General features: G+C 68.6%; 57 protein-coding genes (2 of these 57 running past the window's edge). 29 read left to right on the top strand and 28 right to left on the bottom strand.

The window, feature by feature from the left end; all coding sequences use genetic code 11:
• The 3 genes in view from L6Q67_RS05775 to L6Q67_RS05765 are tightly spaced (at most 22 nt apart) and all read right to left on the bottom strand, a layout consistent with a single transcriptional unit that may run on beyond the window.
• A protein-coding gene (locus tag L6Q67_RS05775; protein WP_296566635.1) for a response regulator crosses the window boundary here: on the bottom strand, window positions 1-2,640 show its 5' portion. It extends 780 nt beyond the left edge of the window; only the first 2,640 of its 3,420 coding nucleotides appear in the window; it begins with the start codon at window positions 2,638-2,640; its stop codon lies beyond the left edge, outside the window.
• Window positions 2,641-2,658: 18 nt separating this feature from the next.
• A complete protein-coding gene (locus L6Q67_RS05770) occupies window positions 2,659-3,192 on the bottom strand; it encodes a YfiR family protein (RefSeq protein ID WP_296566632.1) in 534 nt (177 codons plus the stop codon).
• 22 nt (window positions 3,193-3,214) lie between these two features.
• A complete protein-coding gene (locus tag L6Q67_RS05765; protein WP_296566630.1) occupies window positions 3,215-5,266 on the bottom strand; it encodes a TonB-dependent receptor in 2,052 nt (683 codons plus the stop codon).
• Between the two features lie 95 nt (window positions 5,267-5,361).
• Between L6Q67_RS05765 and L6Q67_RS05760 the strand changes: the two genes are divergently transcribed.
• From L6Q67_RS05760 to L6Q67_RS05750, 3 genes are all read left to right on the top strand, one after another.
• On the top strand, window positions 5,362-6,411 hold the full coding sequence (locus L6Q67_RS05760; RefSeq protein ID WP_296566627.1) for a hypothetical protein: 1,050 nt from the start codon (window positions 5,362-5,364) through the stop codon (window positions 6,409-6,411).
• Window positions 6,408-6,644, top strand: a complete 237-nt coding sequence (locus L6Q67_RS05755) for a hypothetical protein (RefSeq protein ID WP_296566624.1) — start codon at window positions 6,408-6,410, stop codon at window positions 6,642-6,644. The genes L6Q67_RS05760 and L6Q67_RS05755 overlap by 4 nt, the downstream gene beginning before the upstream one ends.
• 78 nt (window positions 6,645-6,722) lie before the next feature.
• Window positions 6,723-7,844, top strand: coding sequence for a hypothetical protein (locus L6Q67_RS05750; RefSeq protein WP_296566621.1), 1,122 nt, complete (start codon window positions 6,723-6,725; stop codon window positions 7,842-7,844).
• Between the two features lie 12 nt (window positions 7,845-7,856).
• On the opposite strand, the gene L6Q67_RS05745 is transcribed toward L6Q67_RS05750, so the two are convergent.
• The gene (locus tag L6Q67_RS05745; protein WP_296566617.1) at window positions 7,857-9,026 is read right to left on the bottom strand and encodes a PLP-dependent aminotransferase family protein; all 1,170 of its coding nucleotides are present in this window, start codon (window positions 9,024-9,026) and stop codon (window positions 7,857-7,859) included.
• Window positions 9,027-9,109: 83 nt separating this feature from the next.
• Here L6Q67_RS05745 and L6Q67_RS05740 point away from each other — a divergent pair, with 83 nt between their 5' ends.
• The 6 genes from L6Q67_RS05740 (at window position 9,110) to L6Q67_RS05715 (ending at window position 13,120) form a co-directional block, all read left to right on the top strand.
• On the top strand, window positions 9,110-9,544 hold the full coding sequence (locus tag L6Q67_RS05740) for a MarR family transcriptional regulator (protein WP_296566615.1): 435 nt from the start codon (window positions 9,110-9,112) through the stop codon (window positions 9,542-9,544).
• Between the two features lie 86 nt (window positions 9,545-9,630).
• Complete coding sequence (locus L6Q67_RS05735) at window positions 9,631-9,972, top strand: cytochrome c (protein WP_296566612.1); 342 nt, start codon at window positions 9,631-9,633, stop codon at window positions 9,970-9,972.
• 2 nt (window positions 9,973-9,974) lie between these two features.
• The gene (locus L6Q67_RS05730; RefSeq protein ID WP_296566610.1) at window positions 9,975-11,150 is read left to right on the top strand and encodes a cytochrome D1 domain-containing protein; all 1,176 of its coding nucleotides are present in this window, start codon (window positions 9,975-9,977) and stop codon (window positions 11,148-11,150) included.
• 10 nt (window positions 11,151-11,160) lie between these two features.
• Window positions 11,161-12,177, top strand: a complete 1,017-nt coding sequence (locus tag L6Q67_RS05725) for an Lrp/AsnC family transcriptional regulator (protein WP_296566606.1) — start codon at window positions 11,161-11,163, stop codon at window positions 12,175-12,177.
• Window positions 12,174-12,638, top strand: coding sequence for an AsnC family transcriptional regulator (locus L6Q67_RS05720; RefSeq protein ID WP_296566603.1), 465 nt, complete (start codon window positions 12,174-12,176; stop codon window positions 12,636-12,638). The genes L6Q67_RS05725 and L6Q67_RS05720 overlap by 4 nt, the downstream gene beginning before the upstream one ends.
• Complete coding sequence (locus tag L6Q67_RS05715) at window positions 12,635-13,120, top strand: AsnC family transcriptional regulator (RefSeq protein ID WP_296566600.1); 486 nt, start codon at window positions 12,635-12,637, stop codon at window positions 13,118-13,120. Before L6Q67_RS05720 ends, L6Q67_RS05715 begins: the two co-directional genes overlap by 4 nt.
• Window positions 13,121-13,123: 3 nt before the next feature.
• Here the strand turns inward: L6Q67_RS05715 and L6Q67_RS05710 are convergent, their stop codons facing one another.
• Together L6Q67_RS05710 and L6Q67_RS05705 are read right to left on the bottom strand one after the other, a co-directional pair.
• Window positions 13,124-15,064 carry an ABC-F family ATP-binding cassette domain-containing protein gene (locus L6Q67_RS05710; protein WP_296566596.1) on the bottom strand — a complete coding sequence of 647 codons (1,941 nt, stop codon included), beginning with the start codon at window positions 15,062-15,064 and terminating at the stop codon, window positions 13,124-13,126.
• Between the two features lie 124 nt (window positions 15,065-15,188).
• On the bottom strand, window positions 15,189-15,560 hold the full coding sequence (locus L6Q67_RS05705; protein WP_296566593.1) for a hypothetical protein: 372 nt from the start codon (window positions 15,558-15,560) through the stop codon (window positions 15,189-15,191).
• Window positions 15,561-15,686: 126 nt separating this feature from the next.
• Here L6Q67_RS05705 and L6Q67_RS05700 point away from each other — a divergent pair, with 126 nt between their 5' ends.
• The 3 genes from L6Q67_RS05700 to L6Q67_RS05690 all read left to right on the top strand — a co-directional run bounded on the left by L6Q67_RS05700 (window position 15,687) and on the right by L6Q67_RS05690 (window position 17,103).
• On the top strand, window positions 15,687-16,019 hold the full coding sequence (locus L6Q67_RS05700) for a zinc ribbon domain-containing protein YjdM (RefSeq protein ID WP_296566591.1): 333 nt from the start codon (window positions 15,687-15,689) through the stop codon (window positions 16,017-16,019).
• Between the two features lie 86 nt (window positions 16,020-16,105).
• Window positions 16,106-16,672, top strand: coding sequence for a hypothetical protein (locus L6Q67_RS05695; RefSeq protein ID WP_296566590.1), 567 nt, complete (start codon window positions 16,106-16,108; stop codon window positions 16,670-16,672).
• 65 nt (window positions 16,673-16,737) lie between these two features.
• Window positions 16,738-17,103 carry a cupin domain-containing protein gene (locus L6Q67_RS05690; RefSeq protein WP_296566587.1) on the top strand — a complete coding sequence of 122 codons (366 nt, stop codon included), beginning with the start codon at window positions 16,738-16,740 and terminating at the stop codon, window positions 17,101-17,103.
• Window positions 17,104-17,117: 14 nt separating this feature from the next.
• On the opposite strand, the gene L6Q67_RS05685 is transcribed toward L6Q67_RS05690, so the two are convergent.
• Complete coding sequence (locus tag L6Q67_RS05685) at window positions 17,118-17,921, bottom strand: alpha/beta hydrolase (protein WP_296566584.1); 804 nt, start codon at window positions 17,919-17,921, stop codon at window positions 17,118-17,120.
• A gap of 186 nt (window positions 17,922-18,107) precedes the next feature.
• Here L6Q67_RS05685 and trmA point away from each other — a divergent pair, with 186 nt between their 5' ends.
• From trmA to L6Q67_RS05670, 3 genes are all read left to right on the top strand, one after another.
• Window positions 18,108-19,205, top strand: coding sequence for a tRNA (uridine(54)-C5)-methyltransferase TrmA (gene trmA, locus L6Q67_RS05680; RefSeq protein WP_296566575.1), 1,098 nt, complete (start codon window positions 18,108-18,110; stop codon window positions 19,203-19,205).
• A complete protein-coding gene (locus L6Q67_RS05675; RefSeq protein WP_367171627.1) occupies window positions 19,202-19,696 on the top strand; it encodes a hypothetical protein in 495 nt (164 codons plus the stop codon). The genes trmA and L6Q67_RS05675 overlap by 4 nt, the downstream gene beginning before the upstream one ends.
• A gap of 77 nt (window positions 19,697-19,773) precedes the next feature.
• A complete protein-coding gene (locus L6Q67_RS05670; RefSeq protein ID WP_296566573.1) occupies window positions 19,774-20,907 on the top strand; it encodes a sensor domain-containing diguanylate cyclase in 1,134 nt (377 codons plus the stop codon).
• 6 nt (window positions 20,908-20,913) lie between these two features.
• Here the strand turns inward: L6Q67_RS05670 and L6Q67_RS05665 are convergent, their stop codons facing one another.
• Window positions 20,914-21,153: a cupin domain-containing protein gene (locus L6Q67_RS05665; protein ID WP_296566571.1), complete on the bottom strand. Its 240-nt coding sequence runs from the start codon at window positions 21,151-21,153 to the stop codon at window positions 20,914-20,916.
• 187 nt (window positions 21,154-21,340) lie between these two features.
• On the opposite strand from L6Q67_RS05665, the gene L6Q67_RS05660 reads away from it, so the two are divergent.
• From L6Q67_RS05660 to L6Q67_RS05645, 4 genes are all read left to right on the top strand, one after another.
• Window positions 21,341-21,472 (top strand): hypothetical protein, encoded by a 132-nt coding sequence (locus L6Q67_RS05660; RefSeq protein ID WP_296566570.1) that lies wholly within the window; start codon window positions 21,341-21,343, stop codon window positions 21,470-21,472.
• Window positions 21,473-21,624: 152 nt separating this feature from the next.
• The gene (locus L6Q67_RS05655; RefSeq protein ID WP_296566567.1) at window positions 21,625-22,089 is read left to right on the top strand and encodes a hypothetical protein; all 465 of its coding nucleotides are present in this window, start codon (window positions 21,625-21,627) and stop codon (window positions 22,087-22,089) included.
• Window positions 22,090-22,285: 196 nt separating this feature from the next.
• Entirely contained in the window at window positions 22,286-23,068 is a 783-nt protein-coding gene (locus L6Q67_RS05650; RefSeq protein WP_296566566.1) for a 3-hydroxybutyrate dehydrogenase, read from the top strand.
• Window positions 23,069-23,086: 18 nt separating this feature from the next.
• Window positions 23,087-24,931, top strand: a complete 1,845-nt coding sequence (locus L6Q67_RS05645; protein ID WP_296566564.1) for a VWA domain-containing protein — start codon at window positions 23,087-23,089, stop codon at window positions 24,929-24,931.
• Here the strand turns inward: L6Q67_RS05645 and L6Q67_RS05640 are convergent.
• Together L6Q67_RS05640 and L6Q67_RS05635 are read right to left on the bottom strand one after the other, a co-directional pair.
• The gene (locus L6Q67_RS05640) at window positions 24,918-25,682 is read right to left on the bottom strand and encodes an EAL domain-containing protein (RefSeq protein ID WP_296566561.1); all 765 of its coding nucleotides are present in this window, start codon (window positions 25,680-25,682) and stop codon (window positions 24,918-24,920) included. The two genes, L6Q67_RS05645 and L6Q67_RS05640, sit on opposite strands and share 14 nt — an antisense overlap.
• A 117-nt stretch (window positions 25,683-25,799) precedes the next feature.
• The gene (locus L6Q67_RS05635; protein WP_296566560.1) at window positions 25,800-26,666 is read right to left on the bottom strand and encodes a LysR family transcriptional regulator; all 867 of its coding nucleotides are present in this window, start codon (window positions 26,664-26,666) and stop codon (window positions 25,800-25,802) included.
• Between the two features lie 124 nt (window positions 26,667-26,790).
• Here L6Q67_RS05635 and L6Q67_RS05630 point away from each other — a divergent pair, with 124 nt between their 5' ends.
• Window positions 26,791-27,390, top strand: coding sequence for a cysteine hydrolase family protein (locus tag L6Q67_RS05630; protein ID WP_296566558.1), 600 nt, complete (start codon window positions 26,791-26,793; stop codon window positions 27,388-27,390).
• Window positions 27,391-27,414: 24 nt separating this feature from the next.
• On the opposite strand, the gene L6Q67_RS05625 is transcribed toward L6Q67_RS05630, so the two are convergent.
• Together L6Q67_RS05625 and L6Q67_RS05620 are read right to left on the bottom strand one after the other, a co-directional pair.
• On the bottom strand, window positions 27,415-27,792 hold the full coding sequence (locus L6Q67_RS05625; RefSeq protein ID WP_296566556.1) for a hypothetical protein: 378 nt from the start codon (window positions 27,790-27,792) through the stop codon (window positions 27,415-27,417).
• Window positions 27,793-27,820: 28 nt separating this feature from the next.
• Window positions 27,821-28,141, bottom strand: a complete 321-nt coding sequence (locus L6Q67_RS05620) for a DUF1840 domain-containing protein (RefSeq protein WP_296566552.1) — start codon at window positions 28,139-28,141, stop codon at window positions 27,821-27,823.
• Window positions 28,142-28,267: 126 nt separating this feature from the next.
• Here L6Q67_RS05620 and rarD point away from each other — a divergent pair, with 126 nt between their 5' ends.
• From rarD to L6Q67_RS05605, 3 genes are all read left to right on the top strand, one after another.
• Window positions 28,268-29,158: an EamA family transporter RarD gene (gene rarD / locus L6Q67_RS05615; RefSeq protein ID WP_296566549.1), complete on the top strand. Its 891-nt coding sequence runs from the start codon at window positions 28,268-28,270 to the stop codon at window positions 29,156-29,158.
• 47 nt (window positions 29,159-29,205) lie between these two features.
• Window positions 29,206-30,114 carry an ROK family protein gene (locus L6Q67_RS05610; RefSeq protein WP_296566547.1) on the top strand — a complete coding sequence of 303 codons (909 nt, stop codon included), beginning with the start codon at window positions 29,206-29,208 and terminating at the stop codon, window positions 30,112-30,114.
• Between the two features lie 143 nt (window positions 30,115-30,257).
• The gene (locus L6Q67_RS05605) at window positions 30,258-30,674 is read left to right on the top strand and encodes a hypothetical protein (protein WP_296566544.1); all 417 of its coding nucleotides are present in this window, start codon (window positions 30,258-30,260) and stop codon (window positions 30,672-30,674) included.
• Here L6Q67_RS05605 and L6Q67_RS05600 read toward each other — a convergent pair.
• The 9 genes from L6Q67_RS05600 to L6Q67_RS05560 all read right to left on the bottom strand — a co-directional run bounded on the left by L6Q67_RS05600 (window position 30,658) and on the right by L6Q67_RS05560 (window position 44,206).
• Window positions 30,658-30,954 (bottom strand): hypothetical protein, encoded by a 297-nt coding sequence (locus L6Q67_RS05600; protein ID WP_296566542.1) that lies wholly within the window; start codon window positions 30,952-30,954, stop codon window positions 30,658-30,660. The two genes, L6Q67_RS05605 and L6Q67_RS05600, sit on opposite strands and share 17 nt — an antisense overlap.
• A 132-nt stretch (window positions 30,955-31,086) precedes the next feature.
• Window positions 31,087-32,997 (bottom strand): PAS domain-containing hybrid sensor histidine kinase/response regulator, encoded by a 1,911-nt coding sequence (locus L6Q67_RS05595; protein WP_296566540.1) that lies wholly within the window; start codon window positions 32,995-32,997, stop codon window positions 31,087-31,089.
• Window positions 32,994-34,286 (bottom strand): HD-GYP domain-containing protein, encoded by a 1,293-nt coding sequence (locus tag L6Q67_RS05590; protein ID WP_296566536.1) that lies wholly within the window; start codon window positions 34,284-34,286, stop codon window positions 32,994-32,996. The genes L6Q67_RS05595 and L6Q67_RS05590 overlap by 4 nt, the downstream gene beginning before the upstream one ends.
• Before the next feature lie 56 nt (window positions 34,287-34,342).
• Window positions 34,343-34,999, bottom strand: coding sequence for an LUD domain-containing protein (locus L6Q67_RS05585; RefSeq protein ID WP_296566533.1), 657 nt, complete (start codon window positions 34,997-34,999; stop codon window positions 34,343-34,345).
• A 6-nt stretch (window positions 35,000-35,005) separates the two neighbouring features.
• Window positions 35,006-36,409, bottom strand: a complete 1,404-nt coding sequence (locus L6Q67_RS05580) for a LutB/LldF family L-lactate oxidation iron-sulfur protein (protein ID WP_296566528.1) — start codon at window positions 36,407-36,409, stop codon at window positions 35,006-35,008.
• A 1-nt stretch (window position 36,410) separates the two neighbouring features.
• The gene (locus tag L6Q67_RS05575) at window positions 36,411-37,166 is read right to left on the bottom strand and encodes a (Fe-S)-binding protein (RefSeq protein WP_296566525.1); all 756 of its coding nucleotides are present in this window, start codon (window positions 37,164-37,166) and stop codon (window positions 36,411-36,413) included.
• Window positions 37,167-37,195: 29 nt separating this feature from the next.
• Window positions 37,196-40,414 (bottom strand): CHASE domain-containing protein, encoded by a 3,219-nt coding sequence (locus L6Q67_RS05570; protein WP_296566523.1) that lies wholly within the window; start codon window positions 40,412-40,414, stop codon window positions 37,196-37,198.
• 190 nt (window positions 40,415-40,604) lie between these two features.
• Window positions 40,605-41,522, bottom strand: coding sequence for a universal stress protein (locus L6Q67_RS05565; protein WP_296566522.1), 918 nt, complete (start codon window positions 41,520-41,522; stop codon window positions 40,605-40,607).
• Window positions 41,519-44,206, bottom strand: coding sequence for an HAD-IC family P-type ATPase (locus L6Q67_RS05560; protein WP_296566519.1), 2,688 nt, complete (start codon window positions 44,204-44,206; stop codon window positions 41,519-41,521). Before L6Q67_RS05560 ends, L6Q67_RS05565 begins: the two co-directional genes overlap by 4 nt.
• 344 nt (window positions 44,207-44,550) lie before the next feature.
• Between L6Q67_RS05560 and L6Q67_RS05555 the strand changes: the two genes are divergently transcribed.
• The 3 genes from L6Q67_RS05555 (at window position 44,551) to L6Q67_RS05545 (ending at window position 46,835) form a co-directional block, all read left to right on the top strand.
• Window positions 44,551-45,828: a hypothetical protein gene (locus tag L6Q67_RS05555; protein ID WP_296566516.1), complete on the top strand. Its 1,278-nt coding sequence runs from the start codon at window positions 44,551-44,553 to the stop codon at window positions 45,826-45,828.
• 10 nt (window positions 45,829-45,838) lie between these two features.
• Window positions 45,839-46,258: a hypothetical protein gene (locus L6Q67_RS05550; RefSeq protein ID WP_296566514.1), complete on the top strand. Its 420-nt coding sequence runs from the start codon at window positions 45,839-45,841 to the stop codon at window positions 46,256-46,258.
• A gap of 100 nt (window positions 46,259-46,358) precedes the next feature.
• Window positions 46,359-46,835: a Spy/CpxP family protein refolding chaperone gene (locus L6Q67_RS05545; protein WP_296566511.1), complete on the top strand. Its 477-nt coding sequence runs from the start codon at window positions 46,359-46,361 to the stop codon at window positions 46,833-46,835.
• 18 nt (window positions 46,836-46,853) lie between these two features.
• Here the strand turns inward: L6Q67_RS05545 and L6Q67_RS05540 are convergent, their stop codons facing one another.
• Genes L6Q67_RS05540 through L6Q67_RS05530 form a run of 3 tightly spaced genes read right to left on the bottom strand, consistent with a single transcriptional unit; the run spans window position 46,854 to window position 48,375 of the window.
• Window positions 46,854-47,417, bottom strand: a complete 564-nt coding sequence (locus L6Q67_RS05540) for a GNAT family N-acetyltransferase (RefSeq protein WP_296566509.1) — start codon at window positions 47,415-47,417, stop codon at window positions 46,854-46,856.
• A gap of 54 nt (window positions 47,418-47,471) precedes the next feature.
• Window positions 47,472-47,711: a hypothetical protein gene (locus L6Q67_RS05535; protein WP_296566506.1), complete on the bottom strand. Its 240-nt coding sequence runs from the start codon at window positions 47,709-47,711 to the stop codon at window positions 47,472-47,474.
• The gene (locus L6Q67_RS05530) at window positions 47,692-48,375 is read right to left on the bottom strand and encodes a class II aldolase/adducin family protein (protein ID WP_296566504.1); all 684 of its coding nucleotides are present in this window, start codon (window positions 48,373-48,375) and stop codon (window positions 47,692-47,694) included. The genes L6Q67_RS05535 and L6Q67_RS05530 overlap by 20 nt, the downstream gene beginning before the upstream one ends.
• Before the next feature lie 132 nt (window positions 48,376-48,507).
• On the opposite strand from L6Q67_RS05530, the gene L6Q67_RS05525 reads away from it, so the two are divergent.
• The gene (locus L6Q67_RS05525) at window positions 48,508-48,945 is read left to right on the top strand and encodes an Rrf2 family transcriptional regulator (RefSeq protein WP_296566501.1); all 438 of its coding nucleotides are present in this window, start codon (window positions 48,508-48,510) and stop codon (window positions 48,943-48,945) included.
• An 11-nt stretch (window positions 48,946-48,956) separates the two neighbouring features.
• On the opposite strand, the gene ruvC is transcribed toward L6Q67_RS05525, so the two are convergent.
• Genes ruvC through L6Q67_RS05505 form a run of 4 tightly spaced genes read right to left on the bottom strand, consistent with a single transcriptional unit; the run spans window position 48,957 to window position 52,357 of the window.
• Window positions 48,957-49,517 carry a crossover junction endodeoxyribonuclease RuvC gene (gene ruvC, locus L6Q67_RS05520; RefSeq protein ID WP_296566500.1) on the bottom strand — a complete coding sequence of 187 codons (561 nt, stop codon included), beginning with the start codon at window positions 49,515-49,517 and terminating at the stop codon, window positions 48,957-48,959.
• Window positions 49,514-50,371 carry a DMT family transporter gene (locus L6Q67_RS05515; RefSeq protein WP_296566497.1) on the bottom strand — a complete coding sequence of 286 codons (858 nt, stop codon included), beginning with the start codon at window positions 50,369-50,371 and terminating at the stop codon, window positions 49,514-49,516. The genes ruvC and L6Q67_RS05515 overlap by 4 nt, the downstream gene beginning before the upstream one ends.
• A 7-nt stretch (window positions 50,372-50,378) precedes the next feature.
• Window positions 50,379-50,612 (bottom strand): hypothetical protein, encoded by a 234-nt coding sequence (locus L6Q67_RS05510; RefSeq protein ID WP_296566495.1) that lies wholly within the window; start codon window positions 50,610-50,612, stop codon window positions 50,379-50,381.
• A gap of 56 nt (window positions 50,613-50,668) precedes the next feature.
• Window positions 50,669-52,357 (bottom strand): mechanosensitive ion channel family protein, encoded by a 1,689-nt coding sequence (locus L6Q67_RS05505; RefSeq protein ID WP_296566491.1) that lies wholly within the window; start codon window positions 52,355-52,357, stop codon window positions 50,669-50,671.
• A gap of 151 nt (window positions 52,358-52,508) precedes the next feature.
• Here L6Q67_RS05505 and L6Q67_RS05500 point away from each other — a divergent pair, with 151 nt between their 5' ends.
• Together L6Q67_RS05500 and L6Q67_RS05495 are read left to right on the top strand one after the other, a co-directional pair.
• Window positions 52,509-52,988, top strand: a complete 480-nt coding sequence (locus tag L6Q67_RS05500) for an EVE domain-containing protein (RefSeq protein ID WP_296566489.1) — start codon at window positions 52,509-52,511, stop codon at window positions 52,986-52,988.
• A gap of 7 nt (window positions 52,989-52,995) precedes the next feature.
• A protein-coding gene (locus L6Q67_RS05495; RefSeq protein WP_296566486.1) for a sulfite exporter TauE/SafE family protein crosses the window boundary here: on the top strand, window positions 52,996-53,148 show its start. The gene runs 654 nt beyond the window's last position; only the first 153 of its 807 coding nucleotides appear in the window; its start codon is at window positions 52,996-52,998; its stop codon lies off the right edge, out of view.

Raw genomic sequence — 53,148 nt, 5'->3', positions numbered from 1 at the left:
CGGGAGGGTGCGGAAGCGCTCGCCGCTGGCCCGTTCGCCGAGGGCGCGGATGCGCCGGCTGGCCTCCAGGCCGTCCATGCCCGGCATGTGGATGTCCATCAGCACCGCGTCGTAGTTGCGCGCCTGGACCAGGGCCAGGGCTTCCTGGCCGTTCACGGCGCAATCCACCTGGGTGTTCATGCGGTGCAGGAGCTCGGTGGCGAATTCGCGGTTGATCTCGTTGTCCTCCACCAGCAGCAGGCGGGCGCCGCGGAAGTCGCAGATGCCGTTGCGCGGCGTGTCGCCGGACTGTTCCTCGAAAAGGCGGCCACGGCCCAGGCTGGTGAGCAGGGTGTCGAGGAGGATGGACGGGGATACCGGCTTGACCAGGAAGCCGGCGACGCCCGCCTGCTCGGCGGCCCGGATGACGTCCTCGCGGCCGTAGGCGGTCACCATGATGACCTTCGGCTTGGGCTGGATGGCCGGATTGGCGTGGATGCGCCGGGTCACCTCGTCACCGTTCATGGGGGGCATGCGCCAGTCCATCAGCACGATGTCGAAGGGGCTGCCGCCGGTGTCCTGGAGCATGCCCATGGCGCTGGCGCCGTTGGAGGCGACGGCGACGTCGAGGTGGAAGAAGCGCAGCATCTCGGCGAGGATCTCGCGGGACACCTCGTTGTCGTCCACCACCAGGATGCGGATGTCGCGCAGCAGGGGGCTGGCCTGCTCGACCCGCTCGCGCCGGTCGGTGCGGGCGTCCCGGGCGATCTGCAGGCGCACCGTGCAGCACACGGTGGTGCCTCGGCCGGGGCAGGACTCCTCTATCCACAAGCGGCCGCCCATCAGCTCGGCCAGGTGCCTGCTGATGGCCAGGCCCAGCCCGGTGCCACCGAAGCGACGGGTGGTGGTCTGGTCGGCCTGGGTGAATTTCTGGAACAGGCGCTGGACCAGCTCCGGCGCCATGCCCATGCCGGTGTCGCGCACCGAGAAGTGCAGCATCAACTCGTCGTCGGTGCTGGACAGGCTGTGGAAGGCCAGCTCCACCTCGCCCCTCTCGGTGAACTTGATGGCGTTGCTGCACAGGTTGAGCATGATCTGGCCAAGGCGCAGGGGGTCGCCCACCAGCACCGGCGGCAGGGTCACGTCGTAGCGGATCAGGAATTCGATGCCCTTCTGCTCGGCCTGCAGGCCGATGGAGTCCTTGAGCTGCTCGAGCACGCTGTCGAGGCCGAACTCGATGGACTCGACCTCCAGCTTGCCGGCTTCGATCTTCGAGAAGTCCAGGATGTCGTTGATGATGCCGAGCAGGGAGTGGGCCGCGCCCTGGGCCTTGGACAGGTAGTTGTGCAGGCTGGGGCTGAGCTCGGCGTTGAGGGCCAGGTAGAGCATGCCGATGATGGCGTTCATCGGGGTGCGGATCTCGTGGCTCATGGTGGCCAGAAAATCCGACTTCATGCGCGAGGCTTCCTCGGCAAGGGTTTTGGCGTGGATCATCTCCTCCAGCGCGTCCCTTTCGGCGGTGATGTCCTCGATCACCCCGACCATGCCGCTGGCCGGGTCGGCCGGGTCCACCACCCGCTGCGACAGGCGCACCCAGAAGCGGTGGCCATCCCGGGCCTGCACAGGCATGTCCCGGCGCAGGGTTTCGCCCCGGGCCAGGCGCTCGGCGCCGTCACCCTGGGCGTCGCTGAGCGCGGTGTCGGGGTCGGCCAGCCAGATGCGGGCCGGCTGCCCGAGCTGCTCCCCGGGGGCGTAGCCGAAGAGCTCGTCCAGGCGCCGGTTGTTGCGCACGATCAGGCCGTCGCGCAGCAGCACGATGCCGACGCTGGCCGAGTCGAACAGGGCCTGCAGTTCGGCGGTGCGTTCGGCCACCCGCTGCTCCAGGCCTTCGTTGATGGCCTTGAGCTCGCTTTCGTTGTCGGACAGGCGCTGGTTGGTGGTGAGCAGGGCGTGGTTGCGCTCCTCGATGGTCGCCAGCATGTCGTTGAAGACGGCCACCAGGGTGCCGATCTCGTCCTTGTCCTCGGCGCCGGCGCGGACGCTGTAGTCCTTGCTGCGGGAGATCGTCTGCATGGTGCGGGTCAGGCGCTCGATGGGGCCGGAGACGATGCGCTGCCAGCGGGTGGCCACCAGCAGGGTCAGCGCTGCGGTGGCCGCGGCGATCAGGCCGGCGAAGAGCAGATAGTTGCGCCACAGCAGGTCCAGCTCGCGCAGGCTGGCGCGGATGTACACGGTGCCGATGGGCACGCCGCCTTCCATCACCGGCTCGCTGAGGGTCAGGTAGCCGTCGTCGATGTCGGCCCGGCTCTCGGTGCCGCGCAGGGCGGGAAAGGTGAAGGGCCGCTCCTCGCCGCTGTCGTAGAGGGCAAACACCCGGCCTTCGGCGTCGTAGAGGCAGGCGGCGGTGACCGGCCGTCTTACCTTCAGGGCCCCCAGGGTTTCGATGGCGACCTTGTCGTCGTTGAAGATCAAGGCGGCGGTGCTGCGGTCGGCCACGATGCGGGCGAGGGAGGACAGGTCGCGCACCAGCTCGTCCTTGACGCGCATCCGCTCGTAGATGATGAAGCCGGTGGCCTGGAGCAGCACGGCGGCGAGGCTGGTGATGACGATGATCATCACCAGCTTGGTCTTGATCTGCATGCCGTAGAACAGTGCGCGCATGGGCTTCGGGCTCCGTGGTCAGGGCACGGTGCGGGCCAGCTCGAGGAGCTTGGCGCTGATCCGCAGATTGGCACTGCGGGCTGCATCGGGGTTGATCTCGAGCTTGATCTTGCCGCCCTCGGGGTAGAGCCCGACGATGCCGCCGCCGCGGGCAAAGCCGTCCTGGTCGCTGACCGTCAGCACGGCCTGGCCGCGCAGGCGGGCCTGCAGTTCGGCCCAGCGCTTTTCGGGGCGGCCCACGTAGAGCACCTGGCACTGGGCCGGCTCGAAACTGCCGTCGCTGTCGATCTTCAGGGGGCGGTCCTTGACCTGCTTGCCGGCCAGATCCACCAGCAGCTGGGTGACCCCGTCGTTGCCGGCCACGCACAGCTGCAGGGCGTCGGCGGGCAGGCTGGGCCAGTCGACGAACTTGATGATGTGAAAGACGTAGGCGGCCTTGATCTTGGCCTCGAGCTCGCCCGGGGCGGCGTGGGCCGGGGACAGGCTGGCTGTGGCCAGCACGGCGAGAATGCAGCGGAGCAGGAGGGGCAGGCGCGGCGCGCGGCGCTTCATCGGAACAGGGGCATGGGGCCGCTCAATAGCGGAGATCCACGCCGACGAAGGCGTTGAAGCCCGGGTCGCGAAAATCGAAGGGCATGCGGTATTGCCGGTCGGTGAGGTTGTTCAGATCCAGGGTCAGACGGACCTCGTGCCGGGCATTGTGGATCAGATCCTTGTACAGTCGGGCGTTCACCAGCCCGAAGTGGCCAAAGCCCTGGCGGCCGCTCCGGGAGGTGCTGTCGTAGTAGCGCCCGACCCAGTGGTAGTAGGCCGCGGCGTGGATGTCACCGGGCAGGCGGAAGGACAGGCCGGCGTTGGCCAGCTCGGCCGGGGCGAAGGGGATCTCGGTGCCGTTGTGGTCGGTATTGCTCGGGTCCTTGACCCGGGTGTGGGTGCGGGTCAGGTTGGCGAACAGGCTGAAGTGGGCCGACGGGGTGTAGCGGGCGTCCAGCTCGAAGCCCATGGCCCGGGCGCTGCCGGCGTTCTCGGAGCGGACCTGGGACGGGGCGGCACTGACGATGTTGGTGACGATGGCGTCGCCGAGGGTGTTGAGGAAGCCGCGCAGGTCGACGGTCAGCTCCCGGCTGGGCTGCCAGGCCATACCCAGGTCGCGGCCGATGCCGCTCTCGGGCTTCAGGCCGGGGTTGGGCAACTCGCCGCTGGTGACCGGCGACGAGACCGTGCCGCCGATCTGCTTGGCCGCCGGGGCCATGAAGCTGGAGCCGGCATTGGCGTAGAAGGCCAGCCCGGGGGACAGGTTGTAGCGGGTGCCCAGGCTCCACAGGTTCTTGCTCCAGCTGGCGGCGTTGGTGGCCGGGATGTTGCCGCCGAGGCGGGCGTAGTCGTGCTGGAGGGTATTGCGCCGGAGCCCGCCGCGCAGGATCCATTGATCGAGCTGCAGCTTCTCCTGGATGAAATAGCCGGTGGAGCGGGCCTGGGCGCGGTTCTCGGCGGATACGCCGCCGGCCGGGCTGCGCACGTCGGTTTCGTAGTCCACCCACTGGGCATCCACCCCCAGGGTCAGCAGGGCGCCCTGGCCGTGGCGGTGGCTGAGGGTCAGGTCGGCGGGGCGGATGGTCTGGCGGGTGGCTTCGTGGTTCACCAGGGCCAGGCTGGCGGGGTAGGCGTCGTTGGCGAAGTTGCGGTCATAGCGCCGTTCGCCGTACTTGAACTGGAGGTGCCAGTCGGTGGCGAAGGCGTTGTTGTAGGCGAAGTTGAGGGTGTCGTAGTGGTGCTCGAAATCCCGGTTGGGGCGGCCCATGTTGCCCTGGTGGGCGGTGCGCTGGTAGTACAGGGACAGGGTGTGGTCCGGCCGGTCGAGGGCGTAGTTGAGCTTGAGGAAGAACTTGTCCTTCTCGTAGTGCGGTGACTGGGTGGCCTGCAGCCAGGAGCCGGGCATGCCGTAGGGCGTGTAGTCGGCGCGCTCATGGCCGGCGCTGAGGATGTAGCCGAGCTGGCCGGCGTTGCCCTGGGTGTAGGCGCTGCCGCGGTAGCTGCCCCAGGCACCGGCGCCGGCACTGAAGCGGGTCAGGGGCGTGTCGATGCGGTTCTTGAGGACGAAATTGGTGGTGCCGGCGAGGGGCGTCTGGTTGCCCACGAAGTCCATGGACAGGTAGTTGGAGTACAGCACCGAGGCCGGCCCCTTGTGTACCTCGACGCGCTCGATGGCGGCGCTGTCCAGGCTCATGGCATCCACGAAGGCGTCGATGGGCAGGCCGTCGAGCAGGTAGCTGTTGTACTTGGGCCCCAGCCCGGCGTAGGAGCCCCAGTTGGCATCGTTGCGCGACAGCACATTCACGAACTGGCCCGAGGTGTGGCGCATCAGCTCGGCCAGGTTGCGGTTGGGGCTGGGGAGGTGCTCGATTTCCTCGTTGCGCAGGACGACAATGCGCTGGGTGACGGTATCGGCCGACTGTTCCAGCTTGGTGTCCGTCACCACCAGATTGCCCAGCTGCTCCAGGCTGGTGACCTCCACGAAGCCGGCCAGGGGCAGGTTCTCAAGGGGGGCGCCGTTCCGGGGGAGGGTCTCCGCCGCGGCGAGGGCGGGCGCCAGGAGCAGGACTGAGGCGATACGAGGGGTCTTCATCCTTGCGATCACGGCCTGAAGCAGGCGTTCGGGAGGGCTGATGGTGTCAGGAAACAAAATGTGACAATGGGCGCCAAATCTTATCCGGGTATGAAATGAAGATCAAACGGGCGTTTCGGCGCTTCCTGAACGGACTCCGTGCCCTTGCCGTGCTGGCCGTGCCTTTCGCTGCCGAGGGCGCCGAAGCCCTGCCGGCGTGTTTCGGTGAGGCCCAGCCCCTGGTGGTCTCCAGCCAGATGCCCTACGCCCTGGTGACCCTTGCCGGGCGGCAGGGCTACTTTGTGCTGGATTTCGGCGCCACCTTCAGCACCGTGGTGCCCGATGCCTTTTTTGGCCCGCTCAAGCCGCGCCCGCAGCCCGGGCAGAGCGACACCTACGATGACTTCAACTTTTTTGGCAGCTGGGGGCAGGTGCGTCTGCCGGCGGGGGGTGTGAGCGGGCTGCGTGGTAGCGTGCCCCAGGCGGGCATCATCGGCACCGACTTCCTGGCCTCCCACATCTACACCCTGGATTACCCGCAAGGGCGCCTCCACCGGGCCGGGCAGGGCCGTTTCTGTACGGATGAAGCCCTGAGCGCGGCGGGTTTTTCGGCCCTCAGCACCCGGGACTACTACGCCGACGGGCCGGGCCGCCTCACCTGCCCGCGGGCCGGAAGCCCGGCCTGCCCCAACGTGCCGGCGGTGCCGGTACGCATCGGCCCGGTGGTGGCGGTGGCTCAGCTCGATACCGGGTATGACGACAGTGCCCAGCCCCTGTCGGTGAATATCAACGTGGCCCTCTTCGACGCCCTGCAGAAGGCCGGCGTGCGCCTTCAGGCGCGACCGGAGATCGCCCTTCAGCTCACCACCTGCCAGCCTGGCGTGAGCGAGGCGGTGGATGCCTGGCAGCTGCCGTCGGGCACGGCGCTGGATTTCATCGGGCCGTCGGGGCGCGTGGTGCGCAGCGAGCCCGGCGTGACCCTGTTCGTCAAGCGCACACCGCCCGCGGCGCGGGTGTGCGGCGGCATCGGCACCTGGCCGCAGCCGGCGGCCCAGCTGGGGGCATCCTTCTTTGCCGGTGGTGCGCTCATCGTCGATCCCTTCTCGGCACGGGTGTGGTTCCGGAATCCGGCCGCCGCTCCTTTGACTTCGCGAGAGCGCCCATGAGCTTCAGGCAGATCAAGACCTGGCAGTGGATCCTGGTGATCGCGGTCCTCTACCCCGGCATTGACGTAAGCAATGCCAACAACCCGGCCTTCGTGGAAGCCCAGCAGACCCTCGCCGCCCGCCAGTCCGAGGCGCGCGCCATCGTCGAAGCCCAGCCCGGCATCAAGGGCGTCAAGTGGGAACTCGACCGGGCCTGGCTGGGCGCCCGGGGCATAGACCTGCCACCGCCCTAGCCAACGGGTGCCGGCCGGCGCTGGCGGATGGCAGAGTGGTATCGTGGGCGCCTCCGCTGTCTGTTCCGGGAAACTCCGATGGCCGATATCCCCCGTCTCCGTGTGATGTTCTCCAGCCGTGCCGCGACCCGCGTGTTCGGCGATACCACTCTGACCGAGCTGCGCCTGGCCCTCAAGGCCCATGTGGAGGGCATTCGCATCGGCGGGCATCAGCCCTTCGAGGTGTGGATCCATGAAGACGACCCGGCCCCGGCCGGTCGCACCATCCTCGAAGGCTCCCTCGACGAAATCAGCCGGGCCGACGTGGTGCTGGTGCTGTACTCCGGCGAAGCGGGCAGTGCCGAGGCCGACAGCAGCATTGGCATCTGCCACGCCGAGCTGCAGGAGGCCCTGGCCCGGCGCCGTGACGTGGTATCGGTGATCGCCCTGGACCCCCTGATCGACCCATCGGCCGAGCGGGACCGGGTTTTCCAGGCCTATGTCACCCGGCGGCGTCTTATCCATGCCCGGGTACAGGACCGGGAGGGGCTGTTCGATGCCGCGGTGCGCCTGCTGCTGCAGCGTTTCGTCGAGCTGGCCAAGCGCGGTGCGCGCCCCACCGGCCGCCGCGTGGATCAGGGCACGGCCCTCGATTGGGCGCGGCTCGATCTGCCCGGTCGCGCCGCAGCCATGCGTTCGGCCCTCGTGGATGCCCTTGATGGCACCCCCACCGAACAGGGTGTGCTGTACACCCTGGCGCCCCAGGGGCTGGCATCGGCCCGCCTGCTGCTGCGGGTGGACGCCATCCCCGCCGCCCTCGGGGTGGCCGCAGCGCGGGAGCGGGTCGGTCAGCCCTTCTATACCGACCACCTGTGCGCCGGGCTGCTCAAGGCCGAGGATGCCATTGGCCCGATCCACCTGCTTGCTTGCCACCGGGGCGTGACCGAGTCCCAGGCCCTGCGCCTCCTTGGCACCAGCAATGCGGTGGCGGTGGCGTCGGAATTCGGGGTGTTTGCGGCCGAGGATGTGATGCAGACCCAGGTTGTCCTGCTGGCCCAGTGCGTCGATGCGGGCGCCGTGATGCTGGCCCTGCGCCGCTTCCTGGAATGGCTGGACCGGGAAGGCGAGGTGAGCAATCTGCTGCGCCGCGCCCGGGCCCGTCGCGCCATCGTGGCGGCGATTGCCGCCGGCCGTGACGCGGCCGGCTGGCCGGAGGCCTGAGGCTGCGGGTCGTCAGCCCATGGCCATGTGGCTGGCGCACAGGCCGGCCAGGGTGGAAAGGCCCCGATCGATGTCAGCCTCGTCGGCGTGGCTGAAGTTGAGGCGCAGGGTGCCGGTGGCGGCAGGATCGTCGGGGTAAAAGGCTTCACCCGGCATGAAGGCCACGCCCGCTTCTATGGCCAGGGGCAGCAGCGCCCGGGTGTCGATGGGCTGGCGCAGCCGCACCCAGAAGAACAGGCCGCCGGCCGGTGTCTCCCAGCTCGCCAGGCCACCAAAGTGGCGATGCAGCGCGGCGGCGAAGAGATCACGTTTGTGGCGGTAAAAGTCCACCAGGCGGGCCATTCGCGCTGGGCGTCCGGGGGCGGCCAGCTGCTGCAGCACCAGCCACTGGCTGAGACGGTTGCTGTGCAGGTCGGCGGCCTGTTTGAGGCGCACCAGATAGGTGAAGAATTCCGGCGAGGCGGCCAGGAAGCCCAGGCGCAGCCCCGGCGCCAGGCTCTTCGAGAAGGAGCCCTGGTAGATCCACGGGCTGCCCTGCAGGTGGCTGACCACCGGGCGGCGCTCGCAGGCGTCGTACACCAGATCGCGGTAAGGGTCGTCCTCGAACAGGGGCACCCCGGCCTCATCGCAGGTCCTCGCCAGGGCTTCACGCTCGGCGCCGGTGTAGCAGCGGCCGGTGGGGTTCTGGAAGGTGGGGATGGCATAGGCAAAGGCCGGCCGGGTGGGTCCGAAGCCGGTCGCGTCGAGTGTTTCCGGCGTGAAGGGGGCAAAGCGCGCGCCAAAGAAGCGGAACACCTGCAGGGCCGCCAGGTAAGTGGGCGATTCCACCGCCACCGGCGTGCCCGGGTCGATGAACAGCTTGCCCACCAGGTCGATGCCCTGCTGGGAACCCGACAACACCAGCACCCGCTCCGGGCCGCAGTCCAGGCCGATGGCGGAGAGCTCGTCGGCGATGCGCTCGCGCAGGCGGAGATCGCCCTCGGTGGGCCCATACTGCAGGGCGGCATCGGGGACGGCCAGGCCGAAGTCGGGAAAGGTCTCGGCGGCGGGCAGCCCGCCGGCAAACGAGATCATTCCGGGCCGCTCCACCACCGCCAGGATCTCCCGGATCGGCGACGGGTGCAGATCGCTGACCCGGGCAGAGAGGGAAGGGGCGTGACGGGGGCTGAGGCCTGCGGACATGAGGGTTCTCCTGATTGCGTGAAAGAAGTTAAGTCAATAATATTGACCTATTAATCCTGCTCTTCATGAAAATTAAAGTCAACATGATTGACCTAAATCGTCAGGCCGAACTGCGCCAGGCCATCGAGCTCCTCTTCCACGCCTATCGCGCCTTCACCGCGCCCCCCGACCGCATCCTGGAAGCTCGCGGTCTGGGGCGGGTGCATCACCGCATCCTGTACTTCGTGGCGCGCAGCCCGGGCACCACGGTGACGGCCCTGCTGGGGGTGCTGGGGGTCAGCAAGCAGGCCCTCAACGCGCCCCTGCGCCAGTTGGTCGAGGCCGGTCTGGTGGATTCCCGCGCAGGCACCGAGGACAGGCGCAGTCGGCAGCTCCAGCTGACCGACGCCGGCGCGGCCCTCGAAGCCGAACTGTCGGGCACCCAGATGGCCCTGCTGGAAGAAGTCTTCACCGCCGCGGGCGCGGACGCCGAGCAGGCCTGGCGGGCGCTCATGGGTCGGCTCGGATCCCCTGCCTAGGGCGTCAGCCGGGCCTTCTTGATACCCGTCAATGCCCCCCGGAGTACGACGTCCTACTGTGGCGCCGTCTTCCGAAGGAGCCTGCGATGGACCGATCCCTGCTGATTCACGTGACCGTTCTGCTGGGCCTGACCGCCCTGGCCGTCACTTCCGCGCCGGCCGCAGAGCCTGACTCTGCCCGCCAGAAAGACCTGATCCACCTGGTCCGCCAGGACTGCGGCTCCTGCCATGGCATGCGCCTGGCGGGCGGCCTGGGCCCCTCCCTGCTGCCCGAGAAGCTGGCCGACTGGCCGGACGACTCCCTCGTCGCGACCATCCTCCATGGCCGCCCCGGCACGGCCATGCCCGGCTGGCTGCGCTTCATGGATGAAGCCGAGGCGGGCTGGGTGGTGGCCCAGCTCAAGCGGGGCTTCCCGGCCCTGCCCTGATCATGCGTGCCCTCCTGATTGCCGCCTCCCTGGCCCTGGGCCTGTCGGCCTGTGGCACCGCCCCACCCCAGGCCCTGCGCGGCACCGGCGACCTGGGCGTGGTCATCGAACGCGCCGCCGGCCGCGTGCAGGTGGTGGAGCACAGCCAGCGCACCGCCCTCGGCACCGTCGAAGGGCTGGGCGATCTGTCCCACGCCCACGTCACCTTCTCTCGCGACGGGCGCTACGCCTATGTCTTCGGCCGTGACGGCGGGCTCACCAAGGTCGATCTGCTGACCCGCCGCATCGACCGGCGTGTCATCCAGGCCGGCAACTCCATCGGCGGCTCCATCTCCCAGGATGGCCGCCTGATCGTCGCCCAGAACTACGAACCCGGCGGCATCAAGGCCTTCGACGCCGACACCCTCGAGCTCCTCGCCGACGTGCCTGCCGAGTACGCCCCGGGCAAGTTCTCCCGTGTGGTCGGGCTGGCCGACATTCCCGGCCAGCGCTTCGTGTATGCCCTGTTCGACGCCAACGAGATCCGCATCACCGACTTCACCGACCCGCGCAAGCCCGTCACCACCCGCTACCCGGCCGGCAAGCAGCCCTACGACGGCCTGGTGACGCCGGACGGCCGCTGGTTCCTGGCCGGCCTGTTCGGCGAGGACGGCATCTCCCTGCTCGACCTGTGGCAGCCCGGGGCCGGCGCCCGCAAGGTGCTCGCCGGCTACGGCCGCGGCGAAGAGAAGCTGCCGGTCTTCAAGATGCCCCACCTGCGCGGCTGGTCCATGGCGGCCGGCCAGGCCTGGCTGCCGGCCATCGGGCGCCACGAGGTGCTGGTGGCCGACGCCCGCAGCTGGCAGGAGGTGGCCCGGGTGCCGGTGAAGGGCCAGCCGGTGTTCGTGATGGCCCGCCCGGATGGCCGCCAGGTGTGGGTCAACTTCGCCTTCCCCGACAACGAGTGGGTGCAGGTGATCGACACGGTGGAGAAGCGCGTGGTGCATACCTTCAGCCCCGGCAAGGCCGTGCTGCACATGGAATTCACCCCCCGGGGCGAGGAGGTGTGGCTCTCCGCCCGGGACAGCAACCGGGTCACGGTGGTGGATACGGCCAGCTTTGGCGTGCGGCGCGAGCTCCCCGTGGACGCGCCCTCGGGCATCTTTTTCACCTCGCGCGGCCAGCGGATCGGGTTCTGACATGCAGATCATGGAACAGCCTCCGCGCGCGGAGCCCTTTGCCCCCAACGGCGACACCCTGGATTTCCGCCTGCTCAACGAGTTTCAGCGTGGGTTTCCGCTGGTGAGCCAGCCCTGGGACGTGCTGGCCGGCCAGCTGGGTTGCAGCGCGGCACAGGTCGTTGCCCGCCTGCGCATGCTGCATGACGAGGGCAAGATCAGCCGCGTGGGCGCGGTGTTTGCACCCAACCGCATCGGCGCCAGCACCCTGGCCGCCATGGCCGTGCCCGAGGCCGAGCTGCCCCGGGTGGCGATGCAGGTGAGTGCCTTCCCGGGGGTCAATCACAACTACCGGCGCGAACACCGCTACAACCTGTGGTTCGTCGCCAGCGCCCCCGACGAGGCCGCCCTGGCCCGCCTGCTGGAGCACGTGGGGGCCGCCACCGGCTGTCCGGCCATCGCCCTGCCTCTGGTCGAGGAATACCACATCGATCTGGGCTTTGATCTGGCCAGCGGTCGGCGTACCCGCCATGCCGTCCTCCCGGTCCAGCGGCAGGCCATGACCCGCAGCGAATGGCAGCTGATCGGGCGGCTCCACGACGGGCTGCCGTGGGGCGCACGCCCCTTCCAGGCCTTGGGCGACGCCGCCGGGTTGGGGGAAGGGCGGGTTCTTTCCACCCTGTCCCGCTGGCTGGCCGATGGCACCCTGCGCCGCTTTGGCGTGGTGGTTCGCCACCGGGAGCTGGGCTGGCGGGCCAACGCCATGTGCGTGTGGCAGGTGCCCGAGGATCAGGTCAGCGCCTTTGGCCACGCCCTCGCCGCCGAAGACGGCGTGAGCCTGTGCTATCGCCGGCGCACCCGCCCCGACTGGCCCTACAACCTGTTCTGCATGATCCACGGTCAGGGGCGCGCCGAAGTGGACGCCCGCCGCGCCGCGCTGGCCGCCCGGGTGGGGCTCGCTGCCTTTCCTTCGGCAGTGCTGTTCTCCACCGACTGCTACAAGCAATGCGGCGCCCGCTATCAGGCTCCGCTGGAGCAGGCGGCATGAGCGCCGTCGCGCCCGTGATGGACGCCCTCGACCGGCGCATCATCAACGCCCTGCAGGGGGGCTTTCCCCTCTCCGATACGCCCTACCAGGATGTTGCCGAGGGTCTGGGCATCGACGAGGCCGATCTGCTCGCCCGCCTCCAGCGCCTCCTCGACACCGGCGTGCTGACCCGCTTCGGGCCCATGTTCCAGATCGAGCGTCTGGGCGGGCGTTTCGTGCTGGCGGCCCTGGCCGTGCCGGAAGAACGCTTCGAGGCGGTGACGGCGCAGGTCAATGCCTTCCCCGAGGTGGCCCACAACTATCGCCGCACCCACCGGCTGAACATGTGGTTCGTGCTCGCCACCGAGACGCCGGAGGGCATCGACGACGTGATCCGGCGCATCGAGGCCGCCACTGGCCTGCCGGTGTTCGCCTTTCCCAAGCGTCGGGAGTTCTTTGTGGACATGAGGTTGCAGGCATGACGACCCGCCCCGCAGATGATCTCGACCGCCGCCTGGTGCTGGCCACCCAGGCCGGCCTGCCCCTGGTGTCGCGGCCTTACGACGTGCTTGCCGAACAGCTTGGCATCAGCGCCGGTGAGGTTCGCGCCCGCCTCGCCGACATGCTCGACAACGGCCGCATCCGCCGCATCGGCGCGGTGCCCAACCACTACGCCCTGGGCTACACCGCCAACGGCATGTCGGTGTGGGATGTGCCCGACGAGCGCATCGTCGAGTTGGGCGAAGCGGTCGGCCGCCTGCCCGGCGTGACCCACTGCTACGAACGCCCCCGGGCACTCCCCGACTGGCCCTACAACCTCTTCGCCATGGTCCATGGCAAGGACAGGGCCAGCGTGCTGGCCCAGGTGGAAGAGATCGCCACCCTGCTCGGCAGTGCGTGCCGGGCGCGGGACGTGCTGTTCTCGACGGCGATCCTCAAGAAGACGGGGCTGCGGATCGGCTAGGCTTCAGCCCCCTGCCGCCTCGATCTCCTCCGACAGCAGCAGCCACTGCTCCTCGTGGGTGTTGAGGCTGGCGTCCACCTGGGCCAGCTCGCGCCCCAGTTCGGCGATCCTGTCGGCGGCGGGGTTGGCGGAGAGCTGGGCTTCGAGGGCGTGCTTGCGGGTCTGTACGTCGAGGATGGTCTGCTCGAGCTTGCCCAGGTCGCGCTTGAGGCCCTTGAGCTTTTCGGGGCTGATGCGAGGGGCGGCAGGCACGGGCGCCGGTGCCGGGGTGGCGGCGGGCTTGGGGCTCTTGAGGGCGGCCTTGAGGTCTTCCCGGGCGCGGCGGGCTTCTTCCAGCAGGTAGCGCTGGTAGTCGTCCAGGTCGCCGTCGAAGGGCTCGACGCCGCCGCGGGACACCAGCCAGAACTCGTCGCACACCGAGCGCAGCAGGGCGCGGTCGTGGGAGACCAGCATCACGGTGCCTTCGAATTCATTGAGGGCCATGGCCAGGGCTTCGCGGGTGGCCAGATCCAGGTGGTTGGTCGGTTCGTCCATCAGCAGCAGGTTGGGGCGCTGCCATACCAGCATGCACAGCACCAGCCGGGCCTTTTCGCCACCGCTCATGGTGCCGACGGCCTGCTTGACCATGTCACCGCTGAAATTGAAGGTGCCGAGGAAGGTGCGCAGATCCTGCTCGCGGCCACTCTGCCCGGGGGGCAGGCCTTCGCGGGCCATGCGTACCATGTGTTCGAGCGGGTTGTCCTGGGGGCGCAGTATGTCCAGCTCCTGCTGGGCGAAGTAGCCGATGCGCAGGCCCTTGCCTTCGGTGACGATGCCGGCGGTGGGGGCGAGGTCGCGGGCCACCGTCTTCACCAGCGTGGACTTGCCCTGGCCGTTGGCGCCGAGGATGCCGATGCGCTGGCCGGCCATCACCGACTTGTTCACCCCGCGCACGATCACCGTGGGCGGGGTGCCGGGGGGGGCGTCGTCTGCCGGCGGGTAGCCGAAGCACGCGTCTTCCATGGCCAGCATGGGGTTGGGCAGGTTAAGGGGTTCCTTGAACTCGAAGGTGAAGTCGGCGCTGGCCAGCACCGGTGCCAGGCGGTCCATCCGGTCCAGGGCCTTGACCCGGCTCTGGGCCTGCTTGGCCTTGCTGGCCTTGGCCTTGAAGCGGGCGATGAACTTCTGCAGGTGGGCGATCTTGTCCTGCTGCTTGGCGTAGGCGTTCTGCTGCAGCTCCATCTGCATCGCCCGGGTGTCTTCGAAGGTGGAGTAGTTGCCGCCGTAGCGGGTCAGCTTGCCGGCGTCGATGTGCAGGGTGACGTTGGTGATGGCGTCGAGGAACTCCCGGTCGTGGCTGATCACCACCAGGGTGCCGGTGTAGCGCTTGAGCCAGGCTTCGAGCCACACCAGGGCGTCGAGATCCAGGTGGTTGGTGGGTTCGTCGAGGAGCAGCAGGTCGGACGGACACATCAGCGCCCGGGCCAGCTGCAGGCGCATGCGCCAGCCGCCGGAGAAGCTGTTCACCGGGTTGCACAGCTCGGTGGTCTTGAAGCCGAGGCCGAGGATCAGGGCCTGGGAGCGGGCCTGGGCGTCGTGGGCACCGGCGTCGTGCAGGGCCATGTAGGCGTAGGCCATGCGCTCGCCGTCACCGCTGGCCTCGGCGTCGTGCACTTCCTGCTGGGCGGCGACCAGGGCGCTGTCGCCCTCGATGACGAAGTCGGTGGCGGACTGCTCGGTCTCCGGCATGTCCTGGGCCACCTGGGCCATGCGCCAGGCGGCGGGGATATGGAAGTCGCCGGCGTCTTCATGCAGCGTGCCGTTGAGCAGGGCGAACAGCGTGGACTTGCCGGCGCCGTTGCGCCCCACCAGGCCGACCTTCTCGCCGGGGTTGAGGGTGACGGAGGCGTTGTCGAGCAGCACCTTGGCGCTGCGGCGCAGGGTGACGCTCTTGAGGGTGATCATGGGGTGAAGCTCCGGTTGGGGGCGGCGGAATTCGGCCGACTCGGGAAGGGCGCAAGGATACGGGCTTTGGGCGCCGTCCGCTGGGCATTTGCCGGGCTGGGGGGCTGTTGTGGGGGCCCGGCGCTCAGGCCGGGGTGTCAGGGCCGTCGAGCAGGCTCTCGCACTCGGCCATCAGGGAGCGGGCCAGGTCGGATTCGTAGTTGGGGTCGAGGGCTTCCATCATTTCGTGGACGGCGTACAGGCCGGCCTCGCGGGACAGGGCGCCGGCAATGCGCCGGGCCAGTTGATCGCTCAGGTCGGAGAGGTGGCGGCGGTCGGCCAGGGGCAGGCTGCGCCGGGTTCGGCCGAGCCAGTCGGCCACCAGGGTGGCGCCCTGGGCTTCGGTAGGCCACTGATTGTGCTCGTACCAGAGGGACAGGCGTTCGGCGGTCAGGGCAAAGATCAGGGCGGCGCGGGTGCCGCGGCCATCGGCGGGGGGCGGGGGTGTTGAGCTCATCGGGGGCTTCCAGTCGGGACGGGGGCAACCCTAACACGGACCGCCCGGGATTTCCCCCTGCCCCGGGAAGGGTTATCCTTCCGGCCCTCAGCCGGCCCGCCGGCCTCCATTCATCAAGGAAAGACCATGAGCAGCCTGCCCCCGTGCCCACAGTGCAAGTCGGAATTCACCTACGAGGACGGCGCCAACTTCGTCTGCCCCGAGTGCGCCCACGAGTGGCCCCAGGTGGCCGCCGCCGAGGAGCAGAAAGTCGTGCGCGACGCCAATGGCAATGTGCTGCAGGACGGCGACAGCGTGACCGTGATCAAGGATCTGAAGGTCAAGGGTTCGTCGTCGGTGGTCAAGGTGGGCACCAAGGTCAAGAACATCCGCCTGGTGGACGGCGACCACGACATCGACTGCAAGATCGATGGTTTCGGCGCCATGCAGCTCAAATCGGAGTTTGTGAAGAAGGCCTGAGCGGGGCGGGCCTGCGGGCCCTGCCCTAAAGCTTTTGTGTACCGTGCCGAAAACCCCGGGAACTTAGTTTGAACCGGGAGACAGATATGCCAGCAGCAGACGAACGTCGCGGTACCAGTGCCCATATGCCGGACCTGGACTGGAGTCAGGTGCGTGAGACCGTGCTGATGCTCGAGCTCGCCGTCGGCCAGATCGAGGCGGCGATGAAGGAAGGCAGCAGCTCGGTGGAGGTGCTCACCGACTCCTTCACTTCCATGGCCGGCTACATGCGCATGATGGGCACGGCCCTGGAGCAGCTGCCCGACACGCCGGCCACCGCCCAGCTCAAGGAGTCCCTGATCGGTCATGCCGGTGAAGTGGCGGGGCGGGTGCAGAAATCCATCATCGCCTTCCAGTTCTACGACAAGCTCAGCCAGCGCCTGGCCCACGTCTCCCACAGCCTGGACGCGCTCACCACCCTGGTCACCGACCAGCGCAAGCTCTACAACCCCTTCGAGTGGGTGGCCCTGCAGGAGAAGATCCGCGCCAAGTATTCCACCCGGGAAGAGGTGGAGATGTTCAACGCGGTGATGCAGGGCATGCCGGTGAAGGAAGCCCTGAGCAACTACAAGGCCGAGATGAAGGACAAGGGCGACGACGTCGAACTGTTCTGAACGGCCCGGGCAGGGGCCGTGGCTGACGTAAACTCCGGGCCTGATCATTCCGCCCGGTGTCTTCCATGCCTGCCCTCATCCATTTTTCCGATCCTGCTCCAGCCCCCCTTGAAGACCGCCCCGCCCCCGAGCGGGCCATCGGCACCCCACCCCGACGCCTGACCTCCGAGCGCTACTGCGCCGAAGACGGCGCCCTCTCCATGGGCGACTGGGCCTGCGAGCCTGGCGCCTGGCGCATCGCCTTCCATCCGGGGCGCCACGAGTTCTTCCAGCTCATCAGCGGCCGCCTGCGCATCATCGATGCTGCGGGTGCGGCCCGGGAGTTCGGCCCCGGCGACGCCGGCATCATCCCCGCCGGCTTCGTCGGCACCTTTGAAGTGCTGGAGCACGTCACCAAGCGTTATGTGATGTTCGACAGGCCGGGCCAGTAAGGGCCCCTCTGCATCTATGCCGTCGGCAGGGTCTCCAGCCAGTCTGCCAGCGCGGCGGCGGCTTCCTGCCACTGGGGGTCGAGCATCAGCATGTGCCCGGCGCGGGGGATGATCACCTGACGGGCCTTCCAGGGCAGGGCGGTGAAGAACAGCATGGAGGCGGGGAACACCGCGTCCTCGCCGCCGCCCATCACCAGGGCGGGGATGTCCGGGCGGCGTTTGACCGACATGAAGGGCAGGGCGACCATCTCGGCGACGGCATGTTCCGATTCCGCCTGGATCATCGGCATGAACTGCAGCACGTCCTGGTGGGGCATGTCGGGCGAGAAATACACCTCGGCCATCACCCTCAGGGTGTGCTCGTCCGGGCGCCCGGCGATCACCTTGGGCAGCTCGCTGAAAAAATCCGGCTGCACCAGGGCCAGCCGGCTGGCCGAGCCGCCGGTGCCGGTGGGCGGAACCGGAGCCAGCAGGGCCACGCCGGCTGCGCTGGCCTTGGCAAGGTAGAGCTGGACCACCAGGGTGCCCATGGAGTGGCCGATGAGCACCGGCTCGGCAGGCAGGCTGGCGACCGCCCGGGCCACGTCGTCGGCGTAGTCGGCCAACCCGAAGTGGTCGAGCTGGTCCCGCCCCTCGCTTTCCCCGTGGCCGGAGAGGTCGAGGGCGAAACAGTCAAAGCCCCGGGCGTTGAGATACGGGATGAAGTTGAGCTGCCAGCCCAGGGCGTTGGTATAGGCGCCATGGACGAACAGCAGGGGCGGCTTGCCGGACGGCGTGGGGGCGGGGTGGCTGTGGATCTTGAGCTGACGAGGGGACATGGCGGTGGGGTGGCAAAGTAAGGACGAAAGAGCGCTTTCGAGTGATGGGCCGGGCGGCGGGTTCCGGGCGGGTGGGCGGCGGATTCTGGCACGCCATGACGGGGCAGGGCCGACAGGCGTATATTCGGCCCTCCGCCGGCGGCCCTGAGGGCACGCCCCGCATCGAAAATTCACCGTACCACCCTTATGTCCCTGCCCCGTATCGACCCTGCCGACTACCCCAGCCAGCTCGCCGCCAAGGTGGACAAGTTCAGGCAGGACTTCGCCGCCTTCGCCGTGCCAGCGCCCCTCGTCCATCAATCCGCCCACCTGCACTACCGCCTGCGCGCCGAGTTCCGCATGTGGCACGAAGGGGACCGGGTGGACTACGCCATGTTCGACAGCGCCGACCCGAAGACGCCGGTGATCATCGATGCGTTTCCCGCCGTTGCCGAGCCCATCGCCCGGGCCATGCCGGTGTTGCGCGAGTACCTCATGACCAGCCCGCCCCTGAAGCGGAAGATCTTTCAGGTGGATTTTCTGAGCACGCTGAGTGGTCGGCTGATGATCACCCTGGTCTATCACCGCCCCCTGGACGCAGACTGGGAGGCCGCCGCCCGCGAACTGGCTGCCGTCATGGATGTGCAGATCATCGGGCGAAGCCGCAAGCAGAAGGTGGTTGTCGGCCAGGACTGGCTGCTGGAAGAGTTTGAACTCGACGGCCGCGCCCTGCGTTACCAGCAGATCGAGGGCAGCTTCACCCAGCCCAATGGCGGTGTTAACCGCCAGATGCTCGGCTGGGCCTGCCAGCAGGTGGCCGGCGTGGGCGGCGACCTGCTGGAGCTGTACTGTGGCAACGGCAACTTCACCATCGCCCTGGCGCCCCAGTTCGGGCGGGTGCTGGCCACCGAGGTCAGCAAGTCGTCGGTGAAGGCCGCCGACTACAACCTGGAAGCCAATGGCGTGGGCAATGTGACCATGGTGCGCATGTCCAGCGACGAGATCAGCGACGCCCTCTCCGGCGGCCGTGAGTACCGGCGCATGCAGGGCGTGGATCTGGCCAGCTACCACTTCTCCACCCTTTTCGTGGACCCGCCGCGGATGGGCCTGGACGAGGCCACCGTCGACATGGCCCGGCGCTTTCCGAACATCCTCTACATCTCCTGTAACCCGGCCACCCTGCGCGACAACGTGGCCGCCCTGCACGACACCCACGAGATCCGCGCCGCCGCCGTGTTCGACCAGTTTCCCTACACGCCCCACCTGGAATGCGGCCTGCTGCTGAGCCGCCGGCAGGCCGCATGATGTCGGCCGAGATCCTCGATGAAGGCGGCCCGGTGGCCGTGAGGGAAGACCGGCTGTGGAGCGACAACGGCTGGACGGCACGCGTCATCAAGAACCAGGACGACGATGGCTGGGCGGTGGAGATGCTCAAGGACGGTGAGTCCGAACCCGCCCTGGTGGGCCCCTGGACCATGGGGAGGGACAAGAAGAATCCCAAGCCCCTTGATGCCGGCGCCTTCCAGACCCTGGTGAAGACCGCCTCCGAAGTGCTGCGCCGGCATGAACAGCACCTCCATGCCCTGCTCCACAAGAGCATCACGGTGAGTACCGACGAGGGCGCGGTGAGCGTCCTGCTCGACATCGTTCCCGATGACTACGAGCCCTACGCCACCCTCTCGGCCCGCGACGCGTTTGACGACCTCATCGCCGAAGTGCGCGTCAGCGCCGGCTTCAAGCTCGACCGGCGCAGCGCTGCCGCGTGGGTTGAAGGCGGCTTTGGTGCACCGGAGTAAACCGCAGGCCATCCGGACAGGATAAGGTTGGCATCGTGTCGATTCCATCCGGGAAGCCGCAGGAGGCGCCCTTCGCCATGTCCAAGCCCGATTTCGCCGTCATCCAGCCGAAGGTACCGTGGCTCGTGCGCATGCATTACCTCATGCGCACCGTGGCCTTTGCCATGATGTTCGGCGTCGTTGCATTGCATGGCACGGGTGATGGCCGTGGCCCCGGTTTCTGGGCCTTGATGGTCCTGCTGTTCCTGATCTACCCCCACGCCCAGTACCTGCGCACCCGTCGCCTGGCCGACCCGACCGCTGCGGAGCTGCGCAATTTGCGCACCGATTCGGTGTTTCTCGGCATGGCCGTGGCCACCGTCGGCTTTCCTGTCTGGATCACCTTTGCCGCTCTGCTCGGCACCCTTTCCAACAACACCGCCAACAAGGGCTGGACAGGTGTTGCCGAAACCCTGGTGGCCTTCCCGGGGGGCGCCCTGATCGGCTGCCTGTTGTGGGGGTTTCATTTCACGCCCGAGACCGACTGGATCACCACCCTGTCGTGCATCGTCGGCCTGACCCTCTATCTCACCGCCCTGGGGCAGGTCGCCTTCACCCGCATCCAGCGCCTGCGCCTGACCCGCGAAGCCCTGCAGGTGCGTGAACGGGAGCTCATGAACGTCAATGACGCCCTGCATAACAACCTGCGGGAGATTGACGAACTGCAGGAACAGCTCCGCGAGCAGGCCAACCGCGACCCCCTTACCGGCCTCTACAATCGGCGCTACCTGGACAGCACCCTGGAGCGGGAACTGTCCCGCTGCAAGCGCGACGGCCATTCCCTGGCCCTTATCCTCATCGACATCGACCACTTCAAGCAGGTCAACGACACCTATGGCCACCAGGCCGGCGACGAAATCCTGCTCCGGCTGTCAGCCCTGCTGGGCAGCATGGCCCGCGCCGGCGACGTGGCCTGTCGCTACGGTGGCGAGGAATTCCTGCTGCTGATGCCGACCATGCCCCTGATCTCGGCCCAGGAGCGTGCCGAGGCCCTGCGCCAGGCCGTGGGCAATCTCGAAGTCCCGTTTGGCGACTTCCGGCTGCGCGCCACCCTGTCCATCGGCATCGCTGCCTATCCCGGGCACGGCACCTCGGCTGACGAACTCATCCGCCACGCCGACACCGCCCTGTATCGCGCCAAGCGCCTTGGGCGGAACCGGGTGGAGCTGTAGGCTGCGTCAGCGCATGCCCCCGGACGGCCCGAACATGGCCATCAGGGTCAGGTCTTCGGTGATGTCGAAGAAGGAATGCTCGGTGGTGGCGCCCACGAACAGCACCATTCCCGGCCCCACCTCCTGCTCCTGCCCGTCGACGCGCAGCCGCGCCCGGCCCTCCAGCACCATGTAGAGCTCGTCCTCCAGGTGCGGGGCCTGCATGTCCCGCGCGCCTGCCGGCAGGCGATACAGTGCGCAGGACATCTGCGAACTGCGAAGAAACTCGAAAATGGAAGGCTGATTTCCGGCAACCTTGCCTTTGAGCTCATTGAGGTTGAAGACTTTCCACACGCTGAATGACCCCAAGAAAATTATGTTTAAACCCGTGCCCGGATAGTGCCAGACGAACGCCCGGGGTCAAGCATTTCCTCCTCCTCGCGGGGACGGGATCATGAAGCTGGCGAGCCTCAAGGCATCCCGGCCTGCCGGCACCGCCGGATGGGAGGGACGCAGCCCCGACGGCATCGTCCGCCTGGTGGCCGCGCCGGGGGCAAGGTTTGCCGATACGCCGGAGGAGGGGTGAGCGCCGTTGGTATGGGGGGTTGTTGCGCTGATCCCGCAGACCGAGGCTTCAGGGCGCCATTCTGGTCTTGAGTTGTTGGCTGTTTTTTTATACAGTCAAAAGAACTCCTCCGACTGCCGTGCCTGATTACCGCGGCACCCGAAGCCATGCCCATGAATCACCAGACCTGTTTCGAATTTCCCGTCGAGGGTGTGCTGCCATCTGCGCCGGTGCTGCGTCGGACGCGCCGGCGTCGGCGTGACGGGGTGGATGCCGGAGCGCCGTCCCAGCTGGCGCTGGTGGCGTCTGGTGAGCCCATTGAGGTGCGGCTCCCGGTGGTGGTGCCACCGCCACCCGATGAGGCGGCTTTCGAGACGCTGGTGCGCAGTTCGCGGCAGGTGGCAGAGCCCGCCGAGCCACGGCAGGCGGGTGGCCGGCCGCTGCGCTCCGTGTCGGTGATGGTGCGGGGGCGGCAGTGGGCGGTGTCCTTGCGCCTGGTGCCCGATGAATACGAGCCCCATGCGCTGCTCGTGGCCCACGATGAGCTCGATGAGGTCGTCGCGGAAGAGCGGGTTGTGCCCGATTTCCGTCTCACCGAGCAGGTGGCGCGGAGCTGGATCGAAGGGGATTTCCAGTAGCCCGACTGGCGCCAGCGGCGGGGATCGACGTCGCAAATTGAGCCAGAACAGGGTGGTGCGCGGGCTTGGCCGCTACAGTTGGGGCCAGTCATGCAGCCCGTTCACCATCGCTCCCTTCGTGTCACCCCCTGCCGTCCTTCGGGTAGCATCCCCTGTCTGACCGGGCAGGGGCCCGGCGTGAATCGAGGAGAGTGAGATGCTGGCAGGCAAGACGGCTTTGGTGACGGGTTCCACTTCGGGGATTGGTCTGGCGGTGGCCCAGGCGCTGGCAAAGGCCGGGGCAAAGGTGATGCTCAACGGTTCGCGGCCGGCGGCCGATGCCGAGGCCCTGCGGGCCGGGCTGGCCGCCGAGACGGGCGTCGAGGTGGCCTACACCCAGGCCAACCTGGCCCAGGGGGCATCGGCCCGGGCCCTGGTGGAGGCCACCATTGCGGCCTTCGGCAGTGTGGACATCCTGGTCAATAACGCAGGAATCCAGCACGTGGCGGCCGTTGACGCCTTCCCCGACGACAGCTGGGATCAGCTCATTGCCATCAACCTGTCGTCGGTGTTCCACACCACCAAGGCGGCCCTGCCGTCCATGAAGGCGCGGGGCTGGGGCCGCATCGTCAATATCGCCTCGGCCCATGGCGTGGTGGCTTCGCCTTTCAAGGCGCCCTACACGGCCAGCAAGCACGCGGTGGTGGGTTTCTCCAAGGCGGTGGCGCTGGAGGTGGCGGAGCAGGGCATCACCTGCAACGCCCTGTGCCCGGGTTATGTGCGCACGCCTCTGGTGGAAAAGCAGGTGGTGGATCAGGCCAAGGTGCATAACCTGCCGGAAGACCGGGTGATCCGCGAGGTGATCCTGGCCGCTCAGCCCACCAAGCAGTTTGTCGAGGCCGACGAAGTGGCGGCCTTTACGGTGTTCCTGTGCTCCGAGGCGGCCCGTTCGGTGACCGGCTCGGTGCAGTTGATTGATGGGGGCTGGACCGCGAGGTAGCCCCCGGGAAAGGCAGGCATGGAAGAGTTCATCGGCGGTCTGTGGCACCGTTTCATCACCCGCGCGGCAACGCGCAGCCACCCCGAGGCGGCTGTGCGGCTGGCCGACATGGAGCGCACTGCCGGCATCCTCTTCCGAGCCCTGGGGGGCGACGCCGGTTTGCGTGTGGCACCCGCCGCCGAAGTGGAGCACGGTGCCCGCCGCAACTGGCTGGCGCGGCTGGCCCATACCGGCGAGAAGGTGGCCCAGGCAGCCCGCGACGAGGAAACCCTGCGCCTGCCGGCCGAGATCGCCCTCTTTTCCGAACGCAGCCTCAACCGTGATCTGTACCTGTGGCTGATCGCCCAGGGGGCCGCCCTGCCTGCGGGTGGTCTGTCGGCCGATACCTGGATTGTCGCCAACCAGCAGGCCAGCGTCGCCACCCTGGAAGCCTTTCCGGGGTTTGCAGCACGCTATCGCCGGCTGGTGGCGGCGGTGCTGGCCGAGCGCCCGGACCCGGGCAAGCTGCCGGCCGACGAGGCCTCCGCCGAAAAGGTCATCCGCCAGGCCCTGGAGGCGCCGGGCAGTGTCGCCGCCCTGCCGGCCGCCCGCCGCCCGCCCACGCCGGTGGCCCTGTGGCTGTACCCGGCGCCGGTGGCCCTGGACCGGCGCGAATCTGCGGCCGATCCGACGCCCGCCGAACACCGGGAGGGCAGCAAGTCGGCCGATGCCACCGACCGCCGCCGCCAGGCCCAGCGCGAAGACATGCCCGATGGCCGCAACGGGCTGATCCTGCCCTTCCGGGCCGAGAGCCTGCTGTCCTTTGCCGAATACGTGAAGGTGAACCGCGGCCACGAGGAGGGCGACGACGAGGACCCGACCCGGGTCGCCCAGGACATGGACCGCATCGCCGTGGCCCAGGACGGTCAGGACACCGCCTCGCGGGTGCGCTTCGACCTGGACCTGCCCTCCGCCGCCCACGACGACATTCCCCTCGAGAGCGGCATCCTGCTGCCCGAGTGGGACTGGAAGAAGCAGATCCTGAAGAAGGACATGTGCAGCATCTCCGTGCTCGACCCCCGGGATGCCGAGCCCTGCCCGCTGCCCCCGCGGCTGCGCGCCCCGGCCCGGCGCCTGCGCCGGCAGCTGGAGGCCCTGACCCCGGCCCGGCGCTGGCTCAAGAACCAGCCCGACGGTCCCGAGCTCGACATCGACGCCTGCGTGCGCGCCTACGCCGACCGACGCACCGGCCACGTGGCCGGCAGCGATGGCGGCTACCTGTCGTGCGAGCGGCGCGAGCGCGACCTGTGCTGCCTGGTGCTGGCCGACCTGTCCCTGTCCACCGACACCTGGGTCAGCGACGAGCAGCGGGTGATCGACGTGATCCGCGACAGCCTGTGGCTGTTCTCCGAGGCCCTTGGGGCCACCGGCGACCCCTTCGGCCTGTACGGTTTCTCCTCACGGCGGCGCGAGCACATCCGCTTCCACCGCATCAAGGGCTTCGACGAGAAGATCGACGACCGCATCCGCGGCCGCATCGGTGTGCTCAAGCCCGGCTTCTACACCCGCATGGGGGCGGCCATCCGCTACGCCACGCAGATTCTCGCCAAGCGCCCGGAGGCCCTGCGTCTGCTGATGATCCTGTCCGATGGCAAGCCCAACGACGTGGACCACTACGAAGGCCGCTACGGTATCGAGGACACCCGGATGAGCCTCAACGCGGCCCGCCAGGAAGGCGTACGGCCCTTCTGCGTGACCATCGACAAGGAAGGCCAGGGCTACCTGCCCCACCTCTTCGGGCCGTCCGGCTACACCATCCTGCGCAATCCGGCCGATCTGCCAGCGCGCCTGCCGGCGCTCTACGCCCAGCTCACCGCGGGTTGAGGGGCGCCCTGTCGCAGGCCGTGGCCAGCAGCCCCGCCACGCTGCGCGACAGCTGGCGCACGGGCTCGCTGGCCGGCATGCCCAGCAGGTAGCCCTGGGCGCAGTCGCAGCCCAGGGCGCACAGGGTGGCCAGGTCACGGGCGTCCTCGATGCCCTCGGCGATCACCTGCAGCCCCTGCCGGCGAGCCCCTTCCACCAGCCCGGCCAGTGCCTCCCGGCGCGGGGTTTCGGCATGGATGCGGCGGGTGTGGGGCGGTGTCAGCTTCAGAAAGTCTGCCGCCTCTTCGGGGCGCCCGGTGGCGCGGCCGCAGCCCAGGGCTGCGAGCTCCTGCCAGGCCTCGTCCAGGCCGGCCGGCGGGGCGGGCTCGGCCTCCATGTGCTCCACCACCAGCCGGGTAAGGTTGAGCCCCCCTGCATCGAGCACAGCCGGCAGACCTCCCTCACGCACCAGGTCGACGATCATGGCCCCGCTGAGGTTGATGAAGAGCCGCCCCGGCAGCCCGGCAGCCACAAAGGCGGAGACCGCGCGGCGCACGGCCAGGTGCTCCAGGGGCAGCCCCAGGCCGGCATCCCGGGCCACCCGCAGCAGTTGTTCCGGTGTGTGCAGCGGCGAGTCGATCGGGCCGCGCATCAAGGTCTCGTAGCCCAGTACCTCCCGGCGGCGCAGGTCGAAGACCGGCTGGAAGACGAAACCGAGGGCCTGGCTGGAGAGGATGTCGCGGAGGTGGGAGACGAGGCCGCTGAAGTACATGGGGCGTGGACGGGGGCACAATGGGTAATACCGCTATTGTTGCCAGCCCTCCACGCCAATTGCATGAAGCTTTTGTGAAGACAGCGTGATGGCGAAGCCCTTGCGGCCCCCGCTGTTTCAGGGGCTGCCGCGAAAGCGTGCGGCCTCGGCGCTGAAGCATTCCACCAGCCAGTCGGCACTGGCGGCAACCCGGGCCTGGGGGCGGGCATCCGGGTGGATGAGCATCCACAGTTCCCGGCTCAGCACGGGCTCATGCCCGCCCAGGCGCACCAGACCGGGGTCGGGGTCGGCCATGAAGCAGGGCAGGATGCCATGGCCGATGCCGTCGGCCACCGCCCGGGCCAGGCCACGCAGGCTGTTGGAGCGCAGACGTATCCGGCCCTTGCCGAGCATGGCGTCGAGGCGCTGCATCTCCGGGGTGTGGGCCAGGTCCTGGTTGTAGGCCACCCAGTCACCAGGCCGCACCGGCAGATCACCCCGGGCGGCGCCGTAGATGGCAAAGCCCACGTCGGCCAGTTTGCGGATCAGGAAGTCGCCACTCGCCGGGCGGGCCAGGCGGATGGCGATGTCGGCCTCCCGGCGGGCCACGCTGAGGTTGTCGTTGCTGGCGATCAGCTCCACCGCCAGGTCCGGGTGGCGGGCGTATAGGCCGGGCAGGCGTGGCACCAGGTATTCACCGATGATGGCGCTCACCGCGGTGACGCGCACCAGGCCGCTCACCGCCCGGTTGCCGGCTTCGGCCAGACGCACCACGCCGGCCACGTCCTCCTCGATGCGTGCGCTGCGCTCCAGCACCCGGGCGCCCACTGGGGTGGGGTGCCAGCGCCCCTCGCTGCGCTCGAAGAGGGGGGCACCCAGGGCGTCCTCCAGGGCGCGCAGGCGTCGGGCCACGGTGGTCTGGTCCACCTTGAGGCTGCGGGCCGCGGCGGCCAGGGTGCCCTCGCGGCCGATCACCACCAGAAAACGCAGATCGTCCCAGTTCATCGCATCCACCTTCGTTCAAGCTCTGCATTTTTGCAGGAAAGCGTGGCATGGATGTCAATTTACGCAGGTTCGGCCGGGGATTAGCCTGTGCCCGCTGCTTCATCATTCATTCCGGAGACATTCCATGACCGCTTCCACCACCCTGCGCCAGCTGTCCGGCCTTCCCGCTGCCCCCTCCCGCCTGTCCGAGTCGGCCCTCATCCTGGTCGATGCCCAGAACACCTATCGCACGGGCGTGATGCAGCTCAGCGGCGTCGAGCCGGCCCTGGATGCCTGCGCCAGCCTGCTGGCCCGCGCCCGGGCCCTGAAGGTGCCGGTCATCCACATCCAGCACGATGCCGGTCCCGGCACGCCCTACGATATCCGGGCCGAGATTGGTGCGATTGCCGACAAGGTGGCGCCCGCCGAAGGCGAGCCGGTGGTGGTGAAGAACTACCCGAACTCCTTCCTCAACACCGACCTGGATGCGCGCCTGAAGGCCCTCGGGGTGAAGAACGTGGTGGTGGCCGGCTTCATGACCCACATGTGCATCAACTCTACGGGCCGCGGTGCCTTCAACCTGGGTTATGCCGTGACGGTGCCCGCCAGTGCCACCGCCACCCGCCCCCTGGCGGCGCCGGATGGCAGCACCGTTCCCGCCGCGGCCCTGCAGGCAGCGGCCCTGGCGGCGCTGGGGGATCTGTTTGCGGTGGTGGTGCCCGACGTGGCCGACATTCCGGATTGAGCCGGCTGCCGCGCGGGCGGCAGGTCAGGCCTGTCGCGGCCCGGCCGGGTCGTCGCCGCGGCGGCGGGCCAGGTAGGCCGGGCCGAGGCGTGCCGCCAGGGCTTCGGCCTGCTTCCAGATGTCCGGATGCGGGCGGAAGCTGTCACGTAGCTGCTTCCACAGGGGCGAGGCCTTGTGGAGGAGTTCGTGGAGCACTGTGTCAAGCAGGTCGAGGGCATCGGCCTCCGACAGGGGGGCGAGATAGCGCGGGTTGAGGCGCAGGGTGTCGGAGTGCCAGCGGTACTGCCCGACCACCCGTCCGGATGCGGCCAGACGCCGGGTGCACAGGCGTTTCGGAATGCCCAGCCCGGGCAGGTGTGCCTGCACCACTTCGAGGGCCAGATCGATGTCGCGCCGGGTCATGGGGATGGACGGGGCAGGCCAGCGTGCCTCAGACGCCCCAGGTGACCGGGTGCTTGCCCTTCAGGGAGCGCTCCAGGATCTCCAGCAGCGGCACCGCGCGCTGGAAGAAGCTGACGCCGGCACCGCCGGGCTTGGCCTCGGCGCTGTCCGCGTCGGCTTTCTCGGCCTGGCGGGCCTTGTCTGCGGCGATGGCGTCCTTCAGGGTGGTAATGGCTGCCGGCAGCTGTTCCACGGTGAAGATGCCCTTGGGATCGGCGGGGTCCTTGCCCAGCACGGTGAGCATCTCCTTGCCGTTCTTCTCGAACATGATGACGTCGCCGCTGGCGGGGGATTTGAAGGTGATCAGCATGGTGGTGCGTCCTTGCAGTGGAATGGGCCCATTGTAGGCTGTCGGCGGGCCCGGAGGAAAACCCCAAGGGCGCGGTGGCAAGGCAGGTGATACCTTTGTTCTCCAACTTTCCGCGAACGTAAACCCGTGGACCCACGCGCAAGCCTGGCCGGTGTGGCCTTCGGCCTCGGTGCCTACGGCATCTGGGGCTTCTTCCCCCTGTTCTTCCGCCAGCTCGGCCATGTCGGCCCGGTGGAGGTGCTGTGCAACCGGGCCCTGTGGGGCTGCGTGTTCGTCAGCCTCATCCTCAGCGCGCGCCGCCACTGGCCGGCCACCCTCGCCGCGGCGCGGCGCCCGGGCACCGTGCTGCGCCTGGGGGTGGCGGCGCTGCTGGTGGGCTCCAACTGGTTGGCCTTCCTGTGGGCGGTGGACCAGCGCCAGGTGGTGGCGTCCAGCCTGGGCTACTTTCTGACCCCGCTGGTGAATGTGCTGCTGGGCATGCTGGTGCTCAAGGAGCGCCTCAACGGCAAGGAGTGGGCCTCGGTGGGGCTGGCCGTGGCGGCCGTCGGCAGCGAGTTTCTGACCCTCGGCAGCCTGCCCTGGATCTCCCTGTTCATCGGCGGCAGCTTCGGGCTGTACGGGCTGGTGCGCAAGCAGGTGGCGGTGGATGCCATCTCCGGGCTGTGGCTGGAAACCCTCACCATGTTGCCGCTGATCGGCCTGTATGCCCTGTGGCAGCAGACCCAGGGGCACAGCGTGTTCACGGGCTTCGACGGCCTGACCCAGGGCCTGCTGGCGGCCTCCGGGGTGCTCACGGCCCTGCCCCTGATGCTGTTTGCCGCGGCCACCCAGCGCCTCAACCTGGCCACGGTGGGCATGCTCATGTACATCAACCCCACCCTGCAGTTCCTCACCGCCATCCTGATCTTCGACGAGCCTCTGCAACCCGCCCGCCTCCTCACCTTCGGGCTGATCTGGGCCGGGCTGATCCTGTACAGCTGGAGCGGCTGGCAGAAGTACCGGGCCAGCCAGGCCTGAGCGGAGACGGTGGGGCTATCATCCGGATTTTTCCGGACATCCCGCCCATGCGCATCGGCATCGACCTCGGTGGCACCAAGATTGAAATCATCGCCCTCGACGATGATGGCCGCACCCTGGCCCGGCGTCGGGTGGCGACGCCCCAGGGCGACTACGCCGGCACCCTGGCCGCAGTGGCCGGGCTGGTGGCGGCGGTGGAGAGCGAGCTGGGCCGGCGAGGTTCGGTGGGGGTGGGCACGCCCGGGGCCCTGTCGCGACGCAGCGGGCTGATCAAGAACGCCAATTCCACCTGTCTCATCGGCCGGCCCCTGCTGACGGATCTGCAGGCCCTGCTTGGGCGCGAGCTGCGTATCGCCAACGACGCCAACTGCTTTGCCCTGTCCGAGGCGGTGGACGGCGCCGCTGCGGGGGCCGGGGTGGTCTTCGGGGTGATCCTCGGCACCGGCGTGGGGGGCGGCATCGTGGTGAAGGGGCAGGTGCTGGACGGGGCCAACGGGATTGCCGGCGAGTGGGGGCACAGCCCGCTGCCGCTGCCCGAAGGCGACGATCTGCCCCTGCCGGCCTGTTATTGCGGCCGTTCCGGCTGTGTCGAAACCTACCTGAGCGGCCCGGGCATGGCCGCCGATCACGCCCGGCGGAATGGCATCGGGTTGCCCCCGGAGGCCATCGTGTCTGGCGCGGCAGCGGGGGATGTCGCCTGCGAAGCGACCCTGCAGCGCTACGAGGCGCGGCTGGCCCGGGCGCTGGCCGGGGTGATCAACCTGCTGGATCCGGATGTGATCGTGCTGGGCGGCGGGCTGTCGAATCTGGCGCGCCTGCATGAGCATGTCCCCCGTCTGTGGGGGCGCCACGTCTTCTCCGATCAGGTGGACACCCGCCTGCGGGCGGCCGCCCACGGGGACTCGTCCGGGGTGCGCGGGGCGGCCTGGCTATGGCCGGTGGACGGGCTCGGGTAAATGCAGGCCGGCTGAGACAAGCTGTTGCAATCGGCGCAGAATGACGCGCTGCGGGTGGCGACAGATTTCCCGGCCGGTAAGTGCCTTCTGCCCGTATTCTTGCCGTCATTCCGATGTGCCGACCCAACCGAGACCCTGAGCCCATGTGGACCCTGCCGGACCCTGCCTTTCGCACCCGTGTCAGCCTGATGACCCTGATGGGAAGGCTTGCCCTCGCCAATGTCGATGCGGCCCAGCGCATGCAGTACCTGGTGAGCAGGCTGGCCCTGGGGGCCAGTGACAGCTATCTGCGCACCCATGCCTTGCCGCATGGGGATGTGCTCTATACCGCAGACCGGGCGGAACTCGAACAGCGTGTCGGGCTGATGGCCGAAGCCGGTGCCGAGGGCTGTGTGACCATCGTCCGGGGCCTCATCGAGGAGTGCACCCAGGCCCACATCCGCTGTATGGAAGAGTTGTTCGGATTGCGGACGGATGTCGAGCCTGTGCTCCAGCTGGCCTTCTCGGCCGGCACGCGTCTGCCGTCCATGGGTTTTCCCAGTTTCAGCGCAAGGGGATGACCAGCGGCGGAATGCCGATCACCACCGACGGTTGCGGTGTGTAGGCGTAGCGCGGCGGCGGGGCGTAGTAGGGGGCGGGCTGATAGACCACACGCGGGGGGCGGTAATAATCGCGGTAGCCGTCGTGGCGATGGTGATGCTTCCAGCCATGGTGACGTTCGCTGTAGTCATGGCGGTGATGGCGATCGCGGTCACCGCCGTGGGCGCTGGCGCTCAGTGACAGGCCGAGCCCGAGGCTGGCCAGCAGGCTGGTGATGATCAGGTGACGGATGTTGCGCATGGTCCTCTCCTCGTGCCCCGGCTGGGGTGGAACGATTCAAGGATAGCGAGCTTGGGTCCGGCGGGTCGGCCGGTTTTGTAAGCAAATCTGTGTCGGGCGGCGGCTGGATTGTGTCTTCCGGCCGTGTTCTTTTCAGTTGTCGCCGTTGCCCTGGCCGGCATGGTGGGCGGCAATCAGGATCTGGCGCCAGCGCTGGATGGCCTCGGCGAGGGCTTCCCGGGCGACCGGCTTGACCACGTAGTCGTTCATGCCGGCGTCCAGGGCGGCCTGGCGCTCCTCGCTCATGGCGTCGGCGCTGACGCCGATGATGTACGCCTTGTTACCGTCTGCCCGCAGGGCCTGGGTGGTGGCGATACCGTCGAGCCTGGGCATGCGGGCGTCCATGAATATCAGCTCGAAGTCGGCTTCCGCGCAGCGCACCAGGGCTTCCTCGCCGTTCTCGGCATAGACCAGCTCGTGGGCACCGAAGCGTTCGAGCATACGGCCGAGGACCAGGCGGTTGATCGGGTTGTCCTCGACGATCAGGATGCGGGTGTTCTGGCGCAGGATGGGGCGCGGGGCTTCGGGGGCGGTGCTTTCCTCGGTGGCGGCGCTCTCCAGGCTCACCGTGAACCAGAAGCGGGAGCCGCTGCCTTCCTCGCTGTCCACGCCGATCTCGCCGCCCATCAGCTCGCACAGCATGCGGCAGATGGCCAGGCCGAGGCCGGTGCCACCGTAGCGCCGGGTGGTGGACATGTCGGCCTGCTCGAAGGGCGTGAAGATGTGCCGGCACTTGTCGCTGGCGATGCCGATGCCGGTGTCGCTGACCGTGAAACGCAGGTGGGTGCGGCCTCCGTCGCCGGGGCTGGCCGCCACATGGATGCCGACGTGGCCCTGGGCGGTGAACTTGAAGGCATTGCCCACCAGGTTCATCAGTACCTGGCGCAGCCGGGTCGGGTCGCCGATGAGCACCCGCGGGGTGTTGTCGCTGACGGCCACGCTGAAGTCCAGGGTCTTCTCCCGGGCTTTGGGGCGGAACAGGCGCTCCACGTCGGCCACCAGCTGGCGCAGGTCGAAGCAGACCTGCTCGAGGCTCATCTTGCGGGCCTCGATCTTGGAGTAGTCGAGGATGTCGTTGATGATGCCGAGCAGGGCTTCACCGCTCTTCTGGATGGTGCTGATGTAGTCCTTCTGCTCGGCCGAGTGGGGGGCCATTTCGAGCAGCTGGGCCATGCCGATGATGCCGTTCATCGGGGTGCGGATTTCATGGGACATCATCGCCAGAAAGTCGCTCTTGGCCCGGCTGGCGGCGGTGGCGGCGTCACGGGCGGCGATCAGGGCCTGTTCGGCGCGATGCCGCTCGGTCACGTCGGTGACGCAGAACACCCTGCCGATGACTTCCTCGTCGTGGCGTGCCGGGCGCGCGCTGAGCTCGAAGATGCGCCCGTCCCGCAGGGGCAGGGTGTCGAAGGTTTCGTTGAGGCCCTGGCCGGTGAGCAGGCGGCGCAGCACGTCCGGTGCCTCGACGGCCTGGATCAGGTGGCCGAGCAGGGCGGCGTCGTCATGGCGGGCCAGCAGGTCTTCGGGCAGCTGCCACAGGCGGGCCAGGCGACGGTTCATGTTCACCACGCGGCCTTCCCGGTCGAGCACCAGGATGCCGTCGGCCGTGGCTTCGAGGGTGGCGCGCAGGCGCGAGGCCATCAGGGCGAGCTCGTCTTCGGCACGCTTCTGGGCGCCGATGTCGGTGGCCCGCACCAGGATGCCTTCCGGAATGCGCCGGATGTTCTTGCTGGCCGACAGCAGGCTGTCGTCGGCGCGGCGGTAGAGCCCCTCCATCACCTGTTCGTCGATGACGCCGCCAGCCCGCACTTCCTCCCAGAAGAACAGGTCGGCCAGGGCGCATTCGATGTCGGTGATGGACATGCCCACGAGAGCGTCGGCCGGGTGACCGAGCAGGCGGCCGGCCGCCGGGTTCGCTGCCAGGATGAGGAGGCTGTTCGGGTCCACGAGCAGCAGGATTTCTTCTGCCGCGGCGAGCAGGGCGTCCTGGTAGGCGGCGTTCATGGGTTGCGCCCCTTCCGTGAATCGGCGTCGAAGTAGTAGGTCACGCGCTTGCGCGGGCTGAGGTATTCATACACTTCCGGGGGGAGCTGGATGGGGCGCAGGGCCTTGGCGATGTTGATGTCCGGCTCTTCTTCCAGGTCGAGCATGATGGCTTCGTCCTTGGGGATGTCGGGGTCGTAGACCGTGACCCACGGGCGCAGGGGCTTGGCCGGATTGACGGAGGAGACCAGGGCGAGGGCGTCGTTGGAGAGCTTGACCACGGTGCCGGGGGGATACACGCCGAGACAGCGGATCATGACCTGCAGGGCCCGGGTGTCGAACTTGGCACGGCGCTGGGCGAACATCAGGGACAGGGCTTCATGGGGCGTCATGGCCTTGGCCAGGTCGGCGGGGTTGCACAGGTTGTCGTAGTAATTGACCAGGGACACGATGCGCGCCAGGGGGTCGATCTGGTCGCCCTTGAGCTTGTTGGGGTAGCCGCTGCCGTCGGCCAGCTCGTGGTGCTGGGCGATGATGCGCAGCACCGGATCGGGCAGCCCGATCTGCTTGCCCAGGCGCACGCCGTAGTCGCAGTGGAGCTGGCGCAGGTTGCGTTCGGGGGCGGTCAGTTCGTGGCGCGGGCGGGCCACCCGGTCGGGAATGTCGTTGAGGCCGATGTCGTGGAGCAGGGCGCCGACGCCGAGGATCTGGCAGTGGGCCCGGGCGAAGCCCAGCTCCTTGGCCAGCATCATCGACAGGATCGAGCAGTTCAGGCCGTGGTAGTAGGTCTCCTCGCCGCCGGCATGTTCGCCGATCACATGGAGGGCCACCTCGGGTTGGTCGAGGAAGGCGGTCACCATCTGGTTCACCAGCTCGTCCACTTCCTCCAGGCATTCCTTGGGGCGGGCGAAGAGGTTCTTGCCGATGTTGCGCATCACCCCGGCGGCCTTCACCAGGGCTTTTTCCACTTCGATGACCTGCCGTTTGCGCTGGGCCAGGCGGGCGATGCGCTCACGCTTGCTGGCCAGGGCAGAGCTGTTGGCGGGATCTTCCACCTCCGCTTCGGTGGGCGGGGCCGAGGCCGGCGGAGCGGCAGTCAGGCCGCGGGGTTGTACGTCGGAGCGGTCGGGGTCGTAGCGGAAGTGCTTGACCCCCAGGGTGCGCAGGGTCGCCAGCTGCTCCGCCGAGCGGATCTTGAAGCTGTTGAAGCTGAACGGATGGCTGAACCAGGGCAGGTCGATATGGATGAACACCCCGACGCACAGCTGGTCGGGGGTAAGGACGAAATCCTGGTGTGAAGCAGGCGGCATCGGACGGGGGCCGGTGGCGGACGATAGCTGCTATTTCGGCGGCGGGGCGCGGAAGTTTAGGCGGCCGCTGCGGATCCGTCCGCCACCAGCAGCACGTGCACGCTGCGCGGGCCGTGGGCGCCGAGCTGGATGGTGAGCTCCACGTCGCCGGTGCGCGAGGGGCCGGAGATGATGTTGGTGGCCCGGGGCAGCCCGCCGGGCAGGGCGCGCAGCAGGGCCCAGGCGTCTTCGAAGTGGCGCACGATGCGGCCGGCCGGCAGCACGATGAGGTGGTGGTCGGGCACGAAGTTGAGGGTCGTCGGGCTGTCGGGACCGGAGGCGAGGATCAGGCTGCCGATCTCGGCGATCCCGGCCAGGCAGGGGGTCACCGACATCTGCTCGTCCACGCCGGAGGGGCCGGGATGATGGGTGAAGCCGGCGGGCCAGGGCAGCCCGGCCAGGGGCCGGGCGACGGCGGCGTGGGGCGGCAGGCCATGAGCCTCGCGGTAGGCGTCTACAGCGGCCGGGATGGCGTCGAAGCTGCTCACCCGGGCCACCGTGCCCGAGCGGCTCTCGAAGCGGGTGACGAAGCGCCCCACCGGGTCTTCATCGAAGGCGATGCGGGTGTGGGTCGGGCGACGTGCGTCGAGGGCTGCCGCCGCCGCGTCGGAGAGGGGGCCGCGGCCAAGGGCGGCGCGGATCTGCTGGAGGATGGTGCTACGGGATTCGGGCATCGGATCTCAGGTCTTGCGGGCCTGCCACAGTTCGAGAAAGGTCTTGCCCTCGGGGGCGGGCAGATCGCGCAGGGCCGTCCAGCCGCCGGCGAAGGGCAGGTGCCGCAGGCGCCCTTCACGGCCGCCGAGGCTTTTCAGGGCCCGGGCGGCGAGGCGGTTGGCAAACTGGTAGAGCCCTGGCCGTTCAGCCACGAAACGCCACACGCCAAGGGCGCGGCGTTGCACTGGCGGGCTGATGCCGCGCTGGTGCTGCTGGTGGCGCAGCTCGCGGAGCAGCTCGGGCAGGGGGATGCGCACCGGGCACACCGACTGGCAGCGGCCGTTGAGGGTGCAGGCGTTGGGCAGGTCGTAGGTGGCGTCGAGGCCGACAAAGAGCGGGGTGAGCACCGAGCCCATGGGGCCGGGATAGACCCAGCCGTAGGCGTGCCCGCCCACCGCGCCGTACACCGGGCAGTGGTTCATGCAGGCGCCGCAGCGGATGCAGCGCAGCATGTCCTGGAACTTGCCGCCCAGCATCTTCGAGCGGCCGTTATCCACCAGCACCACGTGGAATTCCTCGGGGCCGTCCACATCGCCGGGGCGGCGCGGGCCGGTGGACAAGGTAGTGTAGGTCTCGGTCTCCTGCCCGGTGGCGCTGCGGGCCAGGATGCGCAGGAACAGGCTGACATCCTCCAGCGTGGGTACGATGCGCTCGATGCCGCTGGTGACGATATGTACCTTCGCCAGGGTCTGGGTCAGGTCGCCATTGCCTTCGTTGGTGACGATGATGGACGAGCCGGTTTCGGCCACCAGGTAGTTGCCGCCGGTGATGCCCACGTCGGCCTTGAAGTACTTGTCGCGCAGCACCAGGCGGGCCTCTGTGACCAGGTCTGCGACGGTGGTCTTGCGCGGCCCGCCGTGGGCGGCCTCGAACAGGTCGGAGACCTGCTCCTTCGTCTTGTGGATGGCCGGGGCGATGATGTGGGAGGGGGGCTCCTTGGCCAGCTGGATGATGTACTCGCCCAGATCGGTCTCGACCACGGTGTAGCCGCGTTCTTCCAGGGCCGCGTTGAGGTTCACCTCCTCCGACACCATGGACTTGCCCTTGGTGATGGTCCGCGCCTGCACCCGCTCGCAGATGCCCAGGATGATGTTGCGCGCCTCCTCGGCGTCCCGGGCCCAGTGCACATGCCCACCGGCGGCGGTGACGGCGCTGTCGAAGCGTTCCAGGTAGTGGTCGAGGTTTTCGAGCACGTGGTTCTTCACGTCCCGGGCCTGGTCACGCAAGGCCTCGAACTCGGGCAGGGCAGCGACCAGCTCGGCGCGCTTGTTCACGAAGCCCTTGCGCGACTGGCCGAGGGCCTGGCGCAGGGTGGGGTTGGCCAGGGCGATGACGGCCTTTTCCTTGAAGCGCGGGCTGCTGACGTCCATCTCAGCGCTCCCCCTCGCCGATGCCGCCACCCGTGGCCATGCCGGCCAGCACTTCGGCGGTGTGGAAGACCTTGAGCGTCGAGCCCTGGCGCCGCAGCCGTCCGGCCATGTTCATCAGGCAGCCCAGGTCGCCGCCGAGCAGGGTGTCCGCGCCGGTGGCGGCCACGTTGGCCAGCTTGTCATCCACCATGCGCCCGGAGATCTCCGGGTATTTCACGCAGAAGGTACCGCCGAAGCCACAGCACACCTCGGCATCCTGCATCTCGGTGAGCTGCAGCCCTTCCACCGAGCCGAGCAGCAGGCGCGGCTGGGCCTTGACGCCCAGGCCGCGCAGGCCGGAGCAGGAGTCGTGGTAGGTCACGGTACCGGTGTAGGCGGCTGCCACCTTGCTCACGCCGCACACGTCGGTGAGGAAGGACAGCAGCTCGTGGCTGCGGGCGGCCAGGGCCTCGGCGCGGGGGCGCCAGGCCGGATCGCCCTCGAACAGTTTCGGATAGTCGTGGCGCAGGGTGGCCATGCACGAGCCGGAGGGGCCGACCACGTAGTCGAAGCCCTCGAAGGCCGTGATGACCTGCTTTGCCAGCGCCCGGGCGGCATCGAAATCCCCGCTGTTGTAGCCGGGCTGGCCGCAGCAGCTCTGGGCCATGGGCACTTCGACGGTACAGCCGGCATCTTCCAGCAGCCGGGCTGCGGCAAAGCCGACCGTGGGGCGGAAGAGGTTCATCAGGCAGGTGGCAAACAGGCCGACGCGGGGCATGGGGAGAGTCCTGGAAAGAGACGGTGGTGTCAGGTGGTGCCTGGCCGGGTCTCACTCAGCCAGCGCAGCAGGGTGACGTAGAGCAGATTCGGGTCCACCGGTTTGGCGATGAAGTCGTCCAGCCCGGCGGCGCGGCAGGCCTGGCGGTCTTCCTCGTAGGCATTGGCACTCATGGCCACCATGGGGGTGCGGGCGTGCCCGGGCAGGGCGCGGATCTGCCGGGTGGCCGCCAGGCCGTCGAGGACCGGCATCTGGATGTCCATCAGGATCAGGTCGTAGGGCTGGGCGGCGGCCATGCGGACGGCCTCCTCGCCGTTGCCGGCCAGGTCGGTGTCGAGGCCGAGCACTTCGTGCAGCATCTCCATGCCCACCTCCTGATTCACCACGTCGTCCTCGACAAAGAGGATGCGCCGACCCCGGTAGTGGGTGCGCAGGGCCAGCTCGGCCTCCAGGCCGCTGGGGCCGCTGGCGGCCTCGTCACCCGGGCAGGCTTCGGCCTTGTGGAGCCGGACGGTGAACCAGAAGAGGCTGCCCGGCCCCGGGTGCTCGCCGATGCCGATCTCCCCGCCCATCAGCCTGACCAGGCGTTTCGAGATGGACAGGCCCAGGCCTGTGCCGCCAAAGCGTCGGGTGGTGGAGCCATCGGCCTGTTCGAAGGGCTCGAAGATGCGCTGGCGGGTGTCGGGCGCAATGCCGATGCCGTCGTCCTCCACCTCGATCCGCAGCTGCAGGGTGTCGCCGTTGTCGGCGGCAATGTCGGCGCGGATGCGGATGCCGCCCCGGGTGGTGAATTTGATGGCGTTGCCGACCAGGTTGAGCAGCACCTGCTGCAGGCGCAGCGGGTCGCCCAGCAGGGGCTGGGTGGCCAGGGCCGGGGCGATGCGGATGTCCAACTGGAGCCCCTTGGCCGCCACTTCGGGGCCGACCAGGCTGGCCACGTGGCTGCTGATCGTGTCGAAGCGGAAGGGGAGGCTCTCCAGGGGCATCCGTTCGGCCTCGATGCGGGACAGCTCGAGAATGTCGTTGAGCAGTTGCATCAGGTGCTGGGCAGCCCGCCCCACGCTGGCCAGCTTGTCCTTCTGGGCCGGGTCGGTGTTGCGGCGGGAGAGCATGTGGTTGAGCCCGATGATGGCGTTCATCGGAGTGCGCAGCTCATGGCTCATGTTGGCCAGGAAGATGCTCTTGGCGCGGCTGGCGCTTTCGGCCGCCTCCTTGGCGATGGAGAGGTCGGTGGTGCGGGCGGCGACCAGCTCTTCCAGGTGGTCCCGGTGGCGCTTCAGCTCGGCCTCGGTGAGCTTGCTGGCGGTGATGTCACGGGCCGTGGCGTAGATGTAGCGCTGGTCATCGGTGTGGACCACGGCGGTGGCGATGGTGACCGGAAAGGTGCTGCCATCCTTGCGCCGGTGGGTGGTCTCGAAGTGTTCGCCCCGACGCAGATCGAGGTTGGTGCGGTGGGCCGACCAGCGTCTGGCATCGAGGCCCGGGTCCACGTCGTGGATGCGCAGCCGGGTCAGCTCGTCCCGGGTGTAGCCGAGCATCTGGCAGGCGGCCGGATTGACCCGCACGATGTTTCCGTCCTCGTCGATCCAGTAGGTGCCGTCGGAGGAGCGATCCACCGACACCATGATCAGGGCCAGCTCCCGGTTCTTGGCGGCGATGTCGGCGGTCTGCTCTTCGACTTTGCGCTGGATGGTGGCGGTTCGGCCGGTCATGCCGAGCATCAGGGTCTGCAGCAGCGCCGCGAAGAGCAGGCCGACAACGCCCACGGCCCAGGCCACCCATGGTCGGTTCTGCTGCAGGTAGGCGTCGCTGGCCTGTACGTCGAGCTGCCACTGGCGGTCGCCCACTTTGATGTGACCCTGCCAGTTGGCCCGGCTCGGCCCGATGGGGCCGGCGGCGTGGCGCCGGGTGGTGAGGGGGCCGGCCAGCGGGTCGGTGAGGCTCAGGGAAAGACCGTTGGGTATGGCCCCGTGGATGGCGGTCTCCACCAATGTGTCGAGCCGGAGGACGGCAACTGCGAACCCATGCAGACGCGTTTCGTTGTCACCGGCCCGGCGGTGGTGATAGGCCGGGGCGAGCAGGAGCGCCGAGCGCTCGCCGTCCACGTCCTGGATGAGCCGGATGGGCGCGGTGACGGTGATCGAGCCGCCTTTCTGCATGGCCCGATGGACCGCGTCGCGGCGCAGCGGCTCGGAGTTGATGTCAAAACCGAAGGCCGCGAGATTGGCGGCCTTGGGCACGATGTGGCTGACCGGCACATGGAAATCCCGGCGTGCCGCGGTGACGCGCTCCCCGTCGGCGTTGCGTTCGGTGATGTGGAACGCCGGCAGGCCGAGGCGCAGGGCCATGTCCCGCTCGAAGCGGGTGCGGTGGGCGTCGGGTACGTAGGCGTTGAAGCTGAGGGCAGAAATGTCCGGGTTGTCCTGCAAGGTGTAGAGGGTGTAGCGCTCAAACTGTTCGGGGGAGAGATTCGGGTCGATCTCGATCAGGCGGCGCAGCGCCTGCAGGGCCTCCTGGTGAGCCAGCAGGCGATCGCCGATGCGGTTCTGGAAGGCCTGGGCGTCAGCATTCAGGCGGTCGGCCTGGTTCTGCTGCTCCCAGCGCCCGGTGAAGTAGATGGCCACCCCCACGCAGACCAGGGTGAGCACCATCGGCACCGCCATCTGCTGCAGGCGGGAACGCCACAGGGGAACGCGCTGCAGCAGCAGCGACAGGCACAGGGGCGCGAAGGTGAGCACCCCGAGGGTGTCACCGACGAACCAGTTCCACCACGCGAAGGCCCGTACTGCCGCCGGCAGGACGTCCAGGGCGGCCAGGCTGACGATGCCGATGCTGGCTGATACCAGGCAGGCCACCGGCCCGCCGATGAGCAGGAAGAGGACCACATGCCGCTCATGTTCCAGCCGGTGCCAGCGCTTGCCCTCCATGCGCCGGATCAGCAGGCGCCCGATCCAGGCCTGGGCCACCGCGCCGCTGGCGATCAGGGCCGCGGCGGCAAGGGTGGTGCCGGACAGGCTGCCGCTGCTCCATGCCAGCGCGCTGTTCAGGCAGGCGGAGCCGAGCCAGATGCCGGGCAGGGCACGCGGGCCGAGGATCAGGGTGACCGCCAGCGCCAGCCCGGACGCAGGGAAGATCGGGCTGGCGTAACCCGGCGCGATGGCAAAGATCAGCCCCAGCCATCCCAGGGCCAGGTAGGCCAGGGCAACGACCAGTGTCCGTCCGGTTTCGGCGAGGGGGTGTGGTTTCAAGTGCAGGGCACGCCGCGGCTGGGCGGTGCGCCGGTTTCTGTTTAGGCGGTGTCGAGTCTAGGTCAGAACCGGGGCGCGTGTCTTGATCTGTGCCCATTGGCAGGCGAAGTCCGTGCACGATGTCCTGCTGGGGCTGAAGGCCCCGGCAACCTGCCCGGGGGGGCGGCGAGGTGGTCGCGGGGCCTTGAGCTCAGAGTGGGGTGTGTTCGACGCGGCGCGGGTCGGGCACCACCAGCACGTCGCACTGGGATTCGTTGAGGATGCGCTTGGTAACGCTGCCGAGGAGCAGCTCTTCGGTCAGTTCGGTGCCGTGCTTGCCCACCAGGATCAGGTCGGCGTCCTGCTCCTGCTCCTGGGCGATGACCTGCTGGGCCGGGTCGCCGCGGGGGACTAGGACGGAGTACTGCCCGGCCTCCAGTCCGGCCGCGGCGGCGAGCACATGCAGGCGCTGCAGTGATTCTTCGCGCTGCTTGCGGCGGTAGGCGTGGATGGCGACCTGGTCGACACCGGCGAGGGTGAGCTTGCCTTCGAAGGGTACGTTGAAGACGTGGATCAGGACGATGTGGGCGGTGGGCACGAGGCGCCGGGCCAGGCGCACGGACTGGACCGAGCCGGGGGAGAAGTCCACCGGGGCGAGAACCCGGCGATAGGGTTCGTGGGGCGGCTGCTTGACCACCAGGACCGGGCGCGCGGCGGTGCAGCGCAGCAGGCGCGAGGCGGTGGATCCGAGCAGTCCGTGGCGCAGGAAGGCCTCGCCGCGGGCGCCGACCACCAGCAGGTCGGCGTCTTCGGCGTCGGCGCTGGCGGTGATCACGTCGACTGGTGCGCCGGCCTCGATGCGCAGGCTGGCAGCGACGCCCCGGTGATGGGCGGGGTCGGCGAGGAGGGCGCCAAGGCTGTCGCGGGCGGCGTCCTCGAGGCGCTGCCCGATCTGGGCGCCACTGTCGCCGAGCAGCCCGCGCAGGGTGTCGAGGGGGCCCAGGTGCAGGGCGTGGAGCACGGTGTAGCGTGCGCCACTGGCGGCAGCGAGCTGGAAACCACGGTCCATGGCGTGGCGGGCGGGGGCTGACAGATCGGTGGTGGCCAGGATCTGGCGAATGGCGTTCATCGTCCTTCCTCCGGGGTTGGGGCGCCGAGGCGCAGGATGAGTTTGCGAGCTTCGTCGAGGAGCAGGGTGCTCGAGGCTACCAGCGCGGCCAAGCCCCATTCGGCGGGGGCGAGGGCCACGGTGTCGAAGACGGCCTGGGCCGGTGCCCAGTGCACCACCAGCCCCTGCAGCCCGACGACGGCCAGCAGGGCCACCCATAGTCTGCCGTTGCTGAAGAACTGGGCGTTGAAGGCGCTCCCGTGTTCGGCCCGGGCGTTGAAGATGTTGAAGAACTGGAACAGCACGAAGGTGGTGAAGGCCAGGGTGCCGGCGAGCAGCGGGCCGCCACGTGAGAGGCCCCAGGCGTAGATGCCCAGGGTGCCGGCGGCCATGGTCAGCCCGTACAGGCCGATGCGCCACAGCCGCGGCCACGACAGGATGGCTGCGCCGGCAGGGCGGGGCGGGCGCTGCATGATGCCGGGCCGGGCGGGTTCGACGCCCAGGGTCATGGCGGGAGGGCCGTCCATGATGATGTTGACCCACAGGATCTGGATGGCCGTGAAGGGCGTGGCGAAGCCCAGGAAGGGCGCACCGAGCACGGTGAGGATGGCGCCGATGTTGGTGGACAGCTGGAAGCGCACGAACTTGACGATGTTGTCGTAGATGGTGCGCCCCTCCTCGACGGCCCGCACGATGGTGGCGAAGTTGTCGTCGGCCAGCACCATGGTGGCGGCCTCCCGGCTGACTTCGGTGCCGGTGATGGCCATGGCCACGCCGATGTCGGCGGCTTTCAGGGCCGGGGCGTCGTTGACCCCGTCGCCGGTCATGGCGACCACATGGCCGCCGGCCTGCAGGGCTTCGACGATGCGCGTCTTGTGCTCGGGGGTGACCCGGGCGAACACCGCGGCGCCCTCCACGAGGCGCTGCAGTTCGGCGGGGCTCAGGCCGTCCAGCTCGCGCCCCTCGTGCACCGAGCCGGCGAGGCCCAGCTCGGTGGCGATGGCGGCGGCGGTGGCCCGGTGGTCGCCGGTGATCATCTTGACTTGCACCCCGGCGGCCCGGCACACGCGGATGGCCTCCCGCGCCTCGGGGCGGGGGGGGTCGATGATGCCTACCAGGGCGCTCAGGGTCAGGTTGTGGGTCCAGGCATGGAGGTCGCCGGTCGGGTCGAAGTCGGCGGCGGGAATGCTTCGCCCGGCCAGGCCCAGCACGCGCAGGGCCTGGCTGGCGAGGGTGTCGTTGGCGGCCTGCAGGGCTGCCCGGGCCGGGGCGTCGAGGGGCGCCTCGCCGGCGGGGCCCAGCCAGCGGCTGGCCCGGGCCAGCAGCACATCGGGGGCGCCCTTGATCCACATGCGCACCTGGTCGCCTTCCCGGTGGAAGGTGGCCATGAATTTGCTGTCCGAATCGAAGGGGATTTCGGCGATGCGCGGGTGGGCGGCGGCCAGCTGTGGCAGGTCGAGCCCGCCCCGTCGCGCCAGGGCCAGCAGGGCGCCCTCGGTCGGGTCGCCGATCAGCTGGTCGTCGGCGAGGCGCGCGTCGGCGCACAGGGCCGCAGGCAGCAGGGCCGGCGTCAGGTCGGGCAGCGGAGCGCCGTCGGGAGCGCTGATCTGCCCGCCGGCGGCGTAGCCTTCGCCGCTCACCGCGAGCTGGCGGCCGGCAAGGACCAGGGCCCGGGCGGTCATGCGGTTGAGGGTCAGGGTGCCGGTCTTGTCGGAGCAGATCACCGTGGTGCAGCCCAGGGTCTCGACGGAGGCGAGCTTTTTGACGATGGCCTGGCGCCCGGCCATGCGGTGCATGCCCAGGGCCAGGGTGACCGTGACCACCGCCGGCAGGCCTTCGGGAATGGCGGCCACGGCCAGGGCGATGGCGGTGAGGGCGGTGTCCATCAGCGCATCACCCCGGGCCAGGCCGGCTGCGAACATCAGCGCCACCACCACGCCGGCGATCAGGGCCAGGCGCTTGCCCAGGGTGTCCAGCTGGATCTGCAACGGGGTGTCGGGTTCGGTGGTACCGCCCAGCAGGCTGGCCAGGCGGCCCATCTCGGTGCCCATGCCGGTGGCGGTGACGACCGCATCGAGGCGCCCGCGGGTGACGACCGTGTTCATGAAGACCATGCCCTGCTGCTCGGCCAGGGGGGCCTCGCTGGCGACGGTGCCCGGATGCTTCGGGACAGGGGCGGATTCTCCCGTCAGTGCGGCCTCGGCCACCTCGGCGGCGTGGGCGTCCACCACCCGGGCGTCGGCGGCAACCCGTTCGCCGGCCTCCAGCAGAAGCACATCGCCGGGTACCAGGGTGGTGGCTTCGACCACCTGCACGGCGCCATCACGGCGGACCCGGGCGGTGGGCGCCAGCATGTCGCGGAGCGCCGCCAGGGCACGCTCCGCGCGGTTCTCCTGGATGTAGCCGAGGGTGGCGTTGAGGAGCACCACCACGCCGATGACCAGGGCATCCTTCACCTCGCCGAGCAGGCCGGCCACCCCCGCGGCGCCGATCAGCACCAGTACCAGCAGGTTGGCGAACTGGTCGGCAAAGCGCCGCCAGGCCGGGCGTGGCGGCTTGTGGTCGAGGCGGTTGGGGCCGCTGGTGTGGAGGCGTCGGGCTGCCTCTGCCGCCGTGAGCCCCTGTGCGGGATCGCAGTCGAGTCGCCGGGAGATCTCGTCGGAGCTCAGGGCGTGCCAGGGGGGCGGAGAGGGCGTAGGGCTCATGGCGTCATGCCGCGCTCAGGGGCGGTCGGATGCCCGGGGATCAATGGCGAAACCGGTGTCTTCACTGCATGGTAGGCCTGTGGGCCCTGGCGGACCAGACGGATTATTCTCATCCATGGTTCGGAAAAACCGAAGTGTCGCCCGGCGGTGTTGCGGGCCAGAGGGGGAATACAGCTGGTCAGCGAGCCCTCTGTCCGGTCTGTTGGGGCCGGTAGATCCGGAAAATCCAGGTTTCAGTGCTTTTTCTGCACTTCGGGAGCGGTTGTCTTGCAGGAGTTGACGTTTTGGGCTGAAATGCCGGCCGAGCCTGCAAGTGTTTCCACGCTGTAACGATTTTCCAGTCCATGATCCGACCCCTCCGATCCCTGCTGCTGTCCGGCCTGGCCCTTCTGGCGGCTCCGGCACAGGCCATGGATCTGGCGGTTTCGGGTTTTGGCACCCTGGGTTATGCCATCTCGGACAAGCCCTACTCCTACCAGCGCTTCATCGATGAGCAGGGAACCTTCGAACGGGACAGCCTGCTGGCCGTGCAGGTGGACGCCGCGCTGGCGCCGCGCTGGAGCGCGACCTTCCAGTTCAAGTTTGCTCCCGACGTGGACAGCGACAGCCGCTGGGCGCCGCGCCTCTCCTGGGGTTTCCTGTCGTGGCGGCCGGCCGATGACTGGCTGCTGCGCGCCGGCAAGCTGCGCATTCCCCTGTACCTCGGGGCCGAGAGCATGGACGTGGGCGCGTCCTTCGACTACGCCCGCCTGCCCATCGAGGTCTATTCCATCGCGCCGACCCTGGACTTCAACGGCGTCTCGGTGACCCGCTCCTGGGATGTGCGCCAGGGGGAGCTGAGCCTCGATGCCTACTGGGGCCGGACGCGGACCAGCATCCGCCAGTACGCCCGCGACGGGGTGCCTGGATTCCTCGCTGCAGGTCTGAATTTCGAGGGGATTGACGTAACGGCGCGCGGGCTGGCCCTGACCTACCGGGACGGTGGCGATCAGTACCGCATTGGTGTCCACAAGGCGAGCTCCGAGCGGACCAACGGCGAGAACTGGGCCGATCGGCCGGTTTTGGTGAGTCCGGTGCCTGGGGTGTCCTACTACAGCGTCCTGCCCGGGACGGGGGTGCCGGAACGCCGGGCCATGGACATGGTGATCGCCAATGCGGCCGCGGACGTGGGGCTGGGCGGGCAGGTCCGGCTGGGGGCGGAGTATGCCGTCCGCCAGCTCAAGGACATGGACCGGGGCGTCAATAGCCAGGCGGGCTATCTCTCCTTGCGCCGGCGCACGGGCAACTGGACACCGTATCTCTATTACGCCTGGCTGAAGTCCGACCGCGACATGGTGGACCTGTACCAGACCGTGAATGGTACGACCGTGCCGGCCTGGGTACCCCAGGCGGATCTCATCAACCTGTCCCAGCGGGCAACCGCGGATGGCCTGCAGGTGTTTGATCAGCACACCTGGGCCCTCGGCACCTCGTATGCCTTGACCCCCTCCAGCAAGCTGAAGGCGGAATGGGCGCGGACCCGGATCGGGGCCGGATCAAGCCTGGTGGATGCGCCAGCAGGGAGCGACGTGCGCTTCCAGAGCATCAATGTGTTCTCCCTCTCCTACAGCTTCGTGTTCTAGGGAGGGGGCCATGGACATCAACTGGATGCGCGCTGGTCTCCTCGGGATGAGCCTTCTGCTGGCTCTGCCGGCCCAGGCCGACAACGTGGTCGTGATCGGCCACTCCCAACTGCCCAAGCTCAATGCCGGGGCGCTGCGCAAGCTCTATACGGGGCGTTCCACCGAGGTTAACGGTGCCCCCGTGATCGTGGTGAACGCCCTGCCCGGCAGCCCCGTTCGCAACCGCTTCCTGAGCCTCTACGTGGAGCAGGATGACGAGCGTTACGTGGCTTACTGGACGGTCCGCCGCTTCATCGGCAAGGGGCTGCCGCCCAAGGAGATGGAGTCCAGCGCCGCCATCATCGACTTCGTGCAGAAGACCCCCGGGGCCATCGGCTACATCGACGCCGCCGACCTCAAGCCGGGACTCAACGTGCTGGCCAGGCAATAGGCGCTTACAGTTGGGGTGGAACCGGCGCCTGTGCGGGCCGGTCTGGTACGGCAGATCCGGATATGCTGTCCGGACATGACGTCCCACGAGGAGATTCACCATGATGAAGCGTTTTCGCCACCTTGCCCCGGCTGCCACCCTGATTGCCCTGCTGGGCGCCACCTCCCTGCCGGCCCTGGCCGACCCGGCCTGTGGCCCGATGGGCCCGCGTGGCATGGGCGAGCATCGCGCCGAGCGCATGGAGCAGCATCACCGCAAGCTGCATGAGGCCCTCAAGCTCACCCCCGAGCAGGAGGCGGGCTGGAAGAAGCTGGTCGAGTCCGAGCACCCCATGGGCAAGGGTCGGCACGACCCGGCGAAGATGGCGGATGCGGCCACCCTGACCACCCCCGAGCGGGCCGAGCGCATGCTGGAGCACATGAAGGCCCACCAGGCCGCGATGGCCGAGCACATCTCCGTGCTGAAGGCCTTCTATGCCCAGCTGAGCCCCGAGCAGCAGAAGATCTTCGATGAGGCCCATCGGGGTGATCGTCGCGGCGGCATGCGCGCCAAGGCGATGGCGCCGGCCAAGCCCTGAGCCCCGCAGCCGGGCTGATCAGCCCGGCCTTGCCTGCCAGCTGCCGCGGTCGAGCCGGTACAGACAATGTGCCCGCAAGGGGCTGTCCGGTGGCACGGCCGGGTGGTCGAAGTCCTCGTCTGCCCGGCGCATGCCGATGCGCTCCATCACCGCCCGGGAGCGCAGGTTGCCGAGGGCCGTGAAGGACACGATTTCCGCGAGTCCCAGGGTTTCAAAGCCCACCTCCAGCGCAGCCCGGGCTGCTTCGGAGGCCAGGCCACGCCCCCAGTGGGCCCGGGCCAGACGCCAGCCCACTTCCACACAGGGCGAAAACGGTAGTTCAGCAATGGGCGTGTGCAGCCCGACAAAGCCGATGAACTGCCCGCTCTCTTTCAGTTCCGCTGCCCAGAAACCCCAGCCCCGCTCGGCGATCAGCGCCTGACAGCGCAGGGCCAGCGTATCGCTGGCCTGGCGCGCCAGGGGCGCCGGGAAGTGGGCCATGACCTCCGGATCGGCATTCAGGGCGGCAAAGGGCGTCAGGTCCTCGTCGCGCCATTGACGCAGCAGCAGGCGGGCGGTGACGCAGTGGATGGGGGCGGGCATGCGCGGACGCTCCAGGGTTGGATCGGGGCGTCATTGTAGTGGCCATCCGTCTGCTCAGCCTGCCTGCAGGTTGCCAAGGGCATGGTGGGCGGCCAGCCGCACCACGTAGCCGAGCTTGAAGAAGGCCGCCGATACCGGCAGGGCCAGATGGCCGGCGATCTGCATGCCCAGGCTGAAGCGCTCGGCCAGGGGGTAGGCCACCAGGGTCGAGATGAGCATGCCGATGGCGGCGAGGACCATCATGGCCCGGCCGGTGGTGAGGACCCGACGCGGGTCAGGGGCGGCGTGTGGCATGGTCGGCCTCCTCGTTGATGGGATCGGGATGGTGGATGTGGCGACGGCCGGCGGTGAGGGCGATGCGGCAGATGTGCTCCAGGCGCTCCACATGCTCGAAGGCCTCCCACGGGGTTTTACCGACGGCGACCACGCCGTGGCGGTCCAGGCCGAGGATGTGGGGCGGGAGGCCGAGGGCCGGCTGGAAGGCCGCCTCGCAGGCTTCGGCCAGCTCCGTGCTGGTGGCGGGCAACGCCGGAATGTTCGGCCCGACCCGGGTGTAGCGGGTGACTTCGGGAAAGTCGGCCGACAGCTCGGCCAGATCCCGCCCGGCATAGAGGGCCGCGACGATGTGGGTGGGGTGCAGGTGCAGTACCGTCAGTGCCCGCCCGGCCAGCAGGGCCTGCAGGCGGCGGTGCAGGTCGAGCTCGCCCGACGGCCGGGGATAGGCGTTGGCAGCCGGGGCGGCGGCGGGATCGGCGGGGATGAAGACGAACTGGCTGGGTACCAGGGTGTGCTTGATCACGCCGCTGGCTGACACCAGGAAGCCGCGGCGGTCGCTCATGGCCACCGATACGTTGCCGTCACGGGTGCTGATCCAGCCGCGTTCGTAGGCTTCGCGCATGACGGCGCAGGCCTGGGCCAGAACGGGGTGCTCGGGCGGGGCTTTCTCATGGGTGGTCATGGTTCTCTCCGTTGATGGGTTTGCTTTAAGTGGACTTTAAGATTCATCTTTTAAAGAGTCAACTTAAATGAATCTTTTAAAAAGCCCCTTATAATCGAAGGGTTGAAGCTCCCTTTGGGCCACCCGCCATCCATGCACATCACCCAGCACACGGACTACGCCTTGCGCGTCCTGATCTATCTGGCGTCCAACGAGCAACGCCTGGTGACCATCCAGGAGATCTCGGAGCGCTTCGAGATCTCCCGCAGTCATTTGATGAAAGTCGTCAATCAGCTGATCCGCAATGGCTTTGTGGAGGGTTTGCGCGGCAAGGGCGGCGGCTTGCGCCTGGCGCGGCCGCCGCAGCAGATCGCGGTGGGGGACGTGGTGCGGAAGATGGAGACCGATCTGGCCCTGGTGGAGTGCTTCCACGAGACGAGCCGCTGCCTGCTCACCGCCAGCTGTCAGCTCAAGGGGGTGCTGGGGGCGGCGCTGGAGGCCTTTTTTGCGTCGCTGGACAAGGTGGCCCTGTCAGATGTGCTGGGCCCCTCCCAGCGGGCCTTGCTGCATGTGCTGAAGCGGATGCCCTGAGGGCGGGCAGCTCAGGCCGACAGGCGGCCGCCGCGCTTGCGTGTGCCGATGCCGGCCATGGCGGCCACACCGCTGCTGCCATGGGCATGGGCAATGGCGCAGGCCAGAGCGTCGGCGGCGTCGGACGACGGGGCACCTTCGAGGGACAGCAGGCGCTGCACCATGTGACTGACCTGCTCCTTGGCGGCCTTGCCGTGGCCCACCACCGCCTGCTTGACCTGCAGGGCGGTGTATTCGGCCACCGGCAGGTCGCAAGACACGGCGCCGCAGATGGCCGCCCCCCGGGCCTGACCCAGCAGCAGGGTGGACTGGGGATTGACGTTGACGAACACGATCTCCACCGCGGCCTGGTCGGGCTTGTAGGTGGCGATCACCTCGCGGATGCCATCGAGGATGATCTTGAGGCGCTCGGGCAGGCTGCCCTCGCCGGTCTTTATGCAGCCGCTGGCCACATAGCGCAGCTGGCTGCCGAGGGTGTCGATGAGGCCGAAGCCGGTGCTGCGCAGGCCCGGGTCGATACCCAGGATGCGGGTGGCGACACTGGCCGAGGCGGTGGGGCCATGGACCCTCATTTGCGCGCCAGCCACACGCCGAAGACGGTCAGCCCCATGCCCGCCAGGGCCAGGCCGGTAAGCGTCTCGCCAAAGGCGGCCCAGGCGATGAGGGCAGTGGTGGGCGGGGTCAGGTAGAACAGGCTGGCCACATTCACCGCGCTGCCACCGCGGATCAGCAGGTTGAGCAGGCTGATGGCGCCCACCGACAGCACCAGCACCAGCCACAGCAGGGCAAAGACGAACTGGCCCGTCCACTCGATGGCCATGGTTTCGGTCTGGCTGGCCACCAGCAGGGTGAGGACGAGGGTAGGGATGAACTGCACCACGGCGCCGGTGCGCAGGTCGAAAGCGGGGCAGAAGCGCTTCTGGTAGAGGGTGCCGGCGGTGATGCCGAGGAGGGCCACGACCGCCGGGACGAGCATGGCCGCCAGGGCCGGGGTGCTGGCCGCCGCCGCCACCTTGTGGGCGACCACCAGCCCGACGCCGCCAAAGCCGAGGGCCAGCCCGGCCCACTGGCGGGGCAGCACGCGCTCGCCCAGCAGGGCGCCGGCGCCCAGGGCGGTGAGCAGGGGCTGCAGCCCCACCACCAGTGCCGTGATGCCGGCCGGCAGGCCATGGCGGATGGCCATGAACACGCCCCCCAGGTAGATGGCATGGACCAGGATGCCGGTGACGCCGATGTGCAGCCACTGGCGCGGGCTGGCCGGCCAGGGCGCGCGGGTGGCCAGCGCCAGCAGGCCCATCACCGCAATCACCAGCACATAGCGGGTGGACAGGAAGCTCAGGGGTTCGGCGAAGGGCAGGCCGTATTTGGCGCCGATGAAGCCCGTGCTCCACAGGAGCACGAAGAGAAAGGGATAAAAGCGGGTCACCGGATGCTTACTGGGGCGTGTGCTTGCTGCGGTAGATGCGGGTGGCGGCCGAGACGATGACCTGCACGTCCTGGGGGGCGATGTCGGGCAGGTTCTCGCGGACCACCCGATAGGCCAGGTGCTCCAGGGACTGGCCGTTCCAGGCGTTGGCCGGGTCGAAGAAGGGCTCGATGATGAGGTAGGCCTTGTCCACCAGCTCGCGCAGGCTGAGGTTCTTGCGGCGCTCGGGGAGGGTGCTCATGGGGGCTCCTGAAGGCGGGATGGCAGGAAACAGCCGGGGATGATACCCCAGCCCCGTCACTCGTCGGCCGGCCGGGCCGGTGGCGTGTGCCAGCGCTCCCGGGGCACAACCTTGTCGGTGGCGGGGTCGGCCATGTAGTGGGGCGACATGATCTGCACGCCATGCTCGTTGAAGACGTCCTGAATGTTGGCGTGGAGGCGGCTGATCACCTCGGCTCGGGGCAGCGGGCCGGTGGGCAGGGCCTGGGCCACCAGGCAGTACTCGGGGTAGTAGTCGGACAGGACCGTCTGGTAAACCCGGGGCGTGGGGCTGGCGAGGATGCCCGGGGTGCGGGCGGCGGCCTGGATGAGCATGGCCTCCACCTGGCGCCAGGGGGTGTCGTAGCCGATGGTGACGGTGGTATCCACCATGAAGCCTTCGCCGCTGACGGTGCGGGAGTAGTTGCGGGTGGCGTTGCCGACGATCATCGCGTTGGGCAGGGTGATCTCGGCGCCCCGCCCGGTACGCAGGCGGGTGGTGAACAGGCTGATGGCGACGATGGTGCCTTCATGCTCGCCGATGCGCACGTACTCGCCAGTGCGCAGGGTGCGGGAGTACATCAGGATCAGGCCGCTGGCACCCTGGCCGACGATGCTCGATGCCCCCAGGGACACCATCAGGCCGATCAGCACCGACATGCCCTTGAAGGCCTCGGTGTGGGCGCCGGGGAGGTAGGGGTAGGCCATCACCAGGGCGAAGATCCAGATCAGGATGTTGGTGATCTTGCGGGTCGGCTCCACGGTGTCCCGGTCCAGCCAGCCGATGCCGGGCTCGCCGGACGACACGTGGTCGAACAGGGGCTTGAGCAGGCCGACCACACCCCGGGCAAGCAGGAACATGATGGCGGCGATGAGCAGGTTGGGCAGGGTGGTGAGGATGCCCTTGCCCATGTCCAGCACGATGCCCAGCAGATAGCCGTTGAGCTGCTCGCCCCAGGCCCGGGTGAACGGGAAGCGGGCCAGCACGAAGCCCAGCCAGGCATAGCCCAGGAGCAGCATAAGCAGCCAGTAGCTGGCGCTCATCAGCCAGCCCACGGCGGCGAGGATGCGGTCGCGGCGGATCAGCTCGGTACCCCCGAGCTTGAGCTGCTCGGCCTTGCGGTCGATGGTGCTGACCAGGCGTGTGCCGAGGCCACGGTGCAGGCGGGTCAGGACCAGGGCGAGGATGAGGGCCACGGCGGTGGCGCCGGCCGCGGCACCGGCGCCCCGGGCCATGGCTTCGCTGTCGCGGCTTTCGCGGGTTTCGACGATTACCTGGCGCAGTGCGCCGAGGGTGCGATGGGTGAGGCTGTCGAGGGTCTCGCCGCTAAGCCTGTCCACGTCGTCATGGGTCAGGATGAAGGCCAGCTGGTCGCCTACCAGGACGATGTTGCCCATCGGGTTGGACTGAACCTTGACCGTGTCGTCTTCGTTCCGGGCCAGGATTACGTCGAGGTTGTGCTTGCCCCGTTCGGCCCGCTGGGCCGCGGGAGATCCGAGCAGGCTGCTGCGAAAGCGGACCACGTGGCGATTCATCAGGACCAGGTCGGCCTCGCCGTCGTCCGGGGTCGTCACCGATCTTCGGTCTGCCGGGGTGGGGGCTTCATCCGCCGCCGTTGCGGTTACGGGCAAGGCCAGGGTCAGGGCGGTGCAGACACAGGCGAGGGCGTGCTGCAGCCACTTCCGGAAGGAGGAGTCTGGGCGGGGCGGGCGGAGGGTTGTGGCCATGCGCTTGGGCTTTCCGGGTGGCGAGGCGGGGGCGTCGGAGGGTCACGCCGTTGTGTGCCAGAATCTTGCCCTCAACAGCCCTGTGGCTCAATCCGGATGTGAGGATGGGGCCTTCGGGCAGCTTCAATCCTGTTCCTGAATGGAGAGGGCGATGCGCTACTGGCTGATGAAGTCCGAACCCGACGATGTTTCCATCGATGACCTGGCCGCGCGGCCGGAGCAGACGGTGCCCTGGTATGGCGTGCGCAATTACCAGGCACGCAACTTCATGCGCGACGCCATGCAGGTGGGCGATGGCGTACTGTTCTACCACTCCGGCTGTGCCGAGCCCGGGGTGGCCGGTATTGCCCGGGTGGCCAGCACGGCCTATCCGGATGCCACCCAGTTCGACCCGGCGAGCAAGTACTTCGACCCCAAGGCCACGCCCGAAACGCCGCGCTGGCTGCATGTGGATGTGGCCTTCGTGCGCAAGACCCGGCTGCTGGGTTTGTCCGAATTGCGCCGCCACCCGGAACTGGAGAACATGCGCGTCCTGGCCCGCGGCAACCGGCTCTCCATCACCCCGGTGGAGCCGGCCGAGTGGCGTTTCATCGTCGGGCAGCTGCTCGGCGCGACGGATCTGCTGAATTGAGAGTGTGATGGGTATTGAATGGTTGGTGGCCTACCTGGCCCTGGGGGCCTTCGTGGGCTTTTTTGCCGGACTGATGGGCGTGGGGGGCGGAGGCATCATGGTGCCCATGCTCACCACGCTTTTCGCTGCCCAGGGTTTTCCCCGGGAGCATCTGGTGCAT

Source organism: Zoogloea sp. (assembly GCF_023150065.1).
Classification (GTDB): Bacteria; Pseudomonadota; Gammaproteobacteria; order Burkholderiales; family Rhodocyclaceae; genus Zoogloea.
The sequence above is the reverse complement of the archived record's forward strand: the minus strand, read 5'-3'. Positions and strand labels throughout refer to the sequence as shown.

Excerpts from the sequence above, each read along its gene's own strand:
- L6Q67_RS05745 (WP_296566617.1), bottom strand. The coding sequence starts at position 9,026 with ATGTCCGCAGGCCTCAGCCCCCGTCACGCCCCTTCCCTCTCTGCCCGG.
- L6Q67_RS05625 (WP_296566556.1), bottom strand. The coding sequence starts at position 27,792 with ATGACCCGGCGCGACATCGATCTGGCCCTCGAAGTGGTGCAGGCACAC.
- L6Q67_RS05660 (WP_296566570.1), top strand. The coding sequence starts at position 21,341 with ATGAAGCTGGCGAGCCTCAAGGCATCCCGGCCTGCCGGCACCGCCGGA.
- L6Q67_RS05645 (WP_296566564.1), top strand. The coding sequence starts at position 23,087 with ATGGAAGAGTTCATCGGCGGTCTGTGGCACCGTTTCATCACCCGCGCG.
- L6Q67_RS05540 (WP_296566509.1), bottom strand. The coding sequence starts at position 47,417 with ATGCCCGCCCCCATCCACTGCGTCACCGCCCGCCTGCTGCTGCGTCAA.
- L6Q67_RS05670 (WP_296566573.1), top strand. The coding sequence starts at position 19,774 with ATGTCCAAGCCCGATTTCGCCGTCATCCAGCCGAAGGTACCGTGGCTC.
- L6Q67_RS05720 (WP_296566603.1), top strand. The coding sequence starts at position 12,174 with ATGAGCGCCGTCGCGCCCGTGATGGACGCCCTCGACCGGCGCATCATC.
- L6Q67_RS05725 (WP_296566606.1), top strand. The coding sequence starts at position 11,161 with ATGGAACAGCCTCCGCGCGCGGAGCCCTTTGCCCCCAACGGCGACACC.
- L6Q67_RS05505 (WP_296566491.1), bottom strand. The coding sequence starts at position 52,357 with ATGGCCACAACCCTCCGCCCGCCCCGCCCAGACTCCTCCTTCCGGAAG.
- L6Q67_RS05620 (WP_296566552.1), bottom strand. The coding sequence starts at position 28,141 with ATGCTGATCACCTTCAAATCCCCCGCCAGCGGCGACGTCATCATGTTC.
- L6Q67_RS05710 (WP_296566596.1), bottom strand. The coding sequence starts at position 15,064 with ATGATCACCCTCAAGAGCGTCACCCTGCGCCGCAGCGCCAAGGTGCTG.
- L6Q67_RS05690 (WP_296566587.1), top strand. The coding sequence starts at position 16,738 with ATGCCTGCCCTCATCCATTTTTCCGATCCTGCTCCAGCCCCCCTTGAA.
- L6Q67_RS05595 (WP_296566540.1), bottom strand. The coding sequence starts at position 32,997 with ATGAACGCCGCCTACCAGGACGCCCTGCTCGCCGCGGCAGAAGAAATC.
- L6Q67_RS05755 (WP_296566624.1), top strand. The coding sequence starts at position 6,408 with ATGAGCTTCAGGCAGATCAAGACCTGGCAGTGGATCCTGGTGATCGCG.
- ruvC (WP_296566500.1), bottom strand. The coding sequence starts at position 49,517 with ATGAGGGTCCATGGCCCCACCGCCTCGGCCAGTGTCGCCACCCGCATC.
- L6Q67_RS05735 (WP_296566612.1), top strand. The coding sequence starts at position 9,631 with ATGGACCGATCCCTGCTGATTCACGTGACCGTTCTGCTGGGCCTGACC.
- L6Q67_RS05750 (WP_296566621.1), top strand. The coding sequence starts at position 6,723 with ATGGCCGATATCCCCCGTCTCCGTGTGATGTTCTCCAGCCGTGCCGCG.
- L6Q67_RS05630 (WP_296566558.1), top strand. The coding sequence starts at position 26,791 with ATGACCGCTTCCACCACCCTGCGCCAGCTGTCCGGCCTTCCCGCTGCC.
- L6Q67_RS05600 (WP_296566542.1), bottom strand. The coding sequence starts at position 30,954 with ATGCGCAACATCCGTCACCTGATCATCACCAGCCTGCTGGCCAGCCTC.
- L6Q67_RS05535 (WP_296566506.1), bottom strand. The coding sequence starts at position 47,711 with ATGCCACACGCCGCCCCTGACCCGCGTCGGGTCCTCACCACCGGCCGG.
- L6Q67_RS05585 (WP_296566533.1), bottom strand. The coding sequence starts at position 34,999 with ATGCCCGAATCCCGTAGCACCATCCTCCAGCAGATCCGCGCCGCCCTT.
- L6Q67_RS05565 (WP_296566522.1), bottom strand. The coding sequence starts at position 41,522 with ATGAACGCCATTCGCCAGATCCTGGCCACCACCGATCTGTCAGCCCCC.
- L6Q67_RS05590 (WP_296566536.1), bottom strand. The coding sequence starts at position 34,286 with ATGCCGCCTGCTTCACACCAGGATTTCGTCCTTACCCCCGACCAGCTG.
- L6Q67_RS05555 (WP_296566516.1), top strand. The coding sequence starts at position 44,551 with ATGATCCGACCCCTCCGATCCCTGCTGCTGTCCGGCCTGGCCCTTCTG.
- L6Q67_RS05740 (WP_296566615.1), top strand. The coding sequence starts at position 9,110 with ATGATTGACCTAAATCGTCAGGCCGAACTGCGCCAGGCCATCGAGCTC.
- trmA (WP_296566575.1), top strand. The coding sequence starts at position 18,108 with ATGTCCCTGCCCCGTATCGACCCTGCCGACTACCCCAGCCAGCTCGCC.
- L6Q67_RS05605 (WP_296566544.1), top strand. The coding sequence starts at position 30,258 with ATGTGGACCCTGCCGGACCCTGCCTTTCGCACCCGTGTCAGCCTGATG.
- L6Q67_RS05705 (WP_296566593.1), bottom strand. The coding sequence starts at position 15,560 with ATGAGCTCAACACCCCCGCCCCCCGCCGATGGCCGCGGCACCCGCGCC.
- L6Q67_RS05685 (WP_296566584.1), bottom strand. The coding sequence starts at position 17,921 with ATGTCCCCTCGTCAGCTCAAGATCCACAGCCACCCCGCCCCCACGCCG.
- L6Q67_RS05610 (WP_296566547.1), top strand. The coding sequence starts at position 29,206 with ATGCGCATCGGCATCGACCTCGGTGGCACCAAGATTGAAATCATCGCC.
- L6Q67_RS05500 (WP_296566489.1), top strand. The coding sequence starts at position 52,509 with ATGCGCTACTGGCTGATGAAGTCCGAACCCGACGATGTTTCCATCGAT.
- L6Q67_RS05580 (WP_296566528.1), bottom strand. The coding sequence starts at position 36,409 with ATGGACGTCAGCAGCCCGCGCTTCAAGGAAAAGGCCGTCATCGCCCTG.
- L6Q67_RS05525 (WP_296566501.1), top strand. The coding sequence starts at position 48,508 with ATGCACATCACCCAGCACACGGACTACGCCTTGCGCGTCCTGATCTAT.
- L6Q67_RS05760 (WP_296566627.1), top strand. The coding sequence starts at position 5,362 with ATGAAGATCAAACGGGCGTTTCGGCGCTTCCTGAACGGACTCCGTGCC.
- L6Q67_RS05770 (WP_296566632.1), bottom strand. The coding sequence starts at position 3,192 with ATGAAGCGCCGCGCGCCGCGCCTGCCCCTCCTGCTCCGCTGCATTCTC.
- L6Q67_RS05730 (WP_296566610.1), top strand. The coding sequence starts at position 9,975 with ATGCGTGCCCTCCTGATTGCCGCCTCCCTGGCCCTGGGCCTGTCGGCC.
- L6Q67_RS05715 (WP_296566600.1), top strand. The coding sequence starts at position 12,635 with ATGACGACCCGCCCCGCAGATGATCTCGACCGCCGCCTGGTGCTGGCC.
- L6Q67_RS05545 (WP_296566511.1), top strand. The coding sequence starts at position 46,359 with ATGATGAAGCGTTTTCGCCACCTTGCCCCGGCTGCCACCCTGATTGCC.
- L6Q67_RS05650 (WP_296566566.1), top strand. The coding sequence starts at position 22,286 with ATGCTGGCAGGCAAGACGGCTTTGGTGACGGGTTCCACTTCGGGGATT.
- L6Q67_RS05695 (WP_296566590.1), top strand. The coding sequence starts at position 16,106 with ATGCCAGCAGCAGACGAACGTCGCGGTACCAGTGCCCATATGCCGGAC.
- L6Q67_RS05530 (WP_296566504.1), bottom strand. The coding sequence starts at position 48,375 with ATGACCACCCATGAGAAAGCCCCGCCCGAGCACCCCGTTCTGGCCCAG.
- L6Q67_RS05560 (WP_296566519.1), bottom strand. The coding sequence starts at position 44,206 with ATGAGCCCTACGCCCTCTCCGCCCCCCTGGCACGCCCTGAGCTCCGAC.
- L6Q67_RS05575 (WP_296566525.1), bottom strand. The coding sequence starts at position 37,166 with ATGCCCCGCGTCGGCCTGTTTGCCACCTGCCTGATGAACCTCTTCCGC.
- L6Q67_RS05640 (WP_296566561.1), bottom strand. The coding sequence starts at position 25,682 with ATGTACTTCAGCGGCCTCGTCTCCCACCTCCGCGACATCCTCTCCAGC.
- L6Q67_RS05550 (WP_296566514.1), top strand. The coding sequence starts at position 45,839 with ATGGACATCAACTGGATGCGCGCTGGTCTCCTCGGGATGAGCCTTCTG.
- L6Q67_RS05765 (WP_296566630.1), bottom strand. The coding sequence starts at position 5,266 with ATGAAGACCCCTCGTATCGCCTCAGTCCTGCTCCTGGCGCCCGCCCTC.
- L6Q67_RS05655 (WP_296566567.1), top strand. The coding sequence starts at position 21,625 with ATGAATCACCAGACCTGTTTCGAATTTCCCGTCGAGGGTGTGCTGCCA.
- L6Q67_RS05665 (WP_296566571.1), bottom strand. The coding sequence starts at position 21,153 with ATGTCCTGCGCACTGTATCGCCTGCCGGCAGGCGCGCGGGACATGCAG.
- L6Q67_RS05510 (WP_296566495.1), bottom strand. The coding sequence starts at position 50,612 with ATGAGCACCCTCCCCGAGCGCCGCAAGAACCTCAGCCTGCGCGAGCTG.
- L6Q67_RS05635 (WP_296566560.1), bottom strand. The coding sequence starts at position 26,666 with ATGAACTGGGACGATCTGCGTTTTCTGGTGGTGATCGGCCGCGAGGGC.
- L6Q67_RS05675 (WP_367171627.1), top strand. The coding sequence starts at position 19,202 with ATGATGTCGGCCGAGATCCTCGATGAAGGCGGCCCGGTGGCCGTGAGG.
- L6Q67_RS05700 (WP_296566591.1), top strand. The coding sequence starts at position 15,687 with ATGAGCAGCCTGCCCCCGTGCCCACAGTGCAAGTCGGAATTCACCTAC.